Here is a 57,671-nt window from a genome sequence, read left to right on the forward strand (position 1 = left end):
ATGACGATTCGTGTACGGCTCGCCGTTGAAGAAATAGCCGCGCTCCGTGGCTCGGATAGCCCCTATATCGCGTCTGGTCCAACCGTTTTCTTCATAATCCCTTTGCGCTTCGACGAGGTTCGCGGAGACAATCGTGCCAACTGAACCGTCATCCCGGAGCCAGCCTAGCAGCGCACCGACATCTCCGAAGCAATCCGCAATCGCGCCCAGCGCTTCCGGCCACCGCGACGGATCAGGTGCTGCATCATAGATGGCTTCGATAGCCTTCAGCAGCCGGCTTTCCGACGGGGCCGTATTCACGAGAACCGCCTCCGGACAGCACGGATGTCCTCCATCAGGCAAGGCCATTGATCAAGGGCCAACACGACTTCACCGAACCGGGCTTTTGCCCGTTCGAATTGCATAATTTTTGCGCACACCGAGAAAGCCCCCGCCAGCAATCAATCAGCCCAATCCAGATTGTCGGTCATTGCATACCACAAATGGGGGATGCTCACACCTGCACGGATTCGCGAAATAGGGGCTTAGCTCTGGGATTGACGTGTCGCGGCAATTGCATGGTTAACCAATCGATCGAGCTTTCTGGGATTTCGCGAGTCCATGCCAGATTGGGTGAAGCGGCGGTCGACCCGAGCAGATGGAAAGACCTGCTGGAGGAGATGTGCCGCGCCATAGGCGCTGAGGGCGCCAGTCTCCGACAGGCGGGAATTCGCACCTCCGACGTTCCCTATACCGCTTCGATGGAGGACCTGACCAAGGTCTACTTCAAGGAAGGTTGGCACCTCCGGGATATACGCGTCCCGCGCGTCCGTAGGCTGTTCGCCTCTTCCCGTCCGATCGCCCCAGCCTTCTGCGACGCCGACATATTCGGCTACGACGAAATTCAACACCTGTTCCGCAAGGACGCCTATTTCAACGACTTTCTCCGGCTCGGAAAGCTGAAATGGGGAGGTTGGATCCGATTCACGGTCATGGGGCATCCTTGGCTGGTCGCTTTTCAGCGGACCGACGCTCAGGGGCCGTTCGAACGGGACGACATGCTTCGACTGTCGCCGCTTGCGCAAGCCCTTGCTGAGGTTGCCGACTTATCCGCTGCAGTGGGACGGTCCGTGCTCAGCGGTGTGTTGGACAGTCTAAATCTCGTTCAGATGCCCGCGCTGGCGCTGGATCGAAACGGCCTCGTTTTGGGCGTCAACTCGGCCGCCGATGCTGTCTTCGACTCCGATTTTCGGGTCCACAATTCCCGTCTGTTCATCCGCGACGGCAAGGCGTGTGCGGCGCTCGAGCGCATGACGTCAGATCGCGCAGGCGACGGCGACCTTCATCCGCGCACGAAAAGTCGAGTGGGAAATGTCATCGTTGCCAGGCGCGAGACCAAGAAACCAATTCTGTTGAAACTGCTGCCGGTCCCTGGGGCGGCGAGCGCTCCCTTTCTCGGAGCGAAATTCATCCTCACCTTGACGGACCTGGCGGCCGTGCGACGGTCATCCCCGGACGTCCTTTCGGAAGCGTTCTCGCTGACCGCAGCGGAAGCCAAGGTCGCATCGATGATCGCGGCCGGATCGTCTCCCGAGGAGATCGCAGGCGAGCTGCAGGTCTCCCGGGAAACGGTGCGGAATCAAATCAAGGCGATCTTCGGCAAAACCGGGACCCACCGGCAGAGCGAGCTCGCCGCCTTGCTATCCCGAGTCCAACGCTAGTTTCGCGTATTGAGCATCTCGCCCGTAGCCGGGATGCTCTCCGAGAGATTGCAGCTTCAGCGGGTCGGTCGATCGGGCTTATTTCTCGCGCTGCTCGTTCATGTTGCGCTGATCGTGCATGCGGTCGCCGGGCGAATATTCGGAGGCGCCTTTGCTGGTGCCACGCGACATCCCGGTGGTGTTCTTGTCCTGCATGCGATCGCCCGGGCTATATTCCGATGCGCCTTTGCCGGTGTCGGTCGTCGAGTTTTGCATCTCGTGACCAGGTGACGTGCTCGATGCTCCCTTTTCCGCCGCATCTGCAAAAGCCCCGGTTCCAAGCAGCACCGCGGCCGCGACGATGAGCGTCTTCTTCATCGGTGTTCTCCATTGCTGGGCAAGTGCCCGACAACGAAGCGGTCAGGGGCTTGTTCCCAACGGTTCGGGAAACTTGATCGCGGGGAGATCACGAAGATGCACAACAAAGAAACAATTCGCAGGTTCGGAAAACTCCTCCGCGATCTCGCGATAAAGCGACGCTTCGACGTCGGATGCCGCACGGATTCGTGAGGATAGATTGCCGTCCCATGCTTCGCTCTTGCTTACGCGGAACTCGGTAAGCGCTCGCGCAAACCAGCCCGCGCGGGAAAATTCCTCCGCCTGCGGCAGGCAGTCGGCCTCGAATGCAAAGCGTGGTTCATCGTGGACATCCAGGACAAAGATGGGGCGCTGTGCGTGTGGCATGATGAGTCCTTCCTCCAGCGTACGGACTGTCTCGCTAATCCGAGCTGACCGCTGCCGTGAAACTGCGGTCCACGGCTTTGCCGATGTCGAGCTGCTTGCTCAGAATGCCGTAGCGCGTCGCGCGATCGGATGCCTGCTGCACCTCCTTGACGATGTCGTCGTCGATCGCGATCGGGCTGGTGTGTTGTGCCGTGTAGGCCGCAAGCAACACGTCCTCGGGCAGCTTCGTCAGCTCGGCGGTGTTCCTGGCGTACTCCGTTACATGATCGAGCGACCACAGTCGTGCCTTGTTCAAGCGCTGCACGAGATCGGCCACTGCCTCGCGTTTGGTCGCGATCGCGCTGTCCGACGCCACGATGAAGGTGATCGTCGGCGTCAGCCCTGCGCCATCAGCCACGACGCGCGCATTGTCCTTCAACTTGGCAAAGGAGACATAGGGCTCCCACACCGCCCAGCCATCGATCGAGCCTGCAAGCAGCGCGACCTTGGCGTCGACGGGACCAAGTGGCGCGAAGGTTGCATCCGCGATCTTGCCACCGTTCTTCTCCAGCGTGGCGTCAATCAGGAACTGGCCCCAGCCGCCGCGCGTCCCCGCAAGGCGCTTTCCCTTGAGGTCGGCGGATGATTTGATCGGTGAATCCTGGCGCACCAGGATCGCCTGGGTCCTGGGATCGGAGCGCGTCCCCCCGACCGCTTTGATCGGCGCGCCCGTAGCGTAGACCGAGAGGAAAGCGAGATCACCGGTATAGCCGACATCGAGTGCGCCGGCGTTGAGCGCTTCCAGAATGGGCGCGGCGGCCGGGAATTCCGACCACTCGATTTTGTAGGGCAAGTCCTTTGCTAATCCGGAAATTTCCAGCAGCGAGCGATTGCCGCCCTTCTGGTCGCCGACGCGGAGCACGATGTCGTCGGCCGCAAATGCGGTGATGGCCGTGCACAGCGAGAGCGTCGCGGCAAGCAGCGCGGCGATGGCGTTGTGCGGCATGTTGCGCGCCATCGGGTTCGGTTGGATCGTCCGTCTAGCGCGCGTGCCCATGATCCATACCTGTCTGCCGCATGTCCTCGTGACATGATGAGGAACGTGCGGGGAGTCTATGAGCCGCCCTCACGCAGTCAATGAAATGACCAACCGAATTGGCACGGGCGCGAACAATGAATGTGTCGTCATCGGCGCGTGCCTTAGAAGGCGATATGCGCGAGTTGCTCGGATGCTGAGGACCTATGCAACGACATGCGCGACGAATCGCGAGATCGCGCCGGTGAGGATCGAAAATCCTTTCATCGCCATTGTGGGCGGCGGTGGAGACAATCCATCGCCGACGCGCAACATTCGAAATTCCATTTCATTGACGATGGTGCGACCGCACCGCATCATTTGCGTGTTGAACTGATCGGCGAGAAACCGCCAGGCGGAACGCTTACTCTGAACGAAGCTCCATGAGTTGAGGGTGCGCAACGCAAAGGCGTCCGCGCGCAGCGATAGAGCTTTGTCCAATGCGAGGTACTGAAATGTCTAATGACGAAAATCGGGGCGGATCGCCGCTCGATCGCCGCACCCTGCTGCGCGCGGGCCTTGCTGCGGCCGTGGCGCTGCCCGCCGGCGCCATCGGTGCGCAGGCGTTTTCGCCGCGCGCCATAGGACCCGCGACCGACTTCTCACAATTTCCACTCTGCAAGACTGCTTCCGATGCGCCGCCTCTGACCGGCGCGCCGCGCAAATTGAAATTGTCGTGGAATGCCGGGGCTGTGTGCCTCGCGGCGCTTCCGGTTGCAATCGATTACGGCTTTTTCCAGAAGCAAAATCTCGACGTCGAGCTTGTCAATTACTCCGGCTCGACCGACCAACTGCTGGAAGCGATCGCGACCGGCAAGTCGGATGCCGGACTCGGCATGGCGCTGCGCTGGCTCAAGCCGCTGGAGCAGGGATTCGACGTCAAGATTGCCGCAGGACTTCATGGCGGATGTATGCGCGTGCTGACGCGCACGGATTCGGGCGTGAACAAGCTCGCTGATCTCAAGGGCAAGGTCGTTGCGGTCGGTGATCTCGGCGGGCCCGACAAGAATTTCTTCTCCATCCAGCTCGCCAAGCTCGGTATCGATCCCGTCAAGGACGTCGATTGGCACGTCTATCCGGGCAACCTCGTGAACGTCGCGGCCGACAAGTGTGAGGCCAAGGCCTTCCTGGCTTCCGACCCGCTCGCTTATCTCTGGCTGAAAGACCCTGCCTACAAGGAAGTCGCGTCCAACCTGGACGGCGCCTACCGCGACATAGCATGCTGCATCGTCGGCTTGCGCGGGAGCCTCGTGCGCGACGAGCCGCAGGTGGCGCGCGCGATAACGCAGGCGCTGCTCGATGCGGCGATGTTCACCTCGCAGAATCCGCAACTGGCCGCAAAATCTTTCCAGCCCTACGCGCCGAAAGCGGCGACCCTCGAAGATCTCGAAGCTATGGCCCGCTATCACACCCATCATCATCACCCCATCGGCGAAGTGCTCAAGCGCGAGCTCAAGGGTTACGCGGACGACCTGAAGACGGTCTCGGTGTTCAAGCCCTCGACCGACACGACCAAGTTCGCGGAGCGAATCTATGTCGACGTATTCTCTGTCTGATACCGGCGTAGGTCGGCCGGCGTCGACGACGCAAGGCTTGCGGGATTTCCTGCGCGCATCCGGCGCGGGTGTTGCCGCCAGTGCGGCGTGGGTCGCGTTCGGCTTGTCGTGCCTGTTGTGGGAGGACGTCGGCGATTGGTCGCGCACGCATTCGCTCGGCACCGGCGCCTTTGTGGTCGCGGCGGTCGTGCTGCTCGGCACGCTCTCCGCCGACTATCTCGGCGGTGCCGGCCGTGCCCTGCGCATCCGCGCGGCATGGCTCTTGGCGCTCGGGCTCTTCTTCGCGCTGTGGGAGGTGGCCACCGCGAAATTCGCCTGGCTGCCGCTGCCGTTCTTTCCGCCGCCGCAGGCCATCATCGAGGTCTATACCGACGATCTGCCGAAACTGTTCGACAGCGTGTTTGCTTCGGTGAAGCTGCAGCTCGGCGGTTATCTGATCGGCGCCGCGCTCGGTTTTGTCACCGGCGTGTCGATCGGCTGGTCGCGCAGCGTCGGCTATTGGGTGCATCCAGTGCTCCGCTTCATCGGACCGCTGCCGGCGACGGCCTGGCTGCCGATTGCCTTCTTCACCTTTCCTTCGAGCTGGAGCGCCTCGACCTTCCTGATTGCGCTGGCGACCGGTTTCCCCGTCACGGTGTTGACCTGGTCGGGCGTCGCAAGCGTCAGCAGCGCCTATTACGACGTCGCGCGCACGCTCGGCGCCAAGCCGTCCTTCCTGGTGCTGAAGGTGGCGATCCCGGCCGCGCTGCCGCACGTCTTTGTCGGCCTGTTCATGGGGCTCGGCTCGTCCTTCGCGGTGCTGGTCGTTGCCGAGATGATCGGCGTCAAGGCGGGGCTTGGCTGGTATCTGCAATGGGCGCAGGGCTGGGCCGCTTACGCCAACATGTATGCCGCTCTGGTCGTGATGTCGCTGCTCTGCTCAGGCGCAATCACGCTGTTGTTCTGGACCCGCGACCGCCTGCTCGTCTGGCAGAAGGGTGTGGTCAAATGGTAGCTCCTGCGACCGCCGAAGCGATCGCCCATCCCGCGGTCGGCGCCGGGCTTGATATCGAGAATGTCAATCATGCCTTCGACATCGATGGCGCCGCGTTGCCGGTGCTGCAGGATGTGAACCTCGTCATCGAGCCCGGCGAATTCGTCGCGCTGCTTGGACCTTCTGGCTGCGGAAAGTCCACGCTGTTACGGCTGGTCGCCGGGCTGGAGCGGCCGCGATCCGGCGTGTTGCGCGAGGACGATGCGCGTATCACCGCACCCAATCCGTCGCGCGTGGTGGTGTTCCAGGATCCGACGCTGTTCCCATGGCGAACGGTCTGGGACAATGTCGCGCTCGGCCTGGAGGCGCAAGGCATCCTGACGCGTCACCGGCAGCGGGTCGACGATGCGCTCGAGCTGGTCGGGTTGTCGGCGTTCCGCAGTGCTTATCCGCATCAACTTTCCGGCGGCATGGCGCAGCGCGCCGCGCTCGCGCGGGCGCTGGTCAACGATCCCAAGATTCTCATTCTCGACGAGCCGCTCGGCAAACTCGATTCGCTGACGCGCATCACCATGCAGTCCGAGCTGGTCGCGCTTTGGCAACGCAAAGGCTTCACCACACTGCTGGTTACGCATGATGCGGAGGAGGCGCTGGTCCTCGCCAATCGCGTCATCGTGCTCAGCGAGCGGCCGGCGCGGATCAAGGCCGATATCGCGGTCGAGCGTCGCTATCCGCGTCATCGCGGCGATCCTTACCTGGCGGACCTGCGCCGGCAGATCCTTGGGCTGCTCGGATTGGAGGCGACATGGTGAGGGTGCTCGGGACCGTCGCCACAAGCGAGCGCGCACAGCCGCGCGAGCCCGATCTCTTTGAACGGGCCGAACAGCTCGCCGCGCGCTTTGCGGAGCGGGCGGGCGCGCACGATCGCGAGGCGAGCTTTCCGTTCGAGAATTTCAAGGAGCTCTCCGAGGCTGGGCTGCTGGCGCTGACGGTGCCGGCGGCGCTTGGCGGACTGGGGGCCGGCGCGCGCGACGCAGCGCGCATCCTTGGCATCTTCGGCAAGGCCGATCCGTCGACCGCCCTGGTGCTGTCGATGCATTACATCCAGCATCTGGTGATGGCGAAAAGCACGCGCTGGCCCGGCCGGCTTGCGCGCAAGCTCGCCAGAGAAACCGTGGAAGGCATCGCGCTCGTCAATGCGCTTCGGGTCGAGCCGGAGTTGGGTTCGCCCTCGCGCGGCGGATTGCCCGCCACCATCGCGCGGCGCACCGAAACGGCCTGGCGGCTGACGGGCCGCAAGATCTATTCGACCGGTGCGCCGATCCTGAAATGGTACGCGGTATGGGCCAGGACAGACGAGCCAGAGGCGCGCGTCGGGCTGTTCCTGGTTCCGGCCGGCCTGCCGGGCACGCACATCGAGCAGACCTGGGATCATCTGGGTTTGCGTGCCTCGGGCAGCCATGACGTGATCTTCGAGGACGTCGCTTTTCCGCTCGACTACGAAATCGATGTGCGAAAACCGCAAGACTGGGACAAGCCGGATTTCACGCAAGCGACCGTCCATGCGGTCTTCATCGCGGCAATCTATGACGGCGTCGGCCGCGCCGCGCGCGACTGGCTGATCAGGTTCTTGCGCGAGCGGGTACCGGCCAATCTGGGCGCGCCGCTCGCGAGCCTGCCGCGCACGCAGGAAATCCTCGGCGGCATTGAAGCGCGGCTCACCGTGAACGCGCGCCTGATCGACAGTTTCGCCGGCGATTTCGATGACGGCGCTCTGCTCAACGCGGCCGAATCCAACGCGATCAAGCTGACGGTGACCAACAATGCGGTGGCGGTCGTCGAGGATGCGCTGTCCCTGACCAGCAATCATGGCCTCACGCGCGCCAATCCACTGGAGCGGCATTTCCGCGACGTGCTGTGCGGAAAGGTCCACACGCCCCAGGACGACGCCACCCGCGTGAGCCTCGGCCGCGCCGCGCTCGGCCTTTGAAGAGCATCAAACCGGAGCTTCACGATGTCGATCGAGTTCATCGGCTATATCAGCAACAACAACTCATCGGAGACGATCGTCCGGCAGGGGCCGGTGCTCGACCCGACCCATATCGAGACGGTAGCGAAGGCGCATGAGAACGCCGGCTTCGATCGCGCGCTGCTCGCGTTTCATTCGACCACGCCCGACAGCCTGCAGGTCGCCCAGCACGTGCTCTCCGTGACCGAGCGGCTCAACGTGCTGATCGCGCAGCGGCCCGGCTTCACGGCGCCGACCCTGCTCGCGCGTCAATTCGCGGTGCTCGACCAATTCTCCAAGGGCCGCGTCGCCCTGCACGTCATCACCGGCGGCAACGCCAAGGAGCTGCGGCAGGACGGCAACACGCTCGATGACAAGGACGAGCGTTACGGGCGTACCAGCGAATTCCTCGACATCGTGCGGGCCGAATGGACCAGCGACAAGCCGTTCAACTATGCGGGCAAATACTACCAGGTCGAGAACGCGTTCTCGCAGGTCAAGCCCTATCGGCCCGAAGGCATCAGGATCTACTTCGGCGGCGCCTCCGATTCGGCCATCGAGGTTGCCGGAAAGCATGCCGACACTTTCGCACTGTGGGGCGAGTCCTATGCCCAGGTGCGGGATGTGACGTCGCGCGTTCACAGCGCAGCGGTGAAGCATGGCAGGCCGACCCCGCGGTTCAGCCTGTCGGTGCGGCCGATCCTTGCCGACACCGAGGAAAAGGCCTGGGCCAAGGCGGAGGCCATTCTCGAGCAGGCCACGCGGCTGCAGGACCGGACTGGCTATCGCAAGCCCGCGGACGGCCATGCCACCGCCGGCGCGCGGCGCCTGCTTGCATTGGCCGATCAGGGCAAGCGCATCGACAAGCGCCTGTGGACCGAGATCGCCAAGCTCACCGGCGCCAACAGCAATACCACCGCGCTGGTCGGCACACCCGAGCAGGTCGCCGAAGTGTTCGGCGATTATTACGACCTCGGCATCAGCCATTTCCTGATCCGCGGCTTTGATCCGCTGATCGATGCCATCGAGTACGGCCGCGAGCTGATCCCGTTGACGCGCAAGCTGATCGCGGAGCGGCAGGCTGCGAAGGGGCTGGCCGCGGAATGATCCGGATTGCTCTTGCCATTGCGCTGCTCGTTGCGGCTGGCAGTGTCGGCGGCGCGCAAACCTTGCTGCGCGTCGGCGACCAGAAGGGAAATTCGCAAGCGGTCATGGAAGCGGCGGGCGTGTTGAAGGACGTGCCCTACAAGATCGAGTGGAAGGAGTTTGCCGCCGCTGCGCCCTTGCTCGAAGCGCTCGGGGCAGGGGCAATCGACACCGGGCTGGTTGGCGATGCGCCTTTCACCTTTGCTGCCGCCGCCAACATCCCGGTGAAGGCGATCGCCGCCATCCGGCAGTCGCGCGAGGGGCTTGCGATCTTGGTTCCGGAAAAGTCGTCGATCAAAAGCTTCGACGATCTCAAAGGTAAGAAGATCGCGACCGGCCGCGGCTCCATCGGCCATCAGCTCGTCCTTGCCGCGCTGGAAGCAAAGGGATGGACGGCGAGCGATGTGCAGATCGTTTTCCTCGCGCCGTCGGATGCCAAGGTCGCCTATAGCCAAGGTTCGGTCGATGCGTGGTCAACCTGGGAGCCCTATGTCAGCCAGGAAGAGGTGCTGTTCAAATCCCGCCGAATCCTCACCGGAGAAGGGCTGACGCCGGGCCTGAGCTTTGAGGTCGCAACGCCGGAGGCCATCCGCGACAAGCGCGAAGCGCTTGCGGATTTTGTCCAGCGTCTCGCCGCCGCGCGGGCCTGGTCGCTCGGCAACGTCAACAGCTACGCCGAGACCTGGGGCAAGCTGATGAATATCCCGCCGGCGGTCGCGGTGAACTGGCTCTCGCGCGCAAAGATCCGGATCGCGCCGATCGACGACAGCGTCGTGGCCGGCGAGCAGCAGACGATCGATCTATATGTTCGCTCCGGGCTGATCAGGCAGAAGCTGGAGGCTTCGGCCATTGTCGACCGCTCGTTCGCGGAAGCGATCGCCAAGGGAGCGGGACTATGATCCAGCCCCGTCTCATCCCTTGAGGGCCGCCAGCAACTCGTCCGGGCGTTCCGTCATCAGCATATGGCCGGCACCGGCGAGCACGACGGTGCGCGCATTGGGGATCGCCGCCGCGAGCGCCTTGCCGGCCTTGGCGGGCGTCATCATGTCGCGCTCGCCGAGGATGATGGTGGTCGGCACCATGACCTTCGCGGCCGCCGTGAGCGCATCCTGATATGAATTGCAGGCGTTGAGATCGGCGTACAGCACGCCCGGGGCGCAATGCTGCAGCACGCGCAGCGCGCCGCCGTGCATCCACAAACCGGGTGCGAGGCTGCCGCCGAGCTCGGCGGCAAAGCCCAAGCCCCAGATCGAGACCATGTCGATCGCGGCAGGGTCGTTGGCCTCGGCGGCTTTGAGAAGATCGGGGCCGACGGTCATGGTGGCGGCCGTGCCGATCAGGCTGAGCGCCGACACCTTGTCCGCATGCCGGGCCGAAGTCTCCAGTGCAATCAGCGATCCCATGGAGTGACCGATCAGATGCGCCTTGGCCACGCCGGCCGCAGTCAGCAGGCCAGCGATCCAGTCCGCCATCGCGGCGATGCTTTTCAGGGCCGGGCCGGCCGAACGGCCGTGCCCGGGCAGATCCGGCACCAGCACGGAAAAACCATGATGGGCGAACCAGCGGCTGTGCAGTGCCCAGGTGGAATGATCGAAGCCTGCGCCATGGATCAGGACGACGGTCGGCTGCTTGGCATCGAATGCGCGGCCGCCGGTCGCAACGAAGGCATCAACGCCGTAGACGGATAAATTCATGGCTTCAGACCTTTTGCGAGGCGCGCAACGCGAAGGAGAGGTCATCGATGATGTCTTGCGCGGCTTCGATGCCGACCGAGAGCCGCACCAGCTCCTCACCGATCCCTGCGGCTTTCAACTGCTCGGCATCCATCTGCTGATGTGTGGTCGAGGCGGGGTGAATGACCAAGGTCTTGACGTCGCCGACATTGGCGAGATGGCTGATCATCCGCAGCGACTCGATGAATTTGCGTCCCGCGGCGCGGCCACCCTTGATGCCGAAGCTGACGATCGAGCCGGCGCCGCGCGGCAGCAGCCGTTTTGCCAGTTGGTAATCGGGATGATCCTCCAGCGCCGGATGCAGCACCCATTCGACGGCCTTGTTGCTCTTCAGCGCGTCAAGCACGGCATGGGTGTTTTGCATGTGGCGCTCCATGCGAACCGGCAGCGTCTCGACGCCCTGCAGCAGTTGGAAAGCGTTGGTCGGCGACAGGCAGGCACCGAAATCGCGCAAGCCCTCCGTGCGCGCGCGCATGATGAAGGCGGCGGGGCCGAACTGTTCGTCAAAGACGATGCCGTGATAGCCGGCATAAGGCTCCGTCAGCAGCGGAAATTTTCCCGAAGTCCGCCAGTCGAAATTGCCACCGTCGATGATGGCACCTCCGATCGCGATACCATGGCCACCGAGCCATTTTGTCACGGAATGCATGACGATATCGGCACCGTGCTCGATCGGCCGACTGAGGTAAGGCGTCGCGAAGGTGTTGTCGATCAGGAGCGGGATCTTTGCGTCGTGCGCGATTGTCGCAACCGCGGGAGTGTCGAGCACTTCAAGACCGGGATTGCCGATGGTCTCGGCGATGACGAGCCGCGTATTCGGCCTGATCGCAGCGCGAAAGGCGCTGAGGTCGCGCGGCTTGACGAAACTCGTGGTGATGCCGAAGCGCGGCAGCGTATGCGCGAGCAGGTTGATGGTGCCGCCATAGAGCGATGCCGAGGCGACGATATGGTCCCCGGCATTGAGCAGTGTGGCGATCGCAAGATGCATCGCCGCCATGCCGCTCGCGGTGCAGATTGCACCGACGCCATTCTCGAGTGCAGCGAGCCGCTCCTCGAGCACGGCCGTGGTCGGATTGGAGATGCGGGTGTAGATGTGCCCGGCGCGCTCCAAATTGAACAGTGCCGCCGCGTGATCCGAGTCCTCAAACACATAGGATGTGGTCTGGTAGATCGGCACCGCACGGGCACCGGTCGTGGGGTCCGGATGCTGGCCTGCGTGCAGGCTCAAGGTTTCAAATGCAGGTGGCTTTGGCGCGGGCATTTTGTCTCCTCGCGGATCGGCAGTGTGCGGAGGTGTTGTGCCACAAACGGCGGCCGGACGTCAGCTTTTTTGGGGTGCTCCTTTTTCAGTGAATCGGCTGGTCCGGCGCCGTCATTCCGGGGCACGCGAAGCGTGACCCGGAATCTCGAGATTCTCAGGTGCGCAATTGCGCACCATAGTTCGATGCTGACGCATCGCCCCGAAATGACGGGAAGACCGGGGAGCGAATCGCCGGAATTTGCCCCAACAGACTCAAAAGGAAACTTCTATCAGCCGCCTCGCTTTCGCCAGCAGGTTCATTCTCCCACCTTGGTGAAGAAAGAAATTCTGTAAGATTGTTAGTTTTGTCGAGCGTGGTTTCATAGACGGCATCGATTTTCGCGGCGCTTTTGCGCCTGTTTTGCTGGGGATCACGATGTCGGACATTGCGGTGAAGTCGGCCACGACGGCCGCCTCGAAGGATAATTTGAGTGAAGACTGGCTTGCGGTTGTCATCGGAGTGCTTGTGTTCGCGCTCGCGTTGTTCAGCCTCAGCGGCCGCGACCTCCTGGGCTGGGCGGTGACGACGTCGGTCTATACCGACATCACCGGCGCGCTCGCGCCCGTTGCCAAGGCGTATGCGGGGCTCGGCGGCGTGGGCGCGCTGCTTGCGACCTATGCCGCGCTGCTGGTCGTGCTCAGCGCAGGGGTGACGGCGCTCGGCGCCGACGTGAAGAAATTCGCTGTTGCCTTCACCGTCGTGTTCGCCATCGCTTACGCAAGCTGGGTCATCGGCAGCTATGCTCACATCGCCGCAGTCACGCCGGCCGAGCAGCAGAAATTCGGTGTTTCCTGGTCGCTCAAGCTCACCAATGAGGGCGGCTTTATCGTGGCGCTGCTGTCCGGTCTCGTGATTGCAAACTTCTTTCCCCGCTTCGCGGAGTGGTTGAAGGAAGCGATCCGCCCCGAGCTCTACATCAAGATCGCGATCGTGATCCTGGGAGCGACGGTTGCGGTCACCGCGGCGGGACGGCTCAACCTCGCTTCCTCGATCCTCTTGCGCGGCGTTGCCGCGATCATCGAGGCCTATCTGATCTATTGGTCGGTGGTCTATTTCGTCGCCCGCAAATGGTTCGGTTTTTCCCGCGAATGGTCCGTGCCGCTGGCTTCAGGCATTTCGATCTGCGGCGTCGCCGCAGCGATCGCCACCGGCGGCGCCATTCGCGCGCGTCCCGCGGTGCCGGTGCTGGTGTCCTCGCTCGTCGTGGTGTTCGCGGTGGTCGAGGTCTTGATCCTGCCGTTCCTGGCGCAGACGTTCCTGTGGCACGAGCCGCTGGTCGCCGGCGCCTGGATGGGGCTTGCGGTGAAGACCGACGGCGCCGCGGTCGCCGCCGGCGGCATCACGGAATCGCTGATCCTGGCGAAAGCGGCTGCGGAAGGCGTGAAGTATCAGCCGGGCTGGATCTTGGCGACGACCGCGACGGTCAAGGTGTTCATCGACATCTTCATCGGCGTCTGGGCTTTCATCCTCGGCTATATCTGGACCAACCATATCGACAAGCGCGCGGACAAGGCGAGAGCCGGCGAGATCTGGGAGCGCTTCCCCAAATTCATCCTTGGATTTGTCGCGGTGTTCGCGATCTCGTTATGGCTTGCGCTCGGCACCACGGCTGACATCGCCAAGGCGCTGCCCGCGGCGGCGGGCGAGGCGAACGTGTTCCGCGTGATCTTCTTTATCCTGACCTTCTTCTCGATCGGCGTGCTGTCGGATTTCCGCAAGCTCTGGCAGGACGGCTTCGGCAAGCTCGCCGCGGTCTATGTCGTCTCGCTGTTCGGCTTCGTGATCTGGGTCGGCTTGTTGATCTCGTGGCTGTTTTTCTCGGGCTTCAAGCCGCCGCTCGCGAGCTAAGGAGGTTTCGATGTCGTCTGATGTTAAAGTCGAGGATGGAAGCAACGCCGGCGAGCCGCTACTGCCGATCGAGAAGAAGCTGATCGGCTACAGCCTCGGTCTCGGCATCGCGCTGCTGATTATTCTGGTCGGGCTCAATCATCTGTTCCCGGTGAAGCTGTAGATTGATCCGGACTGGATTGAGGCAAACTCAGAACTATCGCCGACATCCCTGAGAAGGCCGCCAACGGGTCCGCGCTCCGCGCGCGGACCCGTTGGCGAGCGCCTCAGGATGACGGGTTTAGATTAGCGACCGCAACAAAAAAGTGCCCGCCGCTCGCGCCTGGAGAACGCGCGAAGCGGCGGGCTGGTTTCGCCAAGCCTTAACCGATCGGCATGGCGACGAAGTGAGTGTTGTCGGCGGTCTTCACCCGCATCAGCACGTCGTGCTTGCCCTGGCTCTTGGCATCAGCCAGCGCCTGGCGCAGCTCGCTTGCGGAAGAGACGCTCTTGCCCGCGACCTCGAGGATCACGTCGCCGGACTGGAAGCCGTGCTCGGCCGCCTTGCCATCCGGATCGACGGCGGTGACCACCAGACCCTTGCCGCCGGCGCCAGCGACTTCGCCCGCCGGTGCGACCGAGAGGCCAAGGTGTGGCACGCCGGGGCCGGAGAAGTCTTCGTGATTGCCTGCATTGGCCTGCTTCTGGTTGGGCATGGTCGCAAGCGTCACTTCGATGGTCTTCGACTCACCCTTGCGCAGGATGTCGAGCTTTGCCGTGGAGCCGGGCGCCATGGTCGAGATCTGACGCGCGAGATCGCGCGAGTCCTTGACCGCCGTGCCGTTGACCGCGGTGATGACGTCGCCCGCCTGGATGCCGGCCTTTGCCGCCGGCGTATCTGCCTGGGCTTCGTCGACCAGCGCGCCTTCAGTCTTCTTCAGCCCAAGGCTTTCGGCAATGCCGGCGGTGACCGGCTGCACCTGCACGCCAATATAGGCGCGCGTCACGGAGCCGTGCTCCTTGAGCTGGGCGATCACAGACTTCGCGGTCTGCGCCGGGATATCAAAGCCGATGCCGACCGATCCGCCGGTGGGCGAATAGATCGCGGTGTTGACGCCGATCACGTTGCCGTTGGTGTCGAAGGTCGGGCCGCCCGAATTGCCCTTGTTGATGGGCGCGTCGATCTGGATGTAGTCGTCATAAGGACCGGCGCCGATTTCGCGGCCTTCGGCCGAGATGATGCCGGCAGTTACGGTACCGCCGAGACCGTACGGGTTGCCGACGGCGACCACCCAGTCGCCAACGCGCGGCTTCTGATCCTCGAAATTGGCGTAGGCAAAATCCTTGCCTTTGCCGTCCACCTTGATCAGCGCAAGATCGGTCTTCGGATCGGTGCCGATCACCTTCGCGTCGTAGATCGTGCCGTCGTCCGTCGTGACCTGGACCGACGTGGCGTGGTCGACCACGTGGTTGTTGGTCACGGCATAGCCATCGGCAGAAATGAAGAATCCGGAACCGACTCCGGTGATGACCTGATGACGCTGCAGCCCTTTCGGATTGCCATCGAAGCCGTATTGACGGAAGAATTTTTCAAACGGCGTGCCTTCGAAGGGCATGAGCTCGTTGCTGTTCTGGCCGAGCATGTCATCGCTGGCGCTTTGGTCGACCTTCACGCGCACGGAAATCACCGCCGGCTTTACCTTGGCGACAAGGTCGGCGAAGCCGGTCGGCCCTTGCTGCGCGGCCTGCGTCGCAGCGAACGCTGGTTCGGCGAAATGGCTGTTGCTGAGGGGGCCGCCCAGCACCAGGGCGGAGCCGAGCACCGCAGCCGAGCCAAGGAGCGCGAGCCGCCGCGTGGATAGTATCTGACGAATTGGATGTTCCTTGCCTTCTGTCATCGCGAAATCTCCAAGTAATGCTTGAGCCCCGTGGCCTTGCTTGGAGACGTAACGCTTTGGCCCTTACCGCATCCTGTCGGGCGGATTAATTTGTGCTTTCGGCGGAATTAATTCTGAGTAAGGCGGCGGGCCGCCTGAGGCTGGCTGCGACGGGGATGCGCGCCGCGCCTCACGTCCGGCGGAACGAGTCGAGCAGGTTGGCGATGATCTTGCGTCCGCGCTCGCGCAGCTTCTTCGGGTTGTCCGTCCCCGGCAGCATCAGCGCCATCTTGCAGATCATGGCGTCGACCATGCGGCCGAGCAGACCGACGTCGTCCAAATGAAGCTCGCCGTCGCGCTGGCGAGGCCCTGATCTGTTGGGGCGCCGTCCGGATGACCATGACCGGCGAGCGCTTCGGCGTGAAACCCAATGGCAGGCAGGCCGAACTGCCGGTGTTCATTCAATTCGAATTCAAGGACGGCCTGATCGCGCGCGAGCGCTTCCTCTTCGATCTCTCCTCGCTTTGCGCGCAATCCGGCGTTTCGACGGATGCGGTGCGCGAAAAGCTGTTCGGCAAGGTCGCCGCCTCCGCTGCAATGTGAAAGACGCGAGTTCAGCGAACACGCTCGTTGCTCGCTGCAATTGGAGATCATGTCCCATGAAACCGGATGCCCGCATCAAGGCTGTCGGCGACATCACGACGACGCATCTGTTCGACATCGTCATCGATCTCAATCCGCGCCTCAATATCGGCGAGGGCCCGCTGGGCCGGCGCGTTCTGTTCGGCGCCGCCGGCGGATCGTTCGCAGGTCCAAGACTATCCGGCACGGTCCTTGCCGGCGGCGGCGATTGGGCGCTGTTTCGCGCCGACCGCGCGATGACGCTCGACGTCCGCCTGACGCTGCAGACCGACGATGGCGCGCTGGTGCAGATGACCTATGGCGGCCGCTGGATCGTTCCGCCTGATCTCCGTGCGGACATTGCCGATCCCGTGAAGCGGTACCAGGTCGATCCCTCCCGCTATTATTTCCGCACCAACCCGCTGTTGAAACCGGCGCGAAGGACTACGCCTGGCTGAACGACGTCGTCTGCGTGGGGGTCGGCTATCTGGTCGAAGGCGGCATCGCCTACAAGGTGGCGCAACTCGTCTGAGGCGATGAAAAGCAAGAACCCGCCAGCGCGTGACTGACGGGTCCTCGCTGCATTGAGCGCGGATGGCTCAGTATTTGCTGCGCGGCTCGTTCGTACGATCACCAGGAGCCATTTGCGACGAGCCCCTGGTCGCGCCTCGCGACTGTGACTGTCCGGTCGTGCCTTTGCTCTGCACGTGGCCGCCGGGGTTCACTTGCGATGCTCCACTGCTCGTGTCCGACGGGGAGCCCTGCATCTCCTGATCTTGCGGCATTGTAGACGTGCCGCCCTTGGTACCTTGGGCGAACGCGCATACGCTCGTTCCAAGCAGGAGTGCTGTCGCGACAGCGATCGTCTTCTTCATCAAAATCTCCATCGTTGATGAGTGCACGACAACGATGCTTGCTGGTTGCTGTTCCCAAGAACGCGACAATGAAATTGGGGAATCGACTTCCCACGTCGAGACTGTGTCAAAAATCCAGCGGCGCGTTGTCGACGACTTCCTTCATCACAAAAAAGGTGCGGGTCTGCCGCACGCTGGGCAATGCGATCAATTGTTCGCCATGAATGCGATTGAAGTCCTCCATGTCGCCGACGCGGATTTTGAGGAAGTAATCGAAGTCGCCCGCCACCAGATGGCAGTCGAGCACGAACTTCAATTTCGCCACCGCCTGTTCGAAGGCGGCAAAGCTTTCGGGTGTGGAGCGGTCGAGCACGACCCCGACCATCGCCAACGCGCCCTTGCCAACCTTGCGCGGCGCGATCATCGCGCGGACCGCGCCGATAAAGCCCTCGTCGAACAGTCGCTGGGTACGGCGGTGACAGGTGGCAGCACTGACGCCTACCATCTCGGCCAGCTCAGCGTTCGAGAGGCGGCCGTTATTCTGCAGCAAACGCAATATCTTGAGGTCGATCCGGTCGAGCCGCGCTGACATGGAAGATTCTTTCGAAAATAAACCAAATGGCGATCGAAACTACAATGAAATTACGGAGTTGTGCGATAAATCACGCAACAGGTTGCTCCATTTAGAGAGCACATTTCTCGCCGTTGGTGATAGGGCCTCCCGCGACGGTTAAAACATCGGGACACCAGATGCTGGAAAAATTCGCGCGCTATCCGCTCACCTTCGGCCCCACCTACATCGAGAAGCTGGAGCGGCTCTCCCGCCATCTCGGCGGCAAGGTCGAGATCTACGCCAAGCGGGAAGATTGCAATTCGGGCCTTGCCTTCGGCGGCAACAAGCTGCGCAAGCTCGAATACATCATCCCGGACGCCATCGCCTCCAATGCCGATACGCTGGTTTCGATCGGCGGCGTGCAGTCCAACCACACGCGCATGGTCGCGGCGGTTGCGGCCAAGCTCGGCATGAAGTGCCGCCTGGTGCAGGAAGCCTGGGTGCCCCATGAGGACGCGGTCTACGATCGCGTCGGCAACATCCTGCTCAGCCGCATCATGGGCGCCGACACGCGCCTGGTCGATGACGGCTTTGATATCGGCATCCGCAAGAGCTGGGAGGAAGCGATCGAGGAGGTGAAGGCGAAGGGCGGCAAGCCCTACGCGATCCCGGCGGGCGCGTCCGTGCACAAGCTCGGTGGCCTCGGTTACGTCGGCTTTGCCGAAGAGGTGCGCGCGCAGGAGAAGCAGCTCGGCTTCTCCTTCGATTACATCGTGGTCTGCACCGTCACCGGCTCGACGCATGCCGGCATGGTGGTTGGCTTCGCCAAGGATGGAAGGCAGCGCCGCGTGATCGGCATCGACGCCTCCTTCACGCCGCAGCAGACCAAGGCGCAGGTGCTCGACATCGCGCGCAATACCGCGCGGCTGGTCGAGCTCGGCCGCGAAATCGAAGATGACGATGTGGTGCTGATCGAGGATTATGCCTATCCGGCTTACGGCATTCCCTCGGAGGCGACCAAAGAGGCCATCCGGCTCTCGGCGCGGCTGGAGGGCATGATCACCGATCCCGTCTATGAGGGCAAATCCATGCAGGGCATGATCGATCTCGTGCAGAAGGGCTACTTCCCGGCGGGATCAAAGGTGCTTTACGCCCATCTCGGCGGCGCGCCGGCGATCAATGGCTATGCATACACGTTCAGGAACGGGTGATTCTTCTCAGCGTTCTTCACGGGGCGAGGTGAAATCGGCTATGGCGACCCACGTCGACCGTAGGACCGTAGGATGGGTAGAGCGGAGCGAAACCCATCGCTTTGCGGATCGCATTTGCAATGGTGGGTTTCGCTTCGCTCTACCCACCCTACGAAGCTGGCTCGGCGCGGTTTGCCGTGATCACCGCGATCAACTCGGCACCGTAATGCTCGAGCTTCTTGTCGCCGATGCCGGCGACGCCGCGTAAGCCGGCAAGCGTTGACGGGCGTGCGGCGGCGATGCCGTCGAGGGTGGAGTCGTGCAGCACGACATAGGCCGGCACGCCGCGCTTGCGCGCCGTTTGCGAGCGCCAGGCCCGCAATGCGGCCTGCAGATTGGGATCGGCTCTGCCGAGGCCAGCCGCAGTGGCTGCGAGATCGCCGCGCCTCGATTTGGCGCGGATCGCGCGGTTGCGTGGGCCCTCCTGCTCCTCGCGCAGCCACACCTCGGTCTCGCCGCGCAGCACGCCGCGCGCCGTCTCCGTCAGCTTCAACGCGCCATAGGCTTCGTGATCGGCGCGCAGATGGCCCATGGCAATGAGCTGCCGCAGCACCACGCGCCATTGCTTCTCGTTGAGCTCGCGCCCGACGGCGAATACGCTCAGCTTGTCGTGCTCGAATTGCTTGACCCGCTCGGTCAGGCGGCCAACGAGAACATCGATCAGATGCATGGCGCCGAAGCGCTGCCCGGTGCGGTAGACGCAGGACAACAGCTTTTGCGCGAGGACCTTGCCGTCGCGCAGCCGCGGCGGCGACAGGCAGTTGTCGCAATTGCCGCAATTCTCGCAATGAAACGTCTCGCCGAAATAGGACAAGAGCCGCACGCGCCGGCAGTTGGCTGCTTCGGCCAGCGCCACCAGCGCCTCGAGCTTTTGCACCGAGACACGCTTATAGGTTTCCGAAGCATCGGATTCGTCGATCATGCGCCGCTGCTGGACGATGTCCGACAAGCCGTAAGCCATCCAGGCCGTCGAGGGCTTGCCGTCGCGGCCGGCGCGGCCGGTCTCCTGATAATAGGCCTCGATGCTCTTGGGCAGATCGAGATGGGCGACGAACCGCACGTCGGGCTTGTCGATGCCCATGCCGAAGGCGATGGTGGCGACGATGACGATGCCGTCCTCGTTGATGAAGCGATCCTGGTGGCGGGCGCGCACGCTCGCCTCCAGCCCGGCATGATAGGGCAGGGCGGGGATTCCGGCATCTTTCAGCGCGTTTGCGACTTCCTCGACCCTGGCGCGGCTCAGGCAATAGACGACGCCGGATTCGCCCGGATGCCGCTCGGCGATGAAGGTTTTGAGTTGCCCCACCGCATTCTTCTTGTCGACGATCTCGTAACGGATGTTCGGTCGGTCGAAGCTCGAGACGAACTGCGGCGCATCGGATAGCGCCAGCCGCTCGATGATTTCCCTTCGTGTCAGCGCATCGGCGGTCGCGGTCAGGGCGATGCGCGGCACGGCCGGGAAGCGCTCCGCGAGCAGCGAGAGCCCGATATATTCGGGCCGAAAATCGTGCCCCCATTGCGAGACGCAATGTGCTTCGTCGATGGCGAACAGCGCGATGCGCGCCTGATCGAGCAGCGACAGACAGCGCGGGGTGAGCAGCCGTTCCGGTGCGACATAAAGCAGGTCGAGATCGCCCGCGATCAGCCGCCGCTCGACCTCGGATGCCTCCTGATAGGAGAGGGTCGAGTTCAGGACGGCGGCATTGACGCCGGCCTCGATGAGGCCCGCAACCTGGTCCCGCATCAGTGCGATCAGCGGCGAGACCACGATGCCGCAGCCTTCGCGGAGCAGCGACGGCAATTGATAACACAGCGACTTGCCGCCGCCGGTCGGCATCAGCACCAGACAATTGCCGCCAGCCGTGACATGCCGGATGATTTGGTCCTGCGCACCGCGAAAGGCCGTCAGCCCGAACACGGAGTTCAGAACGGAATGGAGGCGGTCAGTCTCGAGCACGCGATTGCAGGTTGGGGTGAAGTCGGGTGCGATGGGATTTGCGGAGCGGTCAATCTATCCGCCTTTGCGCGACAGTGCCAGCCTGACGCGCCTGGCCGGGCGGCCGTCCGACCCTGGCCCTATTCGGCCGGCCTGGCCAGGAAGCCGAGCCAGTTCCTGAAGATCACGCTCGCGGCCACGCCCGCGGCGATATCGCCGCGAAGCGTGAGGCCCGGAAGCTCGGCCGCAAGCGTCGGCTCGCGTTTCGCCCTCGCGCGCCGCTCGAAGCTTGCGAGCCTTGCCTCGGTTGTTGCGTCGAAATAATTGACGGGAATCGCGGGATAGTCATCGCGCTCGCCGGCCAGGAAACGGGCGAGGTCGCGCATATATTCGCGCTGCAAGGACAACGCATCATATTCCGGATGGCCCTGGAAGAAGATGAAACGGCTTTGATACTGCTTGACGAAGATATCGACACCTGCGGCTTGCGATCGCGTCAGGACCTGATAGCCGCGTCCCGCAAGGTCCTCCTCGCGCAGCTCGTTGAGGCGCGAATGGGCAATCTTGAGCGGGGCGCGCAGGCCGCGGATCAGCCAATCGTCCTGCACCCGGACGCAGCTATAAATGCCGGAGCATTTTACGCTGAGCCGCTGCCGTTCGATGCCGTCCAGATGCAGCACGGCGGCGTGTGCGGCGAGGCAGGACCAGATCGTCGAACGCGTCCTCGTCTTGGCCCATTCAATGATGTTCGCGAGATCCCGCCAGTAAGGCTCGTTCGCCAAGGCTGGCGCGATCGGCTCGGCGCCGGTCACGATCAGCCCGTCGATGTTGAGCCGGTCGAGCTCGGCGATATCGCTGTATTCCTTTGCGACATGCGATTGCGCCGCCGGCGAACGGCTGATCGAGGGCGGGGAGAAGCAGTGGAGGCGGATGCGCAGGTTTCGCGCGGCGCCGCCGAGCAGGCGCATGAATTGGCGCTCGGTGGCCTTGAGCGCGCTGTCCGGCATGTTGTTGATCAGGCCGATGGTCAGCTCAGCCGGCGCATCGCCGACGAGTTCATCCTGCCCGGGCGCGAGCGCCGGACTTGCGATCGACTGATTATTGTCGAACAGGAGCACCATGGTACTGTCGCCGCCTATTCGGCGGCCTCGAGGCGGTCGTGCTGCGGACAAGCCTTTGCGAGCGCCTGATCGAGGTCCTCGATGATGTCGGCGATGTGCTCGATGCCGATCGAAAGTCGGATGGTTTCCGGCAGCACGCCGGCGGCACGCTGCTGCTCGCGCGACATCTGGCGGTGTGTCGTGGAAGCAGGGTGGCAGGCGAGTGATTTGGCGTCGCCGATGTTGACGAGCCGGGTGATCAGCTTCAGCGAGTCATAGAAGGTCTTGCCCGCCTCCAGGCCGCCCTTGATGCCGAAGGTGAACAGCGAGGAGGCATTGCCAGCGAGATATTTCTGCACCAGCGGATAGTAAGGACTGTCGGGGAAGCCGGCAAAATTGACCCAGGCGACGCGCGGATCACTGCGGAGGAACTCCGCGACCTTGCGCGCATTTTCGACATGCCGCTCGACGCGCAGCGCGACCGTCTCGATCCCCTGCAACAGCAGGAAGGCGTTGAAGGGCGACAGCACCGAACCCATGGTGCGTTGATAGACGCTGCGTGCGCGCTCGATATAGGCCTTGGCGCCGAACCGTTCGGCATAGACGAGGCCGTGATAGGAGGCGTCCGGCTGGTTGAAGGCGGCAAAGCGGCGCGGCTGTTCCTTCCAGGGGAAACGACCGCTGTCGACGATGGCACCGCCGAGCGTGGTGCCGTGGCCGCCGAGAAATTTCGTCAGCGAGTGCACGACGATATCGGCGCCGTAGTCGAAAGGTTTTAACAAAATCGGCGTCGCCACGGTGTTGTCGACGACCAGCGGCACGCCATGACGATGCGCGATCTTTGCCAGAGCCCCGATATCGCAGACATTGCCGGCGGGGTTGCCGATGCTCTCGGCGAACACGGCCTTGGTATCATCGTCGATGAGCTTCTCGATCGCGTCCGGCCGGTCGCTTTCGGCAAAGCGCCCGGCAATGCCCTGGCGCGGCAGGATATGCGAGAGCAGCGTATGTGTGGTGCCGTAGAGCTGCGGCACCGAAACGATGTTGCCGCCGCCGTCGGCGAGGTTGACAAGCGAGAAATGCAGCGCCGCCTGTCCGCTCGCCACGGCGAGCGCACCGACGCCGCCTTCGAGTTCGGCAATGCGTTTTTCCAGCACCGAAGTGGTAGGATTGGCGATGCGGCTGTAGCGGAAGCCCTCCGCTTCCAAGTTGAAAAGTGCCGCGCCGTGATCGGCGCTGTCGAAGGCATAGGAGGCGGTTTGGTAGATCGGCACCGCGACTGCCTTGGTGGTCGGGTCGGGGTCGTAGCCGGCGTGAATAGCGATCGTCTCGTTGCGCATCATCGACCTCCAGCCTGGCGCATCGTTTCTTCTTGAAAGTGCGGTGGCGCCGGCCGTTTTGTTAGAGAGGTGGGATGAACGGGGCAATAATTCGCGCAAAGATCGACGAAATAACCCTAATGAATTGCAGCGAGGGATAGGTAAAATTTGAATCAATTTTGCTGAGGGGCATTCCGGGGCGCGCGTGAGCGCGAAATCCGGAATCTGGAGATTCTCAGTGCGCAATTGCGCACCATAGTTCGATGCTTCGTATCGCCCGGAATGACTGGCAATCCGGCATCAATAAAGGCTCACCCCACCGCGCGCCGGACCTGCTCGCCGATTTGCGAGAGCACAAGCCGAGCCTGCGGCAGCACCGCGCCCAGACAATGGAAATTATGAATCATGCTCTCGTGGCAGACGTGCTCGACGGTGACGCCCGCCGCGAGCAGTTTTCGCGCATAGGCGTTGCCCTCGTCACGCATCGGATCATATTCGGCGGTGTGGATGATTGCGGGCGGCAGGCCCGCGACATGGAGCCCGCGCAGCGGCGAGATGCGAGGGTCCGCAAGGTCCGCGCCCTCGGGCAGGTAGTCGGCGAGATCGGCCTGCAGCGTCAGCCGATCGATCAGATGGTTTTCGGCAAATTGCTCTCGCGACGGTGACGTTTCCTCGAAGTCGAGCACGGGGCAGATGAGGCACTGCGCGGCAATGTCCGGCCACGCGTGCCGGACCGCATGCTGGCAGACCACGGCGGCGAGTGTCGCGCCGGCGGAATCGCCGCCGACCACCAGCCGGCGCGCATCGATTCCAAGGTCGGCGGCTTTGCTGAGCACAAATTGCGTCGCGGCGATCGCGTCCTCAACCGCAGCGGGGAATTTGTGCTCGGGCGCGAGCCGGTAATCCACCGAGATCAAGCGACAGGCGGTCGCCTGTGCCAGCGCCGCCGCGATGCGATCGTGAGTTTCGATGCTGCCTGCGACCAAGCCGCCGCCATGAAAGAACACAAAGCCCGGCGCGGCCACGTCGCCCTGCGCGGCAGAAGGTGCATAGAGCCGGTAGGCGATGTCGCCCGCGGGGCCCGGCAACGCGCCGTCCTCGCGCGCGACGTCGCCAACATCGCCGCGGGCAAATTGCATCAGCTTTGCCAGCGCCTGCCGGCGCTCCTCGGGCGTCGGCCGCTTCCTGTCCACGGAGGAAGCCGCGGCCATCATGGTGAGCAAGCGTTTGGCGAGAGGATCGAGCGGCATGGCGGCACCGTTAACCAAGGCGGGCATGGAGCAGACAACCATAAATCGAGCACCATTGCGGCGGGAGAGGCAAGGGAATCCTTAAAACCTCTTGCGACAGGGTGGCGCCCATGGTGCGGCGCGCAGACGCCCGACATGGAGGCCGCATGGTTCCCGGCAGCAAGCCCGTCAGCTATTCACAAACCTGGACGTTCTTCGAAGGCAGGTGGCACGAAGGCAATGTCCCAATCATGGGGCCGCGCACTCATGGGCTGTGGCTCGGCTCGACGGTGTTTGACGGCGCGCGCGCCTTCGAGGGCGCCGCGCCCGATCTCGATCGCCATTGCGGGCGGGTCAATCAATCCGCGGTCAATTTCGGACTGAGGCCGCTGGTCGATATTGAGACTTGGCTCGAGCTGGCTCGCGAGGGTATCCGCCGCTTCACGCCGAAGGCCGAGCTCTACATCAGGCCGATGTATTGGCCGCAGCACGGAGCCGGCGGCGGCGTGCTGTTCGATCCCGATACGACCGCCTGGTGTCTCTCGATCTACGAGGCGCCGATGCCGCAGCCGACGGGAAATGCGATTACGCTCTCGCCGTTCCGCCGGCCCACCATGGAGTGCGCGCCGGTCGATGCCAAGGCGGCGTGCCTTTATCCCAACAATTCGCGGGCGCTGCGCGAGGCGGCTTCGCGCGGTTTCACGAACTGCCTGATGCTCGATGCGCTCGGCAATGTCGCGGAATTCGGCAATGCCAATGTGTTCATGGCCAGGGACGGCATCGTCTACACGCCGGTGCCGAACGGTACCTTTTTGAACGGCATCACGCGCCAGCGAGTGATCGAGCTCTTGCGCGGCGATGGCGCCACGGTGGTCGAGACGACGCTGCGCTATGCCGACTTTGCCAGTGCGGACGAGATTTTCTCGACCGGCAATTTCGCAAAGGTCGCGCCGGTGATTCGGATCGACGATCGCGAGCTCAAGCCGGGTCCGTTCTATACCCGGGCCCGAAAACTGTATTGGGAGTTCGCGCATGCGGTGCCGCTTGCGGCGTGACCCCCGTCATTCCGGGTTCGGTGCTTTGCACCGCCCTGGAATGACGGCGCATGCCATTACGGCCCGTAAATCACGAGCTCGGTATCAGTGAGATCGCACAGCCGCGGAGGGTTCGGGCCCTTGAAATATTTGCGGCCGCGCGCCTGCGTATAGAAGCCGGTCAGCCCCTCCACGCGGCCGTTGGCATCCAGGGCAACCGCGATCTTGCCGCGCCGGAGCAGGAAGCGGCCGATGCTGCCCGCGCAGGCGATGTAGTCGGCGACGTCGCGGCAGTAGATCAGTTGCATTGCCGGCAGGCCGATCCAGCCGCGGCGGATGCGCATCGGCTGCAGGATGAAGGGAAAGGCGCGGCCGTCGGCCGCGCGGCAGACCAGGCTGAGGCAGCCATAGCCGGCGTGCCGCGTCAAAAGCGCGACCTCGGCCGCGGATAGCCCGTCGATCGTGTGCGGCTGTTGCGAGGTGATCTCCAAGCGCATTCCTTGCGCGGCGCGCGACAGCGCGGGAAACGAGAAGAACAATCCGCTGCAATAGGGCTGAAACCCCTGCGCTTCGATGATCCGCCAGGTCCAGCTCGCCGGACTGATATTGACGTAAGTAACGTCCTTGTGCCGTTGCGCGATCTTGGTCAGCATCGGCGCGTAACCGCGGAACGCGGGTTCGACATACCAGCTCGAAAGATTGCAGCGAATTGAGGGCTCGCTGCCCTCGTCATGCGCCGTGTAGATCAAAAGCAGCACGCCGACCGGCGTCCCCTGATGATCGAGCATGTAGCCGAAGCGCGGAACGCCGTTCGGCACCTCGCGTGTCGCCTGTCGACGCAGACCGCCCACCCAATAGCCGCGCGCACGGCCGACAAAGCCGCGCGTCAGGAGATCGGCAATCACCTCCAGATCGGAGATGCCGATTTCACGACAGCGGATCACGGGCCTGGGCTGCGTCACAGCATCCGCTTATGACTATGATCTCAGCGCCAGCCCTCGACATGGGCGTCGGCATCGGCGTGGATCGGGAACCCCAGCGTTTCGCGCACCTTCGACGGCCACCGTTTCAGGTCCGTGCCGTGGGTGTGGAACATGGCGACGGCCAGCCGATCCATGCCGAAGGCGACACAGCCGGTGTGGGCCGGCTCGCCGTTCGCATCCTCGATGCCCCATGTGGTGCCGAAATGATCACGGTGATAGTTGAAACTCATGCAGGCGGTCGGCTGATCCTCCGAGCGCAGCGGCACCAGCAGCTCGAATTTCAGCGATTGCTGCTTCTGGCTCACCGCCTTCATCTGGCCGACGCGGCCAAAAAAGGGATCGCTCGCCTGATCGACCTTGAAGGTCAGCCCGAGATCGCGGGCAATGCCCTGCGCGCGCACCATCCAGCGCTCGCGGAATGCCGCCACGTCAGAAGGATCGCCGATGCAGACATATTCACGCATCCGGAAAGATTGCAGCCGATCGAGATGGCGCGAAGGCTCGCGGCGGAAGCAATCGGCGGCGACATCGAAGCGCAAGCCGCCTGCTGGCAGCGGGCCACGGTGTGCTGCGATCGGATAGACGGGATAGCAGGCGGCCGGCGACAGCACGAGGTCGGCCGGCGACAGCGACGTGGTCCAATCGCCGCCCGCATCAAACCGGCTCACCGCGGCGTGGATCTCGCGTTCGGTGCCATGCAGGCCGCAGACGCAGCCGAGCAGATTCGGGAAGCTCTTGAGGTATCCGGACTTTTCGAGCTGGGCGCGGCTCATGACCGGCGGAAAGCGCATCACCTCGGTCTTCGGCTCGCGATGCCGGCTGATCAGCGCCGCAAGCCGCTCCACCACGTCTTCATAGAGCGCGGTGCGCGCATAGACGCCGTCACTGCCCATCCTGTGAAACAGGATGTCGGCGAGGTGGTCGAGCGGATCGGTTGATTGCGGCGCGAGTTCGGGGGAGTCGGTTTGAACGGCGATCGTCATAGCGGCAGTCCTGGCATTTCCATCAATCACGAAGGGTCGTAGGCACGGCGCTCATCAAGCTCGCGGTGGCGATATTCGCAAGGATGCGGTCGTTGTTGATCATCAGCGGCGCCGACAGCGTGTCGCGCAAATGGCGGCCGATGGAGAATTCGCCGTCATTGCGATAACCGGCAAGGCCGCAGGCCCGCATGGCGTGCGTGACGGTCTCCACGGCAAGCTCCGAGGCCTGCACCTTCAAGAGGTTGATCGCGGACTGGAAGTCGATCGAGCTCAGCGCGCGCTCGTCATATTCATGCACGGCGTAGAGGTCGAGATGGCCTGCGATCATGGCGCGGAGCTTGGTGAGGGACATCTTCGCGGCCGTGTAATGCGCCGCGCCCGGCGGCATCTGGCCGCCTGCACCGCGCGCGGCTTTGCGGATAAAGCGCTGGGCGCGTTCGACGGCGGCCGCCGCGATGCCGGCCCACACCGAGGACCAGGTGAGATGCGCGACCGGCGTCATCGTTTGGGCGTGAATCCGCTCATAGGCTTCCGGGAACATCATTTCCGCCGGGCCCTTGATCTTCAGCTCGAAGCCTGCGCTGCAGGTGCCGCGCATGCCCAGCGTTTCCCAGCCCTGGCCACGGGCGAGGGTGTAATGATCCTTGGTCACCGCCAGCAGCACTTGGTCGGAAGCCGCGGCATCGTTGGCACGGCGCGCGATGGTGACGATGCCATCGGCCTCGGCGCCATAGGAAATCACGGTGGCGTTGCGGGTGAGCGAAATCCCATCGGCATCGTGTTCGACGGCCGCGGCGCTCGCGCGGATATTGCCGCCGTTCTGGCCCTCGGTGGTCGATGACGCCAGCAGCAATTGTTCCACCGCCACGCGCCGCATCAGGTCTTGGTGGTAGCGGCTGCCGGCGCCGTGCCGGACCAGGCAGGCGACCTTGGTCTGATGCATGGCAAAGATCATCGCGCTCGATGCGCAGGCGCGGCCGAGCGTGTAGCAGATTTCGGTCACGTCCTGGATCGAGGCGCCGAAGCCACCGAATTCGACGGGGATCAACATGCCCAGCAGCTTCTGTTCGCGCGCAGCATCGAAGGCGGCCCTCGGAAAGCGCGCGTCGCGGTCGACCTCCTCCGCCTCGGCCGCTGCCGCGGCCACAACGGCTGCGGTGCGCTGCTGGAACAGCGAGCCGCGGTCCATCAGCAGGTAATCGTCGTCTGCCGCAGGTTTGGCGTGCTGGACATTCATGACCGACCTCCGGTTTTTATTGCGTCGTGCAGCGCGTCAGGCGAGGCGCCTGCGCCAGCATCGGCTGTCTGATTGTTCTCGATTGAGGCCGGAGGCTATGGATTTAATTCAAATGCGTCGATGAAATTCAGGGTAAATGATTGCCTTTCGAGATGGACAGTTAATCCTCGGTGTTCGCCTGGCGAGAAAAGTCGTGAAGACGCGTTAGCCTTAAATGCAAAAGCCGCATTTGATTAGAATGCGTCAACCTCAACGTCAGGCATTTGTCCCTATGATCTTTGCTGTTCTGATATCAGCACCGTATCTCGATTGTGGGAATAAGAGTTGAGCATGCAAAGCCACGAGGCCGATATTCGCAACCGGATCGCCGCCTTGGTGAAAGCGGTCATCGAACAGAATTCGCTCACCGCTGAAGTCGCTCCGGACGCCAAGCTCGTCGACATCGGGCTGACGTCGATGGACATGGTCAACCTGATGCTCTCGGTGGAAGCGGAGTTCGATTTCACGATTCCGCAAGATGAGATCACGCCGGAGAATTTCCAATCGGTCGAGACGCTGCAAAGGATGGTTGCGAGGCAGCTTCAGCCGACGGCGGCTTAGTCGTTTTCACGCGGTCATTCCGGGGCTCGCGAAGCGAGAATCCGGAATCTTCGGGTTCGATGCTGGCGCTTCGCCAAGGAATGACATCTTCGTCAACCATCGCTCCCGCCGCAAATCTCCGCTAGACTGGCTCGGACCAGACCAGCGGGGAGATCATGGCAAAGGCAGTTCTTGGCATCATCGGCGGCTCCGGCATCTACGATCTGCCGGGGTTGGAAAATGCGCACGACGAGGCGATCGCGAGCCCGTGGGGTAAGCCGTCCTCGCCCGTGCGCCGCGGCACCATCGCGGGCCTGCCGATCGTGTTCCTGCCGCGGCATGACAAGGGCCACCGGCTGTCGCCCTCTGATATCAACTATCGCGCCAACATCGATGTGCTCAAGCGCGCCGGTGTCACCGATCTGGTCTCGCTTTCGGCCTGCGGTTCCTTCAAGCAAGAATTGTCGCCGGGAACTTTCGTGCTGGTCGACCAGTTCGTCGACCGCACGTACAAGCGCGAGAGCTCGTTTTTCGGCAAGGGCTGCGTCGCCCATGTCTCGATGGCTCATCCGGTCTCGCCGCGGCTGCGCATCCACCTTGCGGCGGCGGCGGAAGCCGAGGGCATCAGAGTTGCGCGGGAAGGCACCTATCTCTGCATGGAGGGTCCGCAATTCTCCAGTTATGCCGAGAGCATGACCTACAAGAACCTCGGCTATTCCGTCATCGGCATGACCAACATGCCCGAGGCGAAACTCGCGCGCGAAGCCGAAATCTGCTACGCTACTGTGGCGATGGTGACAGATTTCGACTGCTGGCATCCGGATCATGATGCTGTCACCGTGCAGGACATCATCCGGGTCCTGAACTCGAACGCCGACAAGGCAAAGGCGCTGGTGGCGCGGTTGGCCCGGGATTTTCCAAGGGAGCACGAGCCCTGTCCGATCGGCTCCGATCGGGCGCTCGACACCGCGTTGATCACCGTGCCGGAAGCGCGCGACCCCGAGTTGCTGAAAAAGCTCGATGCGGTGGCGGGGCGGGTGCTTGGGCTTAAGGCCGCAACAGAAATGGGTGTGCCGTGAAGGTCGATGGCAAACATTTCCGAAGTATCTGGCTCGACGAGGACGGCTGGTCGGTCCGTGCCATCGACCAGCGGCGGCTGCCGCATGAATTCGTGATTGCGCGGCTGACCAACTGCTTGGAAGCCGCGGAAGCGATCCGTTCCATGCTGGTGCGCGGCGCGCCGCTCATCGGCGCCACCGCGGCGTTCGGCATGGCGCTCGCCATGCGTGAAGATGCGAGCGATGCCGCGATCGATCGCGCGTACGCCGTGCTGGTTGCCACGAGGCCGACCGCGATCAACTTAAAATGGGCTCTGGAGGAGATGCGCGCGTTGTTGCGGCCGCTTGGTCCGGCGGCGCGGGCGGCGGCGGCTTACGCCCGCGCCGCCGCCATTGCGGATGAGGATGTCGTCATCAACCAAGGGATCGCGCAAAACGGGTTTGCGGTGATCGAGGCGATTGCCGCCCGCAAGAAGCCCGGTGAAGCCGTCAACGTGCTGACCCACTGCAATGCCGGCTGGCTTGCGACCGTCGATTGGGGAACGGCGACCGCGCCGATCTATCTCGCGCATGATCGCGGCCACAACATCCATGTCTGGGTCGACGAGACCCGTCCGCGCAACCAGGGTGCATCGCTCACCGCCTGGGAGCTTGGCCATCACGGCGTGCCGCACACCGTCATTCCCGACAACACCGGCGGCCATCTGATGCAGCATGGCATGGTCGATCTCATCATCGTCGGTACCGATCGCGTCGCCGCCAATGGCGACGTCTGCAACAAGATCGGCACTTACCTCAAGGCGCTCGCGGCCTTCGACAATGGCGTACCGTTCTATGTCGCGCTGCCTTCGCCGACGATCGATTTCAATGTCAGCGACGGGCGCGCGGTGCCGATCGAGCAGCGCGGCGGCGAAGAGGTCGCGACCATGACCGGCCGCACTGCCGACGGGCGGATCGAGACGGTGCGGATCGTGCCGCAGGAGTCGCCCGTCGCGAATTACGCATTCGATGTAACGCCGGCGCGGCTGGTCACGGGCCTGATCACAGAGCGCGGCGTACTGAAGCCGGAGCGCATGGCACTGGCCGCCACGTTCCCGGAGCGGATGGCGAGCGCAGCGGAGTAAGTGCTGGTCGGTCATCCTGAGGCGCTCGCGCAAGCGAGAAGGATGAACGGCCCCGCTGGTGCAGCCGGGCCGTCGCCCTTCGAGACGGCGCTTCCGCGCCTCCTCAGGGTGAAGGTGATGGTTTGGCGTACTGTTCTTGGTCAGGCGAGCTTCAACCCCGTCGCCGCCTCAAGGTCCGCAATCGCCTGGGCCGCGCTCGTTACCTTGATCGTCGTCATCCCCATGGCGCGGGCCGGCTTCAAGTTGATGCCGAGATCGTCGAGATAAACGCATCGCTTTGGATCCACCTTCAGCGCCTCCACCATCATCCCGTAGATGCGCGGATCGGGTTTGCGCAGGCCGATCCTGGCGGACTCGATGACATGGTCGAACAGCGCCATCACCTCCGCGATATAAAGCTTTCGGCCGGCGGCGCTGCCGATCGCGTTGGCCGGCAGATTGTTGGTGATGCAGCCGGTCTTGAATTTGGCATTGATCCGCTTCAAGGCTTCGACCATCTCCGGCCGCAGATCGCCGGCGAGAAGCGGCAACACATCGCGCCCCCGGACTTCCGCGCCCAGCGCCAGCGACTCCGCGGCGAACAGCTTGTCGAAGCCGTCGATGTCGATCTCCGCGCGTTCGAATTTCGCCCAAGCGTTTTCCAGATGGTTGGCGGCGTTGGTGCGCCGGATGATGTCCATCGGCAATCCGCGCTCGCGCTCGAACCGCGCGAAAGCCTCGAACGGCGAGGTGGTCAGCACCCCGCCGAAATCCCAGATCACCGCTTCAATCATCAAGTCCTCTAAGCTTTCAAACGCCGTTTCAAACGGGCAAGCAGGTCAGCCCGGCCGGACCAGTTATGCATCCTTGGCGGGACGTGTGCGAGCGGTTATGGCTGGAGACATGAAAATTCTTGCACTGTTCGCGGCGGCCGTCGTGCTGCTGAGTTCGCCCGCCGCCCAGGCCATCGTGGGCGGCGCGGCGCCGTCCAACGAGGGCATTGGCCGCGCCGTGGTCACCATTGTCGGCTCGCGCGGGAATTTTTGCTCGGGCAGCCTGATCGCGCCCGCGCTGGTGCTGACGGTCGCGCATTGCGTGCAGCCGGGCGCCGAATACAAGATGGTCGAGTATGATGCCGAGCGGAAACCGCAATTGAGGGATGTGAAGCGCATTGCCATTCACCCCGGCTTTCAGATGCAGGCGATGCTGGCGCATCGCGCCACGGCCGACGTGGCGCTGTTGCAACTCGAAATTCCGGCAAAGGGAAAAACGTCCGCGATGCTTGGTGCGCCCGTTCCGCCAGTTTCGCCGGGCGGCAAATTCACCATTGCCGGCATCGGCGTGACCGTGCGTGGCGACGGCAAAAGCGGCGGCATCGTCCGCAGCGCAGGCCTGGTGGCAACGGGAAAGCCGGGCAGCTTGCAGATTCGGCTGGTCGATCCGGCAACAAGCGGCTCAAGGGACGGACTTGGCGCCTGCACCGGCGATTCCGGCGGGCCGGTGTTCGAGGATCAGCAGGGCGCGCCGACCATCATCGGCGTCATTAGCTGGTCGACCGGACCGAACGGCAGCGCCGGCTGCGGCGGTTTGACCGGAGTGACGCCGCTCACCCTCTACAAGGACTGGATTCTGCAAACTGCGCGGCAATGGGGTTTTGCGCTGTGATTGCGTCAGCAACTAGTCTAAGTCATTTTGCAAGGCGTCGCTGCTAAGCGACGACCCGAGAAGATCAAGGTCCGGAAAGAGACCAATTCCTAGGGAATGGAAGCAACCAGATGAACATCGAGACCGCACGATCGATCTCCAATCTCGCGTCCCCAACACCTGAACATTTCGATGTGCTGATCGTCGGCGCCGGCATCTCCGGCATCGGCAGCGCCTATCACTTGACGACCCAGCTTCCCGACATGCGCTTCGTGATCCTCGATGCGCAGGAGAGCTTCGGCGGCACCTGGATCACGCATAAATATCCGGGCATCCGCTCCGACAGCGATCTCCACACTTTCGGCTATCGCTTCAAGCCGTGGGTCGGCCCTCCGATCGCGACGGCCGCCGAGATTCTGTCCTATATGGGCGAGGTGATCGAGGAGAACGATCTCGCCAGGCACATCCGCTACAAGCACCGCATCCTGTCGGCGAGCTGGTCGAGCGAAACCAGGCTCTGGACCATCACGGCGGAGAAGACCGACAGTGGCGAGCGCGCGAATTTCACGGCCAATTTTTTGTGGATGTGCCAGGGCTACTATCGGCATTCCGAAGGCTACACGCCTGACTGGCCGGGCATGAAGGAATTTGACGGCCGTATCGTGCATCCGCAGCGCTGGCCCGACGATCTCGATCTGACAGGAAAAAATGTCGTCGTGATCGGCTCTGGCGCGACCGCGGCCACGCTGATTCCAAACATCGCCGACAAATGCGCGCACGTCACCATGCTGCAGCGCTCGCCGACCTATTTCCGGCTCGGGCGCAATGCCATTGAGCTCGCCGAGGAATTGCGTCGCCTGCAGGTGAAGGAGGAATGGATCCACGAGATTGTCCGGCGCAAGATTCTTTACGAGCAGGATGCCTTCACCAAGCGCTGCGTGGCCGAGCCGGAGCAGGTGAAGAAAGAACTGATCGGCCAGATCACCGCCGTGCTCGGGCCGGACTATGATGTCGCCGCCCATTTCACGCCGCGCTATCGGCCGTGGCGGCAGCGCATCGCGTTCGTGCCCGATGCCGATATGTTTTTAGGCATCAAAAGCGGCAAGGCCTCCGTGGTCACCGACGAGATCGAGCGCTTCACCGGGAAAGGCATTCTGCTCAAATCGGGCAAGGTGCTGGAGGCTGACATCATCGTCACGGCGACGGGCTTCAACCTCAATGTGCTCGGCGATATCCACTTTGAGATCGACGGCAGGCCGCTCGATTTCTCCCGGACCATCACCTATCGCGGCATGATGTTCACCGGCATTCCGAACATGGCTTGGGTGTTCGGCTATTTCCGCGCAAGCTGGACGTTGCGTGCCGATCTCGTGGCGGATTTCGTCTGCCGGCTGCTCAAGCACATGAAGCAGAAGGGCGCCGGGAAAGTCGAGGTCGCGCTGCGGCCCGAGGACCACAACATGCCGCTATTGTCCTGGATCGATCCGGAGAATTTCAATCCCGGCTACATGATGCGCAACATGCATCTCTTGCCCAAGCGCGGCGACAAGCCGGAGTGGCAGCACAGCCAGGATTACTGGGCCGAGAAGGACGAGATCCCGGCGATCGATCTGGACGACAAGGCGTTTGTGTATGGGTGAGGTATTGCCGTCATTGCGAAGCGAAGCAATCCAGGCTTTCTCCGCGGATGCGATCCGGATTGCGCTCGGAACCGCGGAAAGATCACTCCGCCGCGCCGGCCGATCGCAGCAGTGGCTCTCGGCCGCTGGCGTTACCGCTGCGATTGAAGCCAGCATGAAGATTGACCTGGCCCGCCGGGAAATCCTTGCCCAGCGGCACCGATAAACGGCAAATGAGGCCCTCCGTGCGCCAATCGAAGTCGGCCCGCCCGCCGAGCTGCGACTCGATGCTGGCGATCACGCTGCGTGTGCCGAAGCCGCGCGATATCGGCGTTTGCACCAGCGGTCCGTCGCGCTCTTCCCAAAGGATTTGCAGGAGATCGGGCCGCACCTCCCACCGGATCTTCAGCCGGCCGGAATGCGCGGAGAGCGCACCGTATTTGGCGGAATTGGTGACCAGCTCATGAACGGCCAGCGCCAGCGTCTGCGCGGTCGCGGGCTCGAGCTGCAATTCCGGCCCATAAAGCTCGATCTGTTCGCCGGTGGAATAGGGCGAGATCTCCTCGTCAACCAGCCGTCCGATCTCGGCGCCCTGCCAGTTCGACAACGACAGGATGGTGTGAACGCGCGCCAGCGCACTGATCCTTCCCTCGACCGCCTGGATATATTCCTGCAGCGTCGCCCCGCGCGTCAGCCGCACGATCGATTGCGCGAGCGCGAGGGCATTCTTGGCGCGATGATCGACCTCTCGTGCAAGCAGGTTTTGCCGGTCCTCCGCGCGTTTGCGTTCGGTGATGTCGATGGTGACGCCGCTCACCCGCACCACCCGCCCGGTCCGATCGACGGACGCGGCTGCAGTGCCGACGCACCAGCGCTCCTCACCATCAGGGCGCACAATGCGGAATTCCGTTTCATAGGCGTGGGTGCCGCGCTCGAAATGGCTGACCGCCTTGCGCAACTGCTCGAGATCATCCGGGTGCAGCAGCTTCTTGATGTTCTCCGACGTAACCTCAAAGCTCCTGGGATCGACGCCAAAAATCCGGTATTGGCCCTCGTCCCACATCCAGTCGCCGTTGACCCAGTCCCAATCCCACGACCCCATCTTGCCGGCGGCGAGCGCCATGCTGCGGCGTTGCTCGCTCTCGACCAGCTTGGTGTTCGAGTTCTCCAGCTCGGCCGTGCGGGCGCGGACGCGGTCCTCGAGCTCGGTGTTGAGCCGCTCGAGCTGTCTCGTCTTGCGATAGAGCTCGGCAAAGACCTTGATCTTCGCGCGTAACACTTCGGGAACGACGGGCACCGGAACATAATCCACCGCTCCCATCTCGTAGCCACGCAGGCGGTCGAGGTCGCTGACCTGGATGGCCGAGATGAAGATCATTGCCGTCTTCTGAAAGCGCGGATGCTCTCGGATCATGGCGGCGAGCTCGAAGCCGTCCAGTTCGGGCATGCAGACATCGACGAGGATGACCGCGACCTCGTTCTTGAGCAGATATTCCAGGGCCTCGCGGCCGGAGGTCGCGACCGCGAGATTTTCGCCGAGTTCTTTCAGGATAACTTCGTAGGCGAGCAACTTGGCCGGCTGGTCGTCGACCAGAAGAATGTTCACCTTTTCATGATCCATCATGGAGGCCATCGATCAGCGGTGCAGCCACATGCGAATGGCAAGCAGCAGTTGCTCGGTATTGACGGGTTTTGCGAGATAATCGGAGGCGCCTGCCTCCAGGCATTTCTCGCGGTCGCCTTTCATCGCTTTCGCGGTCAACGCAATGATCGGCAGCCGTCCGAATGACGGGTTCTGCCTAATTGCGCCGATCGTTTGATAGCCATCCATCTGCGGCATCATGATGTCCATGAGCACGATGGCGATCTCCGGGTTCGACTCGACCAACGCCACCGCCTCGCTCCCCGTCGTCGCGGTCAGAACCTTCATGCCGCGCCGTTCCAGCACGCTCGAGAGCGCAAAAATGTTGCGCGCGTCATCGTCGACCAGAAGCGCGGTCTTGCCGACCAGATCCTCGTCGGAACTGTTCAGCTTTTCCAGCATCCGCTGCTTTTCGATCGGCAGTTCCGTGATCACGCGGTGCAGGAACAGTGAAGTTTCGTCGAGCAGGCGCTCCGGCGATTCCACCCCCTTGACCACGATACTGCGTGCCATCGTGTGGAGTTCCGCATCCTCTTCGGGGGAAAGCTCGCGCCCCGTGAACACCACGACGGGAACATTCGACAGGATTTCGTCGTTGCGGATCTCATCCAGCACCTCGAACCCGCTCATGTCGGGAAGGCGCAGGTCCAGCACCACACAGTCGCAAGGCCTTTCCCGCATCAATGACAACGCGCCCCTGCCAGTATCGGCCGCAAGGATCTCGATGTCGTCGTGGTGCAGCAGTTCGCGGATCGAGAGCTGCTCCGCCTCGTTGTCCTCGACGATGAGGAGCCGCTTGCGGCGTGGCTTGGCATATTCCTTGATCTGCGCCAGCGCGGCGGCGACGCCCTCGGTCGTGGTCGGCTTGTTGACGAAGGAGAAGGCGCCACGCGCCAGTGCATGTTGGCGATCTTCATCCAGCGTGATGATCTGAACCGGAATGTGCCGTGTCAGCGGATTGTGTTTCAACTGGCTCAGCACCGTCCAGCCCAGCATGTCAGGCAGGAACACGTCGAGCGAGACCGCCGCCGGCTGGTATTGTTTGGCAAGGTCCAGCGCTTCGGCGCCGCGCGCCGCCACCAGCACCTTGAATCCCTTGTCGCGTGCGAGATCGACCAGCACGCGCGCATAATGCGGATCGTCCTCGACGATCAAGAGAATCGTGTCGCCCGGCTCAAGATTGAGACGGTCGTCGGGGAGCTGCTCGATCGCGCGCTCCTGCGTCGGTGCCTGCAGCGCCGGCGTGCCGCCATACGAGGAGGACGTGACCTGTGCGCGCGCCGCGATCGTCGGGCCGGAATATTTGAGCGGCAGATAGAGCGTGAAGGTCGAGCCCTTGCCGGGCGCGCTCTTCAAGTGAATCTCGCCGCCGAGCAGGCTCGCAAGCTCGCGGCTGATGGCAAGGCCAAGGCCCGTGCCGCCGTATTTGCGGCTGGTGCCGGCATCCGCCTGCTGGAAGGCCTCGAAGATCAGCTTTTGCTTCTCCAGGGGAATGCCGATGCCGGTGTCGGAGACCTCGAAGGCGATCACGGCGGGCGCCGTATTCAGCACCGGATGATCGCCGCTCCACCCCGACAGCGCGGCTCCAACCTTGAGCTGCACGCCGCCTTCGGCGGTGAACTTGAAGGCGTTGGACAACAAATTCTTAAGCACCTGCTGCAGGCGCTTGGAATCGGTGACGATGCTGCGCGGCAGGTTGGGATCCACCTCGATGGTGAACGACAGTTGCCGGTTGTCGGCCTCGTGGCGGAATGGCCGCCCCACCGTCTCCAGCAGGTTTGAGGTGAGGATCTCCTCGGCGTCCACCGTCACCGTCCCCGATTCGATCTTGGACAGGTCGAGAATGTCGCTGATCAGGTTCAAGAGGTCAGTTCCGGCGCCGTGGATGGTGCGGGCGAATTCGACCTGCTTGGGCGTGAGATTGCCGTCCGGGTTTTCGGTGAGCTGCTGGCCGAGAATGAGGATCGAATTGAGCGGCGTGCGCAGCTCGTGCGACATGTTGGCCAAGAATTCGGATTTGTACTTCGACGTCAGCGCAAGCTCGGTCGCCTTTTCCTCGAGCGCGCGGCGCGCCTGCTCGATTTCCTGGTTCTTGCGCTCTACCTCGACGTTGCGTTCGGCGAGCTGCTGCGCCTTCTGTTCGAGCTGCTCGTTGGTCTGCTGCAATTCGCGCTGTTGCGCCTGCAATTCGCCGGCGAGCTGCTGCGACTGCTTCAGCAGTCCTTCGGTCTGCATCGTCGCTTCGATCGAGTTGAGGACGATGCCGATGGAATCGGTGAGCTGCTCGAGGAACGTCATCTGCGAGGTGGTGAAGCTGCTCAACGACGCAAGCTCGATCACCGCCTTGACCTGGCTTTCGAACAACACAGGCAGGACCACGAGATTCCTCGGCACGACGCGCATCAGCGCCGACCGGACCGGAACGGTGTCGGCCGGAATGTCGGAGATCAGGCGCTGGCGCTTGTCGAGGGCGCATTGGCCGATCAGCCCCTCGCCGAACAGCATTGCTTCCGGATGCGGATAGTCGCCGTCGCCGGCATAGGTCGCAAGCAGCCGTAGCTGCGAGCTGTCCTCGTTGTCGACCTGGTAGATCACGCCCATATGGGCGTTGACCAGCGGGGTCAGTTCGGTCAGCAGCAGCCGGCCCACGGTGGTGAGATCGCGCTGGCCCTGCAGCATGTTGGTGAAGCGGGCAAGGTTCGTCTTCAGCCAATCCTGCTCGGTGTTGAGCTCGGTGGTGAGCCGCAGGTTGGTGATCATGGTATTGATGTTGTCTTTCAACTCGGCGACCTCGCCGCGTGCATCCACCTGGATCGACCGGGTGAGGTCGCCCTTGGTCACGGCCGTGGCGACTTCCGCGATCGCGCGTACCTGCGAGGTGAGGTTGGCGGCGAGCAGGTTGACGTTGCCGGTCAGGTCCTTCCAGGTGCCGGCGGCGCCGGGCACATTGGCCTGGCCGCCGAGCCGCCCCTCGACGCCAACTTCGCGCGCCACGCTGGTGACCTGATCGGCAAAGGTCGCGAGCGTCTCGGTCATGTTGTTGATGGTTTCGGCAAGCGCCGCGACCTCGCCCTTGGATTTCACCGTCAGCTTCTGCTTGAGGTCGCCATTGGCGACCGCGGTGACGACCTTGACGATGCCGCGCACCTGCTCGGTCAAGTTGGCCGCCATGAAGTTCACGGTGTCGGTCAGGTCCTTCCAGGTGCCCGCCACCCCCGGCACCTGGGCCTGGCCGCCGAGCTTGCCTTCGGTGCCGACCTCGCGGGCGACGCGCGTCACTTCGCCCGCGAAGGCGTTGAGCTGGTCCACCATGGTGTTGATGGTGTTCTTCAGCTCGAGAATTTCACCCTTCACGTCCACGGTGATCTTGCGCGAGAGGTCGCCGCGCGCAACGGCCGTGGTCACTTCCGCGATGTTGCGCACCTGCGTGGTCAGGTTGGCTGCGAGCAGGTTGACGTTGTCGGTCAGATCCTTCCAGGTGCCGCCGACGCCGGGCACAACGGCCTGGCCGCCCAGCCGTCCCTCGGTGCCGACCTCGCGAGCAACGCGCGTCACCTCGGCGGCGAAGGAGCGAAGCTGCTCCACCATGGTGTTCAGCGTGTCCTTGAGCAGCAGGATCTCGCCGCGCACGTCCACCGTGATCTTCTTCGACAGGTCGCCGCCGGCGATCGCGGTCGCGACCTCGGCGATGTTGCGCACCTGGGCGGTCAGGTTCGACGCCATGAAGTTGACGTTGTCGGTGAGGTCCTTCCAGGTGCCGGCGACTTCCGGCACCTCGGCCTGGCCGCCGAGCTTGCCTTCGGTGCCGACCTCGCGCGCCACACGCGTCACTTCGGAGGCAAAGGCGTTGAGCTGGTCCACCATGGTGTTGATGGTGTTTTTCAGCTCGAGGATTTCGCCTTTCACGTCGACGGTGATCTTGCGCGAGAGGTCGCCGCGCGCGACAGCCGTGGTCACTTCGGCGATGTTGCGCACCTGCGCGGTCAGATTGCCGGCCATCGAATTGACGCTGTCTGTCAGGTCTTTCCAGGTGCCGGCGACGCCGGGCACGTTGGCCTGGCCGCCCAGCCGTCCTTCGGTGCCGACCTCGCGCGCTACGCGCGTCACCTCGCCCGCGAAGCGGTTGAGCTGGTCGACCATGGTATTGAGGGTTTCCTTGAGCTGCAGGATCTCGCCACGCACGTCGACCGTGATCTTGCGCGAGAGATCGCCATTGGCGATCGCGGTCGCGACCTCGGCGATGTTGCGCACCTGGGCGGTGAGATTGCCGGCCATGGAATTGACGCTGTCGGTCAGGTCCTTCCAGGTGCCGGCAACGCCGGGCACCTCGGCCTGGCCGCCGAGCTTGCCATCGGTGCCGACCTCGCGCGCCACGCGCGTGACTTCGCCGGCAAAGGCGTTGAGCTGGTCGACCATGGTGTTGAGCGTTTCCTTCAATTGAAGGATTTCGCCTGACACGTTCACGGTGATCTTTTTGGACAGATTGCCCTTGGCCACCGCGGTGGCGACTTCGGCGATGTTGCGGACCTGCGCGGTCAGGTTGGAGGCCATCGAATTGACGCTGTCGGTCAGGTCCTTCCAGGTGCCGGCGACGCCGCGCACCATGGCCTGTCCACCGAGCTTGCCTTCGGTGCCGACCTCGCGGGCCACGCGCGTCACCTCGCCCGCGAAGGCATTGAGCTGGTCCACCATGGTGTTGATGGTGTCCTTGAGCTCGAGGATTTCGCCGCGCACGTCGACCGTGATCTTCTTCGACAGGTCGCCATTGGCGACCGCGGTCGTCACCTCCGCGATGTTGCGGACTTGCGCGGTCAGGTTGGAGGCCATCGAGTTGACGCTCTCGGTCAGGTCCTTCCAGGTGCCGGCGACGCCGAGCACGTTGGCCTGTCCGCCGAGCTTGCCTTCGGTGCCGACCTCGCGCGCGACGCGCGTCACTTCCGAGGCAAAAGCGTTGAGCTGATCGACCATGGTGTTGAGCGTTTCCTTCAACTGAAGGATCTCGCCCGACACGTTCACGGTGATCTTCTTGGAGAGGTCGCCGCTCGCGATGGCCGTCGCGACGTCCGAAATGTTGCGGACCTGCGCCGTCAGGTTCGAGGCCATGAAGTTGACGCTGTCGGTGAGGTCCTTCCAGGTGCCGGCGACGCCGGGCACCTTCGCCTGGCCGCCGAGCTTGCCTTCGGTGCCGACCTCGCGTGCCACGCGCGTCACTTCGGAAGCGAAGGAGTTGAGCTGGTCGACCATCGTATTGATGGTGTCCTTCAGCTCCAGGATCTCGCCGCGCACGTCCACCGTGATCTTGCGCGAGAGATCGCCGCGGGCGACGGCGGTGGTGACGTTGGCGATGTTGCGCACTTGTGCGGTCAGGTTGCCGCACATCGCATTCACGGAGTCGGTGAGGTCCTTCCAGGTGCCGGCGACGCCGGGCACGATCGCCTGGCCGCCCAGTTTGCCGTCGGTGCCGACCTCGCGGGCGACGCGCGTCACTTCGGAGGCGAACGAGCGTAGCTGGTCCACCATGGTGTTGATGGCTTCCTTGAGCTGCAGGATCTCGCCCCGCACGTCGACGGTGATCTTTTTCGACAGGTCGCCGTTCGCCACCGCGATCGTCACCTCGGCGATGTTGCGGACCTGGTTGGTCAAGTTGTTGGCCATGGAGTTGACGCTTTCCGTCAAATCCTTCCAGACGCCCGTCACTTCCGGCACCTGCGCCTGGCCGCCGAGCTTGCCTTCGGTGCCCACCTCGCGCGCCACGCGCGTCACCTCCGAGGTGAATACGGAGAGCTGCTTGATCATCGTATTGACGATATTGGCCGACTGCAGAAACTCGCCGCCGAGCGGGCGGCCGTCGACGTCAAGCTGCACCGTCTGCAAGAGATCGCCCTGTGCCACGGCGGCGACCGCGCGCGTCACTTCGCGGGTCGGCCACAACAGATCATCGATCAGGGTGTTGACGGAGTCTTCCATGTCGGCCCAGGAGCCGGAAGCGAGGCCGAACTTGACGCGCTGGCGGGTCTTGCCTTCGCGTCCCACCGCCTGGCCGACACGCTCGAGCTGCTGGGCCATGCGCTCATTGGCGGCAACGATCTCGTTGAAGGTGTCGGCGATCTTGCCATCGACGCCGTGATGATCGCCGCTCATGCGGACGGAGAAGTCGCCGCTGCGCATTGCCTGCAATGCGTGCAGCAATTCCTGCTGAGGGTCTCGTGTCCCGGTTCCGTTGGGTGGTAACTTCACGCCGCGACGGCTCGATGATGCAACGGGATCGAGGTCGCTCATGGCATTCCCCCAAAAAATGCGCCGCCGATTTGGGACACAATCTACACAAGAAAGCTTCGGCAGAATTCCAGATCAAGCAACAAAAGGAAGACGGCAAAAAATGGAACCTGGCCGATTTGGCCTAGGTAAACCAATCGAAAGCATCCGAGTTGGTTCCAGCCGGAATCTAAAAAAAGCGCCATGCAGTTCAGCGCGGTGGAGATCTGAAATTCAGCAGAGCGAAACCGATCCGTAAGCCGGCGCTTGGTTCCTCTCCGGGATGAACATTTATTCAGGTCCGCTTGACCGGGTTCGGTCGGCCGCTGCGGGATTATTGCCGCCTGGGGCTCTGGCGGCGTGGCGGGCCTGCGAATTGGCCGCCGATGGAGGCTCGAACTTCTGGCTCATTTTGTTGGCAGCGTCGCTGACGTCGAGCAGGGTGCGGCGGCCTTCCTCCATGTAGATTGCCGATTTGCGCCTGAAACCATCGGCCATCTCGCGGATGGACCTGACTTTTTCAAAGAGTTCGCTGGCCTTGCCATCCGCCAGGCCCGGCACCAGCCCGTCGATCCTGGTGACCGCGTTGTCAAAGCTGGCAAACGCGCCCTCGGCCTGATCGATGACGTCATCGATCGCCTCGCCCTTGCTCTTCAATGACGCCGTATAGCTTTCAAAAGAGAGCAAAGTGTCCTTTAGCACGGCCTGGTTGTCCACGATCACCTTGTCGACGTTGTGCAAGGTGTCCGTGATCGATTGTTGTTCGCTCCAATCGGCGGTCAACACGGGTATGCCGTCCTGATCCTGCGGGACCGGTGGCGCGCTTGCAGCGCCGCCGACCAGCGAGATCGCCGCAAGCCCGGTCAGTCCCTGGAACTCGATGCCGACAACGGTGTCCTTGCGGATCGGGGCCGCCTTGTCCAGCATCACCATCGCTACAATCCTGCGCGGGCCTTCCAGTTTGATCGATGTGATCTCGCCGGAGGGAATGCCGTCGAAGTTCACCGTGCCGCCTTTGCGCAGGCCATTGGCCGAGCCGTCAAATACGATGCGCAGAGGGCTGCGCTGTTGCGCGTGGCGCAGCTTCTGAACGGAGAGCATGCCGACGACGACCGCGGCGATGACCGCAAGCGTTGTCGTCCCGATCACGAGGTTGGTAAGGCGCATTCTGATCCCGCAAGCCGCATCCGCCCGGCGGCGGAGCGCCGGGACGTCATTGTACGTTCAAGGGGATGAAAGCGGAAGATTAATGACCGGCCGCATCCTTGGCGGCGGCGTTGTTGAGCACGATCAGCGCGTCCACGGCGACCCCGGTCTTGGTATTGATCAGGAACGGGTTGACGTCGATAGACGCGATACGATTGCCGGCATCGGCGATCAGGTTGGATAGCCCGACCAGAGCCTTGACCGCCGAGGTCTCGTGCAGGGCGGGCTTGCCGCGATAACCCCGCAACTTCACGCCGGCCTTGGTGCGGCCGATCAGCTTGCGCGCTTCCGCCTCGTCGATCGGCGCGCCGGCGAGCGCCACGTCCTTCATCAGCTCGATCTCGATGCCGCCGGTGCCGAACAGCACCACAGGCCCCATTTCGGCATCGAGCGAGGCGCCGACGACAAGTTCGAGATCGGCCTTGACCTGCTGCGCGATCAGGATGCCTTCGAGCCTGGGCTTGTTCTTCAGCTTCTTCACCCGCGCGGTGATGTCGTTGAAGGCCTTCCTTACCTCGGCTGCGCTGTTGAGATTGAGCGCGACACCACCGATATCGGACTTGTGCAAGATGTCGGGGCTGACCACCTTGGCGACGACGGGAAAGCCGATCTGTTTGGCGATCGTCACCGCCTCTACAGCGTTCTGCGCAATTCCTTCCTTGGAGATCGGGATGCCGTAGGCTTTCAGCAGCTTCTTCGAGGCGACCTCGTCCAGGGCCGCGCCGCTTGCGCTTCGAAGCGTCTTCTCCAGCAGCGCGCGGGCTTGAGGTTTCGAGCTCGAAACGATATCCGGCACGTCCTTGTCGAGCGCGGCATAGTCGATCAGCGCCTTGATGGCGCCGACGGCGCGGTCCATGCCTTGCAGCACCGCGATGTTCGGCAGCGCTTTGCGTAAGGCCTTGGTATGGTCGGTGAAGCCGATCGACATCGCGCTGATGTAGATCACGGGCTTCGCGGCTTCGCCCGCCATGTCGTTGACGATGCGCAAGCTGCGCTCGCGCAACTCGTGCGGCGCTTTCGGCAGCTCGGAGTCGATGATGACGACGTCGGTGTCGGGGTCGTCGATCATGATCTTGATCGATTTCATGTAGACCGAGGGATCGACAACGGCCGCGAATCCGGCGTCCAGCGGATTGCCCACGATCGAGCCAGGGCCGAGCATGTTGGCCAGCTTCGCGCTGGCGTCCCGGCTCAGCGGTGCGAAATTCAGCCCGGCCGAATGAAACGCGTCGATCAGAAGCCCGCGCTTGCCGCCCGACAGCGTCACAGCAGCGAGGCGGTTGCCCTTGGGCAGATCGGCATGGACAAAACACTCGGTGGTTTCGATCAGCTCGTCGAGGCCACGGACACGGATGACGCCTTCGCGGGTGGAGATCGCATCAAAGCTTTCGATCGAGCCGGCGAGTGCGCCGGTATGCGCCATCGCCGCCGCGCGTCCGCCTTCGGAGGCGCCGAGTTTCAGGGCAATCACCGGCTTGCCGGCGGCGCGCGCGGCCTTGCAGGCATCGCGAAACGCCTTGGTGTTGCGCACGCCCTCGAGATAGACCACGATCACGCGAATGGAAGGATCGGCGGCGAAATAGGCCATCAGATCGGGCGTCTCGAGCCCCGCCTCATTGCCTGTCGTCACCATGTAGCCGACGCCGACGGCGCGATCCTCCAGCGCCTGGCGGATCGCCATCACGATCGCGCCGGATTGGCCGGCGATCGCCACCGCGCCTTGCTCCATGGTCACGATACGATCATCGATGTTGGTGAAGATCTTTTCGCCGGCGCTCAAATTGCCCAGGCAGTTCGGCCCCGTGACGGCAAGCCCGCTCTCGCGCACGGCGGCCTGCAGCTCGGCCGCAAGCCGCTGGCTCTCTTCGTCCTGCAATTCGCTGAAGCCTGAGGTAACGACGGTCGCTGAACGTGCGCCGGCGGCCGCCGCATCGCGCACCACCTGCACGGCGACGCGCGCCGGCACGAGCACCAGCACGTGATCGGGCTTTTCGGGCAGCGAGGCAAAATCCTTGTAGCAGGTCACGCCCCACACCGTGTCACGCTTGGCGTTGACGGGATAAAGGCCGCCCTCGTAGCCGTATTTGATGAGGTTGTTCCAGATCCGCTCGGCGTAGTTGCCCGGCTTGTCGGTGGCGCCGACCAGCACGATGTTGCGCGGATGCAGCATCGCATGGATGCCCTTGATGACCGGGCTTGCGTCCGGTGACGGCGACCACTTTTCCGAGATGGCGGAGACCTTGGCTTCCATGGCGTAACTTTCCCCTTGTACGTTTTCGTTCTTTTTCCGCGCGGCGGTGAATTCGCATCACCTCCTCTTGCGAATTTTTATGGACAGTCGGAGAGCGTGGCAACTCACGTCAGGCGATGGGCGCCTTGCGGGCAGGCCTCTCACCAACTTGGTCGCGGCCGCGAAGGTGAGGCAATGCCGGCAAGCAGCACGGCGAGAATGCCGGTGAGGAAAATGCCGTCGAAGGTTCCCGCGCCGCCGATCGAAGCGACAGGCGCGCCGAGCCCGCCGATCCTGCCGAGGTTCATCAGGTCGGCGCCGATCAGCGTGCCCATGGAGCCTCCGATATAGGCGAGCGGCGGGGCATATTCGCGGGAGAGGATAAAGGCGAGAATGGCGGTGGCGACCACCGGCGCAAAGACGGGCACGGCGATGCCGACGCCGTGCACCGGCGTTGCCATGGCATGGATGATGAGCGCGATGACGATCACGGCGATGGCTGCACGCAGCCAGAGCTGATAGCGCAGCACCAGATAGATGGACATCAAGGTCGGGATCACCGCGCCACCGACATTCACGGCCAGCACCGTGCCGGGATAGCGGGTGACCAGCGGCACGACATATTCCATGCCGAAGAAGTCGACGATTTCTCCGGTCTTTACCGTCTCCCCCGGCAGTATGGTGACTGGGATGTTGAAATAGCTCCCGATCAGCGAACCGAACAGCAGCAACAATGCAGCGCCCGGCCCAACGCCCAGTCGCGTATAGGCGTAGCGCAGGATGCGAAGCTGGATCAGGATGATAAGCGCGGCGAACAGCAGGACCAGGATGGAAAACAGGCCCGGCGTCAGTGGCAGGTAATGAATCTCGGAGTCCATGCGTCTCGCGCGCTTCGACTAGGTTGATCCGATCGGCTCGGATCGGAAGCATCTCACGGGATTGGCGCCATGACAAACGAGAAGCGGTGGGCGGGATTTAGGAACCGGGCCCAACCAGCACGGCATGGACGACATAGCGTTCCGGCCCTGGCGTCAGCGCCCCAAACGGCCAGCAGGTCGACAGCACAAGCTCATATCCGTCGCGCAGCGGATCGATCCCCGACGCATCGAACCGGACCACAGACGCGCCGTCGACCCGATAGCGGAACCGCTTGCCATTGCTGCGGGCGACGTCGATTTGATCGCCAATGACGACGTCCTGCAGAAAGCGGAAATGGGTGTCGCGATGCGCGGAATAGACGGCAACGCCGCGCTCGCCGGCTTCAGGCGTCAGCTCGACATGTCCCGGGCCGAATGCAAGCGCCTGGCCGCTGGAGCCCGCGAGCGCGATGCTGCTGACATGCAGCCGCTTCACCTCGATGCGCGCCACCGGCCAGGTATCCGCCCATGACCACGGTTTGGTTGGCTGTCCGGTGGAGATGGTCCTTGCAAAAGCGCGCTCCAGCAGAAGCTGCGCAAGCCACGCCTTTGCATGGATAGAGGCGCCCTGACCGAACAAGAGGATGCCGACGAGGGTGATGAGGAGGGCGAGGCGGGGCAATCCACCTCCTGGTCGTCCTGGCGAAAGCCGGGATCCATAACCACGGGATTGCGTTTTTGCGAAGGTCGTCGGCCACTGTGCCATAATTGATAGCTTCCGCGGTATGGGTTCCGGCTTTCGCCGGGACGACAGGAAAAGCAGCGCGCGCGGCCTGGTGGGACGGGTAGCCGCGCGCGCCTCGAGAGCGGAGCTTGGGGTCTTTCGCTCTCGATCACGGCGTCAACGCGCAAACCGTTGACGCCGGTTGACCGCCAAGAGGATCAGGCCGAGCGCGAGCAGGATGCTGCCCGCCATCATCTTCGCTTCCGCATCGGTCGCCGTCTTCGGCAAGGTGATGGTGCTCGGCGCGGGCACGACCGCTGGCCGTTTGAGCAGTGCAAGCTGCGTCTTCGCGGCCTCGGCATCGGCGCGACGCTCGGTCGGCTGCACTGGCAGACGTGCGCGCTCGCCGAACACCTTCTCGAAATCCCAGCCCGCGGGAAGGTTGAGCGGCAGCTCCGTCAGTTTCAGCGGCTCGCCCACAGGGCGGCTCGGCGTCTTGTCGATCGCAACCAGGCTGGTGAGCCGGGAGACCAGCCGATGCTCCAGCGCGAGCGCCAGGATGGCCTTGTCGGCTTCCTCGGGCGACATCTGCCGCATGGTGCGCGCGACTTCGGCATCGCTGATCTTGCGGCGTGCCCAGAGCTTCGAAATGCCTTTGCCTTCGGCGGCATTCGCAAGCGGCAGCGTCACCATCCACGGCCGGTCGCCGATCCGGCCCTTGATCTCGATCGACCCCGCGAGCCTGTCGAGCTTCGCCGCCAGCACCAGTGGCTCGTCGCGATAGAGGTCCGGAAGGGCCGCGGGCGTGATGTCGGCCGCCGCATTCGAAAATGTCGCGGCGAGGCCGGTGACGACGGGATTTTCCAGCTTGGCGAACAGACCGCGCATCCGCTCCTCGACCTGATCGACCGAGCCGATATGGGTGAAGGCACCGCGGCCGAGTTCGGCGGCGCGCGTCATCAGGAACGTGTTCGGCGCCGAGCCGATGCCGACCATGAACACCCGCGAGCGGCCCCGCATGGCGGCGATGGTGTCGAACAATTGCTGCTCATTGCCGATCGCGCCGTCGGTCAGGAACACGACCTGACGGACATCATCGCCATCGAGCCCAGCATTGTCGGTCAGTGCCGCGCGCATCGCCGGCACCATTTCGGTGCCGCCGCGTGCCTGCAAGCCGTTGACGAACGACAAGGCGGTGTCGAGGTGCCGGTTGTCGGCTGGTACGGAAGAGGGGAACAGCACATCCATGGTGTCGTCGAAGCGGATCACGTTGAAGCGGTCATTGGGACGTAGCCGGCCGAGCGCGTAAACGAGGCTGGCTTTGGCCTGAACGATGGAGGTGCCGCCCATCGAGCCGGAATTGTCGATCACGAAGATCACCTCGCGGGCGAGCTGCTTCTGCTCGACTTGCGCAGCGGACGGCGGCGTCACGAAGGCCAGGAGATAGTCGGCACTGCCGACATGCTCGCGAAACAGCCCGACCGACGGCGCCTGTTCGGCGGCCGCTTTCCAGGTCAATTCGAAATCGCGATCGGCAGGCACCGGGCCGTTGGCGAGGTGGATAACCCGCGTCGTCTCGTCAGGACTCTCGATCTGAACCTGATGGTGATGGCTCTTCACCTCGCCCAAGGGAAAGCCGGCTTGCAGACGCACGGTGATGCTGGTCGGGTTGGCCGGCGCGTTCTCTTCAGGATCCGCTACCTGCGGCGAGATGCGGTCACGGTCAGGAACGGGATCGGATTTTGTCGCGCCCCAGCCGCTGCCGTCCGCGCGCAGGTCGGCGGTTTGCACCACCGGCGCCGGATTGTAGCGCGGCGCGACGACCAGAGGCACGCGCAGCGAGAACTCGTTGCCGGATTGATGCACCGGCTCCTGATATTCGATCTGCACCAGCACGGTCTGGCCGGGGCCGATATTGGCGAGCGAATTGGTGAAGATGTTCGGCCGCTCCTGCTCGGTCAGCGCGGCCTTCTGGCCGTTTTGCTTGGCCTGCTCATAGATGACGCGGGCCTGCTGCCGCTCCTTGATGTCGCCGACGATCACGCGGTCGCCGACCACCATCTTGAGCGTATCCACGGCGCCGCCATCCGGCAGGGGATAGACGTAGGTCGCCTCCACCCATTGTTGCGTCGGATTACGGAAGAGCTGGGTGACACGGGCGCGGATGGTCGGCCCGGACACCGTGATATCGACATCGATGCCAAGCCGCGTCGCGTCGGCATAGCCATCGTCGTTCTTCAGCAGCAGCGAGCCGGCGCGGGCATCGCTTGGCTTGATGAATGCCGCGGGCTGGGCCTCGGCCGACCAGACCGGCTCGAAACTGACCGCGAGCGCCACCGATCCGATCAGCAGGGTGGCCACGAGCTGCGCCAGCAGGAACAGCAGGATTGTGACTATTCTCGACAGGATTGAATGGCTATCGGTCTCGATCTCATTGCAGGTGATCATCTGGATTGCTCCCGAAATTGCTCTTCCGGTCGGGATTTCTGCGGAATGGCTTGCCTTGGCGCGAGCAGAATGATCGGCAATGTTCGGCCGCCGCCCGTCCGGTCGCGCCGCCTCGGAGGCGGTCTTGTCCGGTTTTGTGCCGAATTGTGCGTCTGCTAGAATTGGAAGGAATCGGACAGGGGTTATGATGTCGGAGCCGGACAACCAGCTTTCCGCCGAGCAGAGCCGGCAGATCGCAGAACTCATTCGCGAGGAGATCGCGCGGCGGCGGATGTCGCGGCAGGCGCTGGCCGAGCAGGCGAAGCTCAGCCTGTCGACGCTGGAGAAAGCGCTGGGCGGGCGGCGTCCGTTCACGCTGGCAACGACGGTGCGGCTGGAGCAGGCGCTCGGCGTCGCCTTGCGCAAGGCGCCGGACAGCGCACCGGTCGCGCCGCTCGTCAACGGCGATATCGCGCCCGATAGCCTTGGCGCCTATTCGCGCCGGGCGGTGGCCTGGCTTGAGGGCACCTACATCACTCTTCGACCCTCCTTTGGCGACAAGGAGGCGATCTATGCCTATCGCACCGAGATCGCCTGGGACGCCAAGGCGACGTCGCTGATCTTTCGCGAAGGTGAAAGGCAGGATGCAGCCTATACCCAATGGGGCGAGGTGGCGGTGCCGAACCAGTCCGGCTTCATCTATCTCGTCACCAACCGCAACGGGCAGCACCGCCTGATCACGGTGTCGCGGCCGACCATCTCCGGTGAGATGTACGGCATCATCACGACCCTGCTGGCCGGGCGCGGCTCGCTGCTGACACCGATCGCCGCGCCCATTGCGTTCCTGCCGATCAAGAACGTCGCGAACCCGAGCGTGGGGCGGATTTCGTCAAGCGATGCGAACTACGCGCTTTATCGCCAGCATCTGCGGCGCACGACGGAAGAGCCGTTCGCGTTGTTTCTGCCGGGGTAGCGCCTAGCCTCCACAAGCACACTGTCGTCCCGGCGAAAGCCGGGACCCATACCGCGGAATCTTTCCGGAGGCCCACTTGGTCGACGATCATCGCGACAACGCAAGCCTGTGGTTATGGGTCCCGGCTCTGCGGCCGGGACGACAGCAGAGTTTGTCTACCGTCCCGTCTCGGCGCTGATGACGTCGCCGAACAGGTCCCATTTGCCGTTGGTGAAGCGCATCATCTTGAGCTGCTCGATCGGCGCGAAGTCGGTCGGGCTGGTGTTGACCTTGATGCCGGGGATCAGGGTCTCAGCCGCGAAGTCCTTCAGGCTCGCCGCCTGCTTCATCACGTTCTCGCGCGTCAGCTCGTCGCCGCACTGCTTTAACACCTGCACCATCGTCTGCGCCGCGGCATAGCCGTAGGCCAGATTGAGGTCGGCGAGATTGGCGCCCGGCATGTATTTCTCGGCAAAGGCCATGAACTTTTTCATGCCTTCATCGTCCTTCCATTGCGGGTCGGACGCATCCTTCAGATAACCCGCCGACAACACGCCTTCCGACGCCTCCAGTCCGGCGGGCTTCATCACGGCACCAATGGAGATGGAAACGTCGGTCAAGAGATGCATCGGCTTCCACTGCAGTTCGGCCGCTTTCTTGATCGCCTGGGCCGCGAACTTCGGCGTGGTGATGTCGACGAGGACGTCGGCGCCTGTGCCCTTCAGTTTCACGATGTGGGAATCGATCGAAGGCTCGGTCGTCTCATAGCTCTCTTCGGCGATGATCAGGGTCGATGCCTTCTCGCCCAGGACGTCCTTCAGCCCCGCGAGATAGTCCTTGCCGAAATCGTCGTTCTGGTAGAACACCGCGATCTTGGCATCGGGCTTCTCCTTCAGAATATATTTGGCGAAGATCCGCGCCTCGGCCCGGTAGCTCGGTTGGAAGCCCATGGTCCAGGGAAAGTTTTTCGGCTCATCCCATTTGCTGGCGCCGGTGGCGACGAAGAGCTGCGGCACCTTCTTGGTGTTCTGATATTTCTGCACGGCCGTCTGGGTCGGCGTGCCCAGCGCGTTGAACACCAGGAACACCTCGTCGCTTTCGATCAGCTTGCGCACCTGCTCCACGGTTTTCGGCGGGCTGTAGCCGTCGTCATAGGAGATGAAGTTGATCTTGCGGCCGTTCACGCCGCCATTGTCGTTCACCATCTTGAAATAGGCGTCTTCGGTCTTGCCGATGATGCCATAGGCGGAAGCCGGTCCACTATAGGCCTCGACATTGCCGATCCTGATTTCGGCGTCGGTGACGCCGGTGTCGTATTTCTTTTGCGCGAAGGCGCTTGGGATAGCGAGCAGTGTGAAGGTGGCTGCTGCGACAAGTAACGGCAATCTCTTGTTGTTCATCGAGCGTTCCCTAGACTTTCTTGGCTGTTGAAGATTGATAGGCAGGGTTCGAAAACCGGCGGTCTTGCACCGCCTTGTGACGCAGCTTGCCGAACCTGGGCGCAGCGCGCCAGCAGGACCTTTGGCGTGGTGCCATAGGCGCGCAGGTTGGGGAGGCTTTGCGGTAACCTGTCTTGCGTTGACCTGGCTGAGCGGTTCGTGCCGTTGGATCATTCCGCAGCACGGAATAGACTGGGCTGAGGTGATGCGAAGCATCGCAATCGGGTCTGAGTTACAAGCAATCGGGAATAGTGAGGAAGCAACAGGAAGATCCAATGATCACCCTTTATCACTGCGACGGCGCGCGCTCGTTCCGCCCGCTCTGGATGCTGGAAGAGATGGGTCTTGCGTATGAGCTGAAAATGCTGCCGTTTCCGCCGCGGGTGCTGGCGAAAGTTATCTCGCGCTCAATCCGCTCGGCACCATTCCGCTGATGATCGACGGCGACCTCAAGATGACGGAGTCCTCCGGCATCTGCCACTATCTCGGCACCAAATATGGGCCGACGCCCTTGATCGTCGGCGTCGACGACCCGGCCTATGGGACGTTCTTGAACTGGATGTATTTCAGTGACGCCACGCTGACCTTTCCGCAGACGCTGGTGCTGCGCTACAGCCGGCTCGAACCGGAGGAGCGGCGCAGTCCGCAGGTCGCGACTGACTACGCCAAGTGGTTCCTGGGTCGGCTGCGTGCCGTTGAGGCTGCGACCGCGAACGCGGAGACACTGTGCGCCGGCCGCTTCACCGCCGCCGATATCGTGATCGGCTATGCTCTGCGGCTCGCCGACAGCATCGGTCTGTCAGGGGATTTCGGGCCGAATGTCGCGGCCTATTGGGCGAGGCTGCAGCAGCGCGACAGCTACGAGCGAGCCCGCGAGGCTGAACGCCGGGCCGGGGTAGAGCAGAATGTCGCGCCGCGTTTGCGGCTGTGATGTATAGCCCCGTCATTCCGCCATGGCGCGTCAGCGCCGGACCCGGAATCTTGCGCCACAACGTCCAGATTCCCGGTTCGATGCTTGCGCATCGCCCGGGAAGGACGTCGTGTGGTTAATCTATCGGCCGGTGACATCGCCCGAATTTGCGTTATCTTGCTGGCAACCGCAACGGCCGCAAAGAGCCGCGCGAGGAGGAGCTGCTGATGGACGAGAAGGGCCACGCATCCGGTCATTTGATGCTGATCACTCCCGAGCGCGTGTTCTATGCCGGCCTTTTGGGTCGGCCCCGGGCGCGCTGTTCCGGCGCATTCCACGTCTATGTTGCGATAGAGGGCGGGCTGCGGCTGTCGACCGCGGAAGGCCGCGAGGCCCACGGCGAATTGCTGGCGGTTATGCCGAATGTCCGTCACACGGTCAGCAGCGACCACCGTTCCGTAATTTCCGTGACCGTCGAGCCGGAAAGCGTCCGTCCTGGCTCCCTCGACGAACTGACGGCGCGCCTGTTGGGCGAAAAGCGCGAGCTTTTCATCGGCCGCATTCGCGCGGCCTATGACGAACTGCACAGCCGCACCTGCCGTGAGGATATCACGAGCACCGCCTTCGATCGCATGTGCTTTGGCGAAGCCTTGCCACGCCGCATGATCGATCCGCGCGTCGCCGGGGCGATGGCTCAAATGGTCCGGTTCTCGGGCGAGCCGGTCACGGCAGCGAGATGCGCGAGCGAAGCCGGTCTCTCGACCTCGCGTTTCCTGCATCTGTTCAAGGAGCAGACCGGCATCTCCTTCCGCTCCTTCCGCGCCTGGAAACGCGCGCGGCATCTGCTGCACTTCGCCAACCAGGATCTCAATCTCGCGCATCTGGCGCAGGACATCGGCTATCCGGATTCGACGCATTTCAGCCATTCGATCCGCCGCTTCTACGGCTTGAAGCCGCGCGCGATCTTCCGGGGCTCGCGGGATCTTGCGATCTATCGCAGCGGCCGCGTCGAAGCTGTCGACAGCGCACGGACGCAAGAAGCCAATTTGCCGGCTATGCCGTGATCGGATGCGGCATCGACGTGGAAGCCGAGAACCCGGATTTGTAGGGTGGGCAAAGGCGCGTTACGCGCCGTGCCCACCAAGCCTCGGCATCACAGTGGTGGGCACGCTTGCGCTTTGCCCACCCTACGGCAGCGCGAGCGCCCGCCCCGTACCCTCATTCAGCAAGCACGCCACCTGATGTCCCGGTGATGCATCGCGCAAGGCCGGGCGCTCGACCTTGCAGCGCTCCATCGCGTAGCGGCAGCGGGTGTGGAAGGCGCAGCCTGGAGGTGGATTGACCGGGCTTGGCACGTCGCCGTCGACCAATGGCGTCAGCCGCTTCATCTTGGGATTGGCAAGCGGCACTGAGGCCAGCAGCCCCTGGGTGTAGGGATGACGGGGATTTTGGAACAGCTCGGCCTTGTCGGCGATCTCGACGATGCGGCCGAGATACATCACCGCCACGCGGTGGCTGATGTGCGAGACGACCGCGAGATCATGCGCAATAAAGAGGTACGAGAAGCCGTGGTCGCGCTGCAGGTCGATCAAGAGGTTGATCACCTGTGCCTGGATCGAGACGTCGAGCGCGGAGACGGGCTCGTCGCAGACGATCAGCCGCGGCTGCAGCGCAAGCGCGCGCGCGATGCAGATGCGCTGGCGCTGGCCGCCGGAAAATTGGTGCGGATAGTTTCGCATCTGGTCGGGCCTCAAGCCCACCTGCTGAAACAGTTTCGCCACGCGCTCCTGTTTTTCCTTGCCCGTCGCCAGGCCATGCACCTGCAATGGCTCGCCGACGATGTCGCCCGCGGTCATGCGCGGGTTGAGCGAGGCGAACGGGTCCTGAAACACGATCTGCATCGAGCGCCGGAACGGGCGCAGCGCGGCCTTGCTGAGAGCGCTGATATCGGTCCCGTCGATGCGGATCTGACCGCTGGTCGGCTCGACCAGGCGCAGCACGCTGCGCGCGACCGTCGATTTGCCGCAGCCGGACTCGCCGACCAGTCCCAGCGTCTCGCCGCGCGCGAGCGAGAAGCTGACGCCATCGACCGCATGCACCGTGCCGACGGCGCGGCGCAGCACGCCGGCGCGCACCGGGTAATGTTTGATGAGGTCGGAGACCTCGAGCAGCGGGCGCTGATCGCTCATGATGCCACCGCCATTTCCCCGGCGCGCCAGCAGGCCGCCCAATGGTGGCCGCCGAAATTCTCCAGCGGCGGGTACTCGCCGCGGCAACGCTCGATCGCCAGCGGACAGCGCGGCGCAAAGGCGCAGCCCGGCGGCAAGCGCACCAGCGACGGCACCGTGCCGGGGATTTCCGCAAGCCGCGCCGCCGGCTTGGCCCCTGGCATCGGCAGTGCCGGGATCGAAGCCATCAGGCCACGCGTATAGGGATGCCGCGGATTGGCGAACAGGGTGTCGACATCGGCCTCCTCGACCTTCTTGCCGGCATACATCACGATCACGCGCTGCGCGGTCTGCGCCACCACGCCGAGGTCATGCGTGATCAGGATCAGCCCCATGCCGAGTTCTCGTTGCAGATCGAGAATGAGCGCCAGAATCTGGGCCTGAATGGTGACGTCGAGGGCGGTGGTCGGCTCGTCGGCGATCAGGAGCGCCGGGCGGCAAGCCAGCGCCATGGCGATCATGGCGCGCTGGCGCATGCCGCCGGAGAGCTGGTGCGGATATTCCTGCGCGCGCCGCGCGGGTTCGGGAATGCGGACCAGGCGCAACATCTCGACGGCCTGCTCCCAGGCGGCTTTGGCGGTCATGCTCCGGTGCAGCCGCACCGCTTCGGTGATCTGGTCGCCGATCCGCATCACCGGGTTGAGCGAGGTCATCGGCTCCTGAAAGATCATGGAGATGCGGTTGCCCCTGATATCCCGCATCTCGGCCTCGTCCAGCGCCAGCAGGTCGGTGCCTTCGAGCAGCACTTCGCCGCCGACGATCCGGCCGGGCGGGTTGGGCACCAGTCGCATGATCGACAGTGCGCTGACGCTCTTGCCGCAGCCGGATTCGCCAACGATCGCCAGCGTCTCGCCGCGCCGGACGCTGAAGGAGACATGATCGACGGCCTGGAACAGGCCAGAATTGGTGAAGAACACCGTTTGCAGGTTCTTCACGTCTAACACAATGTCGTGCGTCGCTTTGCTCATCAGCCGCGCTGCCTCGGATCGAGAATGTCGCGTAGCGCATCGCCGAACAGATTGGTGCTGAACACGGCAAGGCTGATCGCGATGCCCGGGAAGATCACGAGCCACGGCGCGACGCGCACATATTCGGCCGCGGATTCCGAGAGCATGCGGCCCCAGGATGGATACGGCTCGGGAATACCGAGGCCGAGGAAGGAGAGCGAGGCCTCGGTCAAGATGGTCGAGCCGAGCTGGGCGGTCGCGAGCACGATCAGCGGCGCCAGCGTGTTGGGCAGCACGTGGCGCAACGCAATCCGCATCTCGCTCATGCCGATCGATTTTGCGGCTTCCACAAAGGGCTGCTCGCGCAGCGCCAGCGTGTTGGCGCGGATCACGCGGGCGACGATCGGCACCAGCGGGATCGCGATTGCGATAATGACGTTGGGCAGCGAAGGTCCGAGCGCCGCCGTCATCACCAGCGCCAGCACCAGCAGCGGCAGCGCCTGCAAGATGTCGGTCACGCGCTGGAACACCAGGTCGACCGAGCCCGAGAGATAACCCGAAGCAAGCCCGATGATCACGCCAAAGGTTGCGCCGAGCGCGGTCGAGCCGAGGCCGACCGCAAGCGAAATGCGCGAGCCGTGAATGATGCGGCTCCAGACGTCGCGGCCGAAGGAATCGGTGCCCATCCAGTGCTGCCAGCTCGGGCGCGCCAGCGCATGCGCGGCATCCACCGTGAGCGGATCATAGCGGCCGATCAGGTCGGCAAAGAGTGCGGTCAGCACGAACAGCGCCATGATCGCGAGGCCGACCGCGCCGAGCAAATGGCGCCGTGCCAGAAAGGCGAGCTTGCCCCA

At 63.4% G+C, this 57,671-nt stretch carries 47 protein-coding genes and 2 pseudogenes (2 of these 49 running past the window's edge); 22 read left to right on the forward strand and 27 right to left on the reverse strand.

Annotated features, from left to right (window positions below; all coding sequences use genetic code 11):
* Positions 1–300, reverse strand: partial view of a helix-turn-helix transcriptional regulator gene (locus P6U23_RS02385; RefSeq protein WP_407178011.1) — the start only. 840 nt of this gene lie to the left of the window's left edge; 300 of the gene's 1,140 nt are visible here — the first part of the coding sequence; it begins with the start codon at positions 298–300; its stop codon lies off the left edge, out of view.
* Between the two features lie 47 nt (positions 301–347).
* Between P6U23_RS02385 and P6U23_RS02390 the strand changes: the two genes are divergently transcribed.
* Positions 348–1,700, forward strand: coding sequence for a helix-turn-helix transcriptional regulator (locus P6U23_RS02390; RefSeq protein ID WP_407178012.1), 1,353 nt, complete (start codon positions 348–350; stop codon positions 1,698–1,700).
* Between the two features lie 78 nt (positions 1,701–1,778).
* Here P6U23_RS02390 and P6U23_RS02395 read toward each other — a convergent pair whose 3' ends face one another.
* Together P6U23_RS02395 and P6U23_RS02400 are read right to left on the reverse strand one after the other, a co-directional pair.
* On the reverse strand, positions 1,779–2,057 hold the full coding sequence (locus tag P6U23_RS02395; RefSeq protein WP_407178013.1) for a hypothetical protein: 279 nt from the start codon (positions 2,055–2,057) through the stop codon (positions 1,779–1,781).
* Positions 2,058–2,457: 400 nt separating this feature from the next.
* Positions 2,458–3,408 (reverse strand): ABC transporter substrate-binding protein, encoded by a 951-nt coding sequence (locus P6U23_RS02400; RefSeq protein ID WP_407178014.1) that lies wholly within the window; start codon positions 3,406–3,408, stop codon positions 2,458–2,460.
* Between the two features lie 246 nt (positions 3,409–3,654).
* Here P6U23_RS02400 and P6U23_RS02405 point away from each other — a divergent pair, with 246 nt between their 5' ends.
* The 7 genes from P6U23_RS02405 to P6U23_RS02435 all read left to right on the forward strand — a co-directional run bounded on the left by P6U23_RS02405 (position 3,655) and on the right by P6U23_RS02435 (position 10,059).
* On the forward strand, positions 3,655–3,864 hold the full coding sequence (locus P6U23_RS02405) for a hypothetical protein (RefSeq protein ID WP_407178015.1): 210 nt from the start codon (positions 3,655–3,657) through the stop codon (positions 3,862–3,864).
* Positions 3,865–3,932: 68 nt separating this feature from the next.
* Entirely contained in the window at positions 3,933–5,033 is a 1,101-nt protein-coding gene (locus P6U23_RS02410; protein ID WP_407178016.1) for an ABC transporter substrate-binding protein, read from the forward strand.
* A complete protein-coding gene (locus tag P6U23_RS02415; RefSeq protein ID WP_407178017.1) occupies positions 5,011–6,027 on the forward strand; it encodes an ABC transporter permease in 1,017 nt (338 codons plus the stop codon). The genes P6U23_RS02410 and P6U23_RS02415 overlap by 23 nt, the downstream gene beginning before the upstream one ends.
* Positions 6,021–6,818: an ABC transporter ATP-binding protein gene (locus tag P6U23_RS02420; RefSeq protein WP_407178018.1), complete on the forward strand. Its 798-nt coding sequence runs from the start codon at positions 6,021–6,023 to the stop codon at positions 6,816–6,818. The genes P6U23_RS02415 and P6U23_RS02420 overlap by 7 nt, the downstream gene beginning before the upstream one ends.
* Entirely contained in the window at positions 6,812–7,996 is a 1,185-nt protein-coding gene (locus P6U23_RS02425; protein WP_407178019.1) for an acyl-CoA dehydrogenase family protein, read from the forward strand. The genes P6U23_RS02420 and P6U23_RS02425 overlap by 7 nt, the downstream gene beginning before the upstream one ends.
* A gap of 24 nt (positions 7,997–8,020) precedes the next feature.
* Positions 8,021–9,121 carry an LLM class flavin-dependent oxidoreductase gene (locus P6U23_RS02430; RefSeq protein WP_407178020.1) on the forward strand — a complete coding sequence of 367 codons (1,101 nt, stop codon included), beginning with the start codon at positions 8,021–8,023 and terminating at the stop codon, positions 9,119–9,121.
* Positions 9,118–10,059, forward strand: a complete 942-nt coding sequence (locus P6U23_RS02435; protein ID WP_407178021.1) for an ABC transporter substrate-binding protein — start codon at positions 9,118–9,120, stop codon at positions 10,057–10,059. Before P6U23_RS02430 ends, P6U23_RS02435 begins: the two co-directional genes overlap by 4 nt.
* 12 nt (positions 10,060–10,071) lie before the next feature.
* Here P6U23_RS02435 and P6U23_RS02440 read toward each other — a convergent pair whose 3' ends face one another.
* Both P6U23_RS02440 and P6U23_RS02445 read right to left on the reverse strand, forming a co-directional pair.
* Positions 10,072–10,854, reverse strand: coding sequence for an alpha/beta fold hydrolase (locus P6U23_RS02440; RefSeq protein WP_407178022.1), 783 nt, complete (start codon positions 10,852–10,854; stop codon positions 10,072–10,074).
* Between the two features lie 4 nt (positions 10,855–10,858).
* On the reverse strand, positions 10,859–12,154 hold the full coding sequence (locus tag P6U23_RS02445) for an O-acetylhomoserine aminocarboxypropyltransferase (RefSeq protein WP_407178023.1): 1,296 nt from the start codon (positions 12,152–12,154) through the stop codon (positions 10,859–10,861).
* A 415-nt stretch (positions 12,155–12,569) separates the two neighbouring features.
* Here P6U23_RS02445 and P6U23_RS02450 point away from each other — a divergent pair, with 415 nt between their 5' ends.
* Together P6U23_RS02450 and P6U23_RS02455 are read left to right on the forward strand one after the other, a co-directional pair.
* A complete protein-coding gene (locus P6U23_RS02450; RefSeq protein WP_407178024.1) occupies positions 12,570–14,042 on the forward strand; it encodes a putative sulfate exporter family transporter in 1,473 nt (490 codons plus the stop codon).
* 10 nt (positions 14,043–14,052) lie between these two features.
* Entirely contained in the window at positions 14,053–14,205 is a 153-nt protein-coding gene (locus tag P6U23_RS02455) for a hypothetical protein (RefSeq protein ID WP_407178025.1), read from the forward strand.
* Between the two features lie 199 nt (positions 14,206–14,404).
* Here the strand turns inward: P6U23_RS02455 and P6U23_RS02460 are convergent, their stop codons facing one another.
* Both P6U23_RS02460 and P6U23_RS02465 read right to left on the reverse strand, forming a co-directional pair.
* Positions 14,405–15,919 carry a Do family serine endopeptidase gene (locus tag P6U23_RS02460; RefSeq protein WP_407178026.1) on the reverse strand — a complete coding sequence of 505 codons (1,515 nt, stop codon included), beginning with the start codon at positions 15,917–15,919 and terminating at the stop codon, positions 14,405–14,407.
* A gap of 169 nt (positions 15,920–16,088) precedes the next feature.
* Positions 16,089–16,238 (reverse strand): hypothetical protein, encoded by a 150-nt coding sequence (locus P6U23_RS02465; RefSeq protein ID WP_407178027.1) that lies wholly within the window; start codon positions 16,236–16,238, stop codon positions 16,089–16,091.
* Positions 16,239–16,291: 53 nt separating this feature from the next.
* On the opposite strand from P6U23_RS02465, the gene P6U23_RS02470 reads away from it, so the two are divergent.
* Both P6U23_RS02470 and P6U23_RS02475 read left to right on the forward strand, forming a co-directional pair.
* A complete protein-coding gene (locus P6U23_RS02470) occupies positions 16,292–16,501 on the forward strand; it encodes a hypothetical protein (RefSeq protein ID WP_407178028.1) in 210 nt (69 codons plus the stop codon).
* 56 nt (positions 16,502–16,557) lie between these two features.
* A pseudogene (locus P6U23_RS02475) lies at positions 16,558–17,051 on the forward strand (DUF3237 domain-containing protein).
* 449 nt (positions 17,052–17,500) lie between these two features.
* On the opposite strand, the gene P6U23_RS02480 reads toward P6U23_RS02475, so the two are convergent.
* On the reverse strand, positions 17,501–17,965 hold the full coding sequence (locus P6U23_RS02480; RefSeq protein ID WP_407178029.1) for an Lrp/AsnC family transcriptional regulator: 465 nt from the start codon (positions 17,963–17,965) through the stop codon (positions 17,501–17,503).
* Between the two features lie 158 nt (positions 17,966–18,123).
* Here P6U23_RS02480 and P6U23_RS02485 point away from each other — a divergent pair, with 158 nt between their 5' ends.
* On the forward strand, positions 18,124–19,137 hold the full coding sequence (locus P6U23_RS02485) for a 1-aminocyclopropane-1-carboxylate deaminase (RefSeq protein ID WP_407178030.1): 1,014 nt from the start codon (positions 18,124–18,126) through the stop codon (positions 19,135–19,137).
* Between the two features lie 148 nt (positions 19,138–19,285).
* Here the strand turns inward: P6U23_RS02485 and recQ are convergent, their stop codons facing one another.
* The 4 genes from recQ to P6U23_RS02505 form a co-directional block, all read right to left on the reverse strand.
* Positions 19,286–21,133: a DNA helicase RecQ gene (gene recQ, locus P6U23_RS02490; protein WP_407178031.1), complete on the reverse strand. Its 1,848-nt coding sequence runs from the start codon at positions 21,131–21,133 to the stop codon at positions 19,286–19,288.
* A gap of 119 nt (positions 21,134–21,252) precedes the next feature.
* Positions 21,253–22,233, reverse strand: coding sequence for a homoserine O-succinyltransferase (locus P6U23_RS02495; protein WP_407178032.1), 981 nt, complete (start codon positions 22,231–22,233; stop codon positions 21,253–21,255).
* A 14-nt stretch (positions 22,234–22,247) separates the two neighbouring features.
* Positions 22,248–23,552, reverse strand: a complete 1,305-nt coding sequence (locus P6U23_RS02500; protein WP_407181756.1) for an O-acetylhomoserine aminocarboxypropyltransferase/cysteine synthase family protein — start codon at positions 23,550–23,552, stop codon at positions 22,248–22,250.
* Positions 23,553–23,842: 290 nt separating this feature from the next.
* Positions 23,843–24,781, reverse strand: coding sequence for an alpha/beta hydrolase (locus tag P6U23_RS02505; RefSeq protein WP_407181757.1), 939 nt, complete (start codon positions 24,779–24,781; stop codon positions 23,843–23,845).
* Between the two features lie 146 nt (positions 24,782–24,927).
* Between P6U23_RS02505 and P6U23_RS02510 the strand changes: the two genes are divergently transcribed.
* Positions 24,928–25,815 carry a branched-chain amino acid aminotransferase gene (locus P6U23_RS02510; protein WP_407178033.1) on the forward strand — a complete coding sequence of 296 codons (888 nt, stop codon included), beginning with the start codon at positions 24,928–24,930 and terminating at the stop codon, positions 25,813–25,815.
* A 56-nt stretch (positions 25,816–25,871) separates the two neighbouring features.
* On the opposite strand, the gene P6U23_RS02515 is transcribed toward P6U23_RS02510, so the two are convergent.
* From P6U23_RS02515 to P6U23_RS02525, 3 genes are read right to left on the reverse strand one after another with little or no spacing between them, the layout of a single operon-like run.
* On the reverse strand, positions 25,872–26,756 hold the full coding sequence (locus P6U23_RS02515; RefSeq protein WP_407178034.1) for an acyl-CoA acyltransferase: 885 nt from the start codon (positions 26,754–26,756) through the stop codon (positions 25,872–25,874).
* Positions 26,757–26,779: 23 nt separating this feature from the next.
* On the reverse strand, positions 26,780–27,760 hold the full coding sequence (locus P6U23_RS02520) for an amino acid--[acyl-carrier-protein] ligase (RefSeq protein WP_407178035.1): 981 nt from the start codon (positions 27,758–27,760) through the stop codon (positions 26,780–26,782).
* A gap of 22 nt (positions 27,761–27,782) precedes the next feature.
* Positions 27,783–28,949, reverse strand: a complete 1,167-nt coding sequence (locus P6U23_RS02525; RefSeq protein WP_407181758.1) for an acyl-CoA dehydrogenase family protein — start codon at positions 28,947–28,949, stop codon at positions 27,783–27,785.
* Positions 28,950–29,327: 378 nt separating this feature from the next.
* Here P6U23_RS02525 and P6U23_RS02530 point away from each other — a divergent pair, with 378 nt between their 5' ends.
* From P6U23_RS02530 to mtnA, 3 genes are all read left to right on the forward strand, one after another.
* A complete protein-coding gene (locus P6U23_RS02530; protein ID WP_407178036.1) occupies positions 29,328–29,597 on the forward strand; it encodes a phosphopantetheine-binding protein in 270 nt (89 codons plus the stop codon).
* A 155-nt stretch (positions 29,598–29,752) separates the two neighbouring features.
* The gene (locus P6U23_RS02535) at positions 29,753–30,655 is read left to right on the forward strand and encodes an S-methyl-5'-thioadenosine phosphorylase (protein ID WP_407178037.1); all 903 of its coding nucleotides are present in this window, start codon (positions 29,753–29,755) and stop codon (positions 30,653–30,655) included.
* Complete coding sequence (mtnA, locus tag P6U23_RS02540; RefSeq protein ID WP_407178038.1) at positions 30,652–31,758, forward strand: S-methyl-5-thioribose-1-phosphate isomerase; 1,107 nt, start codon at positions 30,652–30,654, stop codon at positions 31,756–31,758. Before P6U23_RS02535 ends, mtnA begins: the two co-directional genes overlap by 4 nt.
* A gap of 140 nt (positions 31,759–31,898) precedes the next feature.
* Here mtnA and P6U23_RS02545 read toward each other — a convergent pair whose 3' ends face one another.
* Positions 31,899–32,531: an HAD-IA family hydrolase gene (locus P6U23_RS02545; RefSeq protein WP_407178039.1), complete on the reverse strand. Its 633-nt coding sequence runs from the start codon at positions 32,529–32,531 to the stop codon at positions 31,899–31,901.
* Positions 32,532–32,640: 109 nt separating this feature from the next.
* Here P6U23_RS02545 and P6U23_RS02550 point away from each other — a divergent pair, with 109 nt between their 5' ends.
* Both P6U23_RS02550 and P6U23_RS02555 read left to right on the forward strand, forming a co-directional pair.
* On the forward strand, positions 32,641–33,402 hold the full coding sequence (locus P6U23_RS02550; protein WP_407178040.1) for a S1 family peptidase: 762 nt from the start codon (positions 32,641–32,643) through the stop codon (positions 33,400–33,402).
* 110 nt (positions 33,403–33,512) lie between these two features.
* Positions 33,513–35,021, forward strand: coding sequence for a flavin-containing monooxygenase (locus tag P6U23_RS02555; RefSeq protein ID WP_407178041.1), 1,509 nt, complete (start codon positions 33,513–33,515; stop codon positions 35,019–35,021).
* An 82-nt stretch (positions 35,022–35,103) separates the two neighbouring features.
* Here the strand turns inward: P6U23_RS02555 and P6U23_RS02560 are convergent, their stop codons facing one another.
* The 7 genes from P6U23_RS02560 to P6U23_RS02590 all read right to left on the reverse strand — a co-directional run bounded on the left by P6U23_RS02560 (position 35,104) and on the right by P6U23_RS02590 (position 50,362).
* Entirely contained in the window at positions 35,104–36,621 is a 1,518-nt protein-coding gene (locus tag P6U23_RS02560) for a sensor histidine kinase (protein WP_407181759.1), read from the reverse strand.
* A 15-nt stretch (positions 36,622–36,636) separates the two neighbouring features.
* Positions 36,637–42,921, reverse strand: a complete 6,285-nt coding sequence (locus P6U23_RS02565; protein ID WP_407178042.1) for a HAMP domain-containing protein — start codon at positions 42,919–42,921, stop codon at positions 36,637–36,639.
* A 267-nt stretch (positions 42,922–43,188) separates the two neighbouring features.
* Positions 43,189–44,064, reverse strand: coding sequence for an MlaD family protein (locus tag P6U23_RS02570; protein ID WP_407178043.1), 876 nt, complete (start codon positions 44,062–44,064; stop codon positions 43,189–43,191).
* 79 nt (positions 44,065–44,143) lie between these two features.
* Positions 44,144–46,354, reverse strand: coding sequence for an acetate--CoA ligase family protein (locus P6U23_RS02575; protein WP_407178044.1), 2,211 nt, complete (start codon positions 46,352–46,354; stop codon positions 44,144–44,146).
* 140 nt (positions 46,355–46,494) lie between these two features.
* Positions 46,495–47,211: a DUF1614 domain-containing protein gene (locus tag P6U23_RS02580; RefSeq protein WP_407178045.1), complete on the reverse strand. Its 717-nt coding sequence runs from the start codon at positions 47,209–47,211 to the stop codon at positions 46,495–46,497.
* A gap of 97 nt (positions 47,212–47,308) precedes the next feature.
* Entirely contained in the window at positions 47,309–47,872 is a 564-nt protein-coding gene (locus P6U23_RS02585) for a class GN sortase (protein WP_407178046.1), read from the reverse strand.
* 219 nt (positions 47,873–48,091) lie between these two features.
* Positions 48,092–50,362 carry a marine proteobacterial sortase target protein gene (locus tag P6U23_RS02590; RefSeq protein WP_407178047.1) on the reverse strand — a complete coding sequence of 757 codons (2,271 nt, stop codon included), beginning with the start codon at positions 50,360–50,362 and terminating at the stop codon, positions 48,092–48,094.
* Between the two features lie 187 nt (positions 50,363–50,549).
* Here P6U23_RS02590 and P6U23_RS02595 point away from each other — a divergent pair, with 187 nt between their 5' ends.
* Positions 50,550–51,314: a multiprotein-bridging factor 1 family protein gene (locus P6U23_RS02595; protein ID WP_407181760.1), complete on the forward strand. Its 765-nt coding sequence runs from the start codon at positions 50,550–50,552 to the stop codon at positions 51,312–51,314.
* Positions 51,315–51,469: 155 nt separating this feature from the next.
* On the opposite strand, the gene P6U23_RS02600 is transcribed toward P6U23_RS02595, so the two are convergent.
* Entirely contained in the window at positions 51,470–52,693 is a 1,224-nt protein-coding gene (locus tag P6U23_RS02600) for an ABC transporter substrate-binding protein (RefSeq protein WP_407178048.1), read from the reverse strand.
* Between the two features lie 314 nt (positions 52,694–53,007).
* Between P6U23_RS02600 and P6U23_RS02605 the strand changes: the two are divergent.
* Positions 53,008–53,663: pseudogene (locus tag P6U23_RS02605) on the forward strand (glutathione S-transferase family protein).
* Between the two features lie 206 nt (positions 53,664–53,869).
* The gene (locus tag P6U23_RS02610) at positions 53,870–54,706 is read left to right on the forward strand and encodes a helix-turn-helix domain-containing protein (RefSeq protein WP_407178049.1); all 837 of its coding nucleotides are present in this window, start codon (positions 53,870–53,872) and stop codon (positions 54,704–54,706) included.
* Between the two features lie 123 nt (positions 54,707–54,829).
* Here the strand turns inward: P6U23_RS02610 and P6U23_RS02615 are convergent, their stop codons facing one another.
* The 3 genes in view from P6U23_RS02615 to P6U23_RS02625 are tightly spaced (each overlapping or abutting the next) and all read right to left on the reverse strand, a layout consistent with a single transcriptional unit that may run on beyond the window.
* Complete coding sequence (locus P6U23_RS02615; protein WP_407178050.1) at positions 54,830–55,831, reverse strand: ABC transporter ATP-binding protein; 1,002 nt, start codon at positions 55,829–55,831, stop codon at positions 54,830–54,832.
* Positions 55,828–56,838 (reverse strand): ABC transporter ATP-binding protein, encoded by a 1,011-nt coding sequence (locus tag P6U23_RS02620; protein WP_407178051.1) that lies wholly within the window; start codon positions 56,836–56,838, stop codon positions 55,828–55,830. The genes P6U23_RS02615 and P6U23_RS02620 overlap by 4 nt, the downstream gene beginning before the upstream one ends.
* A protein-coding gene (locus P6U23_RS02625; protein WP_407178052.1) for an ABC transporter permease crosses the window boundary here: on the reverse strand, positions 56,838–57,671 show its 3' portion. Its footprint extends 60 nt past the window's final position; the window shows 834 of its 894 coding nt (coding positions 61–894); its start codon lies beyond the right edge, outside the window; the stop codon is at positions 56,838–56,840. The genes P6U23_RS02620 and P6U23_RS02625 overlap by 1 nt, the downstream gene beginning before the upstream one ends.

The sequence above is a fragment of the Bradyrhizobium sp. STM 3562 genome (genome assembly GCF_045571435.1).
Lineage (GTDB): Bacteria > Pseudomonadota > Alphaproteobacteria > Rhizobiales > Xanthobacteraceae > Bradyrhizobium.

Coding starts and splice junctions, on each gene's coding strand:
- P6U23_RS02560 (WP_407181759.1), bottom strand. CDS start 36,621: ATGGATCATGAAAAGGTGAACATTCTTCTGGTCGACGACCAGCCGGCC.
- P6U23_RS02440 (WP_407178022.1), bottom strand. CDS start 10,854: ATGAATTTATCCGTCTACGGCGTTGATGCCTTCGTTGCGACCGGCGGC.
- P6U23_RS02470 (WP_407178028.1), top strand. CDS start 16,292: ATGACCATGACCGGCGAGCGCTTCGGCGTGAAACCCAATGGCAGGCAG.
- P6U23_RS02420 (WP_407178018.1), top strand. CDS start 6,021: ATGGTAGCTCCTGCGACCGCCGAAGCGATCGCCCATCCCGCGGTCGGC.
- P6U23_RS02430 (WP_407178020.1), top strand. CDS start 8,021: ATGTCGATCGAGTTCATCGGCTATATCAGCAACAACAACTCATCGGAG.
- P6U23_RS02550 (WP_407178040.1), top strand. CDS start 32,641: ATGAAAATTCTTGCACTGTTCGCGGCGGCCGTCGTGCTGCTGAGTTCG.
- P6U23_RS02520 (WP_407178035.1), bottom strand. CDS start 27,760: ATGACGATCGCCGTTCAAACCGACTCCCCCGAACTCGCGCCGCAATCA.
- P6U23_RS02460 (WP_407178026.1), bottom strand. CDS start 15,919: ATGACAGAAGGCAAGGAACATCCAATTCGTCAGATACTATCCACGCGG.
- P6U23_RS02530 (WP_407178036.1), top strand. CDS start 29,328: ATGCAAAGCCACGAGGCCGATATTCGCAACCGGATCGCCGCCTTGGTG.
- P6U23_RS02595 (WP_407181760.1), top strand. CDS start 50,550: ATGTCGGAGCCGGACAACCAGCTTTCCGCCGAGCAGAGCCGGCAGATC.
- P6U23_RS02545 (WP_407178039.1), bottom strand. CDS start 32,531: ATGATTGAAGCGGTGATCTGGGATTTCGGCGGGGTGCTGACCACCTCG.
- P6U23_RS02525 (WP_407181758.1), bottom strand. CDS start 28,949: ATGGACCGCGGCTCGCTGTTCCAGCAGCGCACCGCAGCCGTTGTGGCC.
- P6U23_RS02620 (WP_407178051.1), bottom strand. CDS start 56,838: ATGAGCAAAGCGACGCACGACATTGTGTTAGACGTGAAGAACCTGCAA.
- P6U23_RS02405 (WP_407178015.1), top strand. CDS start 3,655: ATGCGCGACGAATCGCGAGATCGCGCCGGTGAGGATCGAAAATCCTTT.
- P6U23_RS02425 (WP_407178019.1), top strand. CDS start 6,812: ATGGTGAGGGTGCTCGGGACCGTCGCCACAAGCGAGCGCGCACAGCCG.
- P6U23_RS02450 (WP_407178024.1), top strand. CDS start 12,570: ATGTCGGACATTGCGGTGAAGTCGGCCACGACGGCCGCCTCGAAGGAT.
- P6U23_RS02565 (WP_407178042.1), bottom strand. CDS start 42,921: ATGAGCGACCTCGATCCCGTTGCATCATCGAGCCGTCGCGGCGTGAAG.
- P6U23_RS02415 (WP_407178017.1), top strand. CDS start 5,011: ATGTCGACGTATTCTCTGTCTGATACCGGCGTAGGTCGGCCGGCGTCG.
- P6U23_RS02480 (WP_407178029.1), bottom strand. CDS start 17,965: ATGTCAGCGCGGCTCGACCGGATCGACCTCAAGATATTGCGTTTGCTG.
- P6U23_RS02505 (WP_407181757.1), bottom strand. CDS start 24,781: ATGCCGCTCGATCCTCTCGCCAAACGCTTGCTCACCATGATGGCCGCG.
- P6U23_RS02435 (WP_407178021.1), top strand. CDS start 9,118: ATGATCCGGATTGCTCTTGCCATTGCGCTGCTCGTTGCGGCTGGCAGT.
- P6U23_RS02395 (WP_407178013.1), bottom strand. CDS start 2,057: ATGAAGAAGACGCTCATCGTCGCGGCCGCGGTGCTGCTTGGAACCGGG.
- P6U23_RS02570 (WP_407178043.1), bottom strand. CDS start 44,064: ATGCGCCTTACCAACCTCGTGATCGGGACGACAACGCTTGCGGTCATC.
- P6U23_RS02485 (WP_407178030.1), top strand. CDS start 18,124: ATGCTGGAAAAATTCGCGCGCTATCCGCTCACCTTCGGCCCCACCTAC.
- P6U23_RS02610 (WP_407178049.1), top strand. CDS start 53,870: ATGGACGAGAAGGGCCACGCATCCGGTCATTTGATGCTGATCACTCCC.
- P6U23_RS02580 (WP_407178045.1), bottom strand. CDS start 47,211: ATGGACTCCGAGATTCATTACCTGCCACTGACGCCGGGCCTGTTTTCC.
- P6U23_RS02445 (WP_407178023.1), bottom strand. CDS start 12,154: ATGCCCGCGCCAAAGCCACCTGCATTTGAAACCTTGAGCCTGCACGCA.
- P6U23_RS02555 (WP_407178041.1), top strand. CDS start 33,513: ATGAACATCGAGACCGCACGATCGATCTCCAATCTCGCGTCCCCAACA.
- P6U23_RS02575 (WP_407178044.1), bottom strand. CDS start 46,354: ATGGAAGCCAAGGTCTCCGCCATCTCGGAAAAGTGGTCGCCGTCACCG.
- P6U23_RS02500 (WP_407181756.1), bottom strand. CDS start 23,552: ATGCGCAACGAGACGATCGCTATTCACGCCGGCTACGACCCCGACCCG.
- P6U23_RS02410 (WP_407178016.1), top strand. CDS start 3,933: ATGTCTAATGACGAAAATCGGGGCGGATCGCCGCTCGATCGCCGCACC.
- P6U23_RS02535 (WP_407178037.1), top strand. CDS start 29,753: ATGGCAAAGGCAGTTCTTGGCATCATCGGCGGCTCCGGCATCTACGAT.
- P6U23_RS02600 (WP_407178048.1), bottom strand. CDS start 52,693: ATGAACAACAAGAGATTGCCGTTACTTGTCGCAGCAGCCACCTTCACA.
- P6U23_RS02455 (WP_407178025.1), top strand. CDS start 14,053: ATGTCGTCTGATGTTAAAGTCGAGGATGGAAGCAACGCCGGCGAGCCG.
- P6U23_RS02400 (WP_407178014.1), bottom strand. CDS start 3,408: ATGCCGCACAACGCCATCGCCGCGCTGCTTGCCGCGACGCTCTCGCTG.
- P6U23_RS02615 (WP_407178050.1), bottom strand. CDS start 55,831: ATGAGCGATCAGCGCCCGCTGCTCGAGGTCTCCGACCTCATCAAACAT.
- P6U23_RS02495 (WP_407178032.1), bottom strand. CDS start 22,233: ATGGTGCTCCTGTTCGACAATAATCAGTCGATCGCAAGTCCGGCGCTC.
- P6U23_RS02590 (WP_407178047.1), bottom strand. CDS start 50,362: ATGATCACCTGCAATGAGATCGAGACCGATAGCCATTCAATCCTGTCG.
- P6U23_RS02510 (WP_407178033.1), top strand. CDS start 24,928: ATGGTTCCCGGCAGCAAGCCCGTCAGCTATTCACAAACCTGGACGTTC.